Annotated in this window: 42 protein-coding genes, 2 pseudogenes and 1 CRISPR repeat array (1 of these 45 running past the window's edge); of the genes and pseudogenes, 39 read left to right on the top strand and 5 right to left on the bottom strand. The window is 39.6% G+C overall.

Annotated features, from left to right (window positions below; translation table 11 throughout):
- Positions 1-206 precede the first annotated feature (206 nt).
- The 4 genes from pcrA to speB all read left to right on the top strand — a co-directional run bounded on the left by pcrA (position 207) and on the right by speB (position 7,245).
- Positions 207-2,453 carry a DNA helicase PcrA gene (pcrA, locus tag K3F53_RS02680; RefSeq protein WP_057899931.1) on the top strand — a complete coding sequence of 749 codons (2,247 nt, stop codon included), beginning with the start codon at positions 207-209 and terminating at the stop codon, positions 2,451-2,453.
- A 34-nt stretch (positions 2,454-2,487) separates the two neighbouring features.
- The gene (ligA, locus tag K3F53_RS02685) at positions 2,488-4,494 is read left to right on the top strand and encodes an NAD-dependent DNA ligase LigA (RefSeq protein ID WP_220559307.1); all 2,007 of its coding nucleotides are present in this window, start codon (positions 2,488-2,490) and stop codon (positions 4,492-4,494) included.
- 199 nt (positions 4,495-4,693) lie between these two features.
- Complete coding sequence (locus K3F53_RS02690) at positions 4,694-6,115, top strand: sigma-54 interaction domain-containing protein (protein WP_057899929.1); 1,422 nt, start codon at positions 4,694-4,696, stop codon at positions 6,113-6,115.
- Positions 6,116-6,255: 140 nt separating this feature from the next.
- Complete coding sequence (speB, locus tag K3F53_RS02695; protein ID WP_057899928.1) at positions 6,256-7,245, top strand: agmatinase; 990 nt, start codon at positions 6,256-6,258, stop codon at positions 7,243-7,245.
- A gap of 58 nt (positions 7,246-7,303) precedes the next feature.
- Here speB and K3F53_RS02700 read toward each other — a convergent pair whose 3' ends face one another.
- Complete coding sequence (locus tag K3F53_RS02700) at positions 7,304-9,352, bottom strand: methyl-accepting chemotaxis protein (RefSeq protein ID WP_220559308.1); 2,049 nt, start codon at positions 9,350-9,352, stop codon at positions 7,304-7,306.
- 271 nt (positions 9,353-9,623) lie between these two features.
- Here K3F53_RS02700 and gatC point away from each other — a divergent pair, with 271 nt between their 5' ends.
- Genes gatC through gatB form a run of 3 tightly spaced genes read left to right on the top strand, consistent with a single transcriptional unit; the run spans position 9,624 to position 12,848 of the window.
- Positions 9,624-9,914 carry an Asp-tRNA(Asn)/Glu-tRNA(Gln) amidotransferase subunit GatC gene (gene gatC, locus K3F53_RS02705; RefSeq protein WP_057899926.1) on the top strand — a complete coding sequence of 97 codons (291 nt, stop codon included), beginning with the start codon at positions 9,624-9,626 and terminating at the stop codon, positions 9,912-9,914.
- A gap of 17 nt (positions 9,915-9,931) precedes the next feature.
- Positions 9,932-11,392: an Asp-tRNA(Asn)/Glu-tRNA(Gln) amidotransferase subunit GatA gene (gene gatA / locus K3F53_RS02710; RefSeq protein WP_057899925.1), complete on the top strand. Its 1,461-nt coding sequence runs from the start codon at positions 9,932-9,934 to the stop codon at positions 11,390-11,392.
- A gap of 16 nt (positions 11,393-11,408) precedes the next feature.
- On the top strand, positions 11,409-12,848 hold the full coding sequence (gene gatB, locus K3F53_RS02715) for an Asp-tRNA(Asn)/Glu-tRNA(Gln) amidotransferase subunit GatB (RefSeq protein ID WP_091261112.1): 1,440 nt from the start codon (positions 11,409-11,411) through the stop codon (positions 12,846-12,848).
- Positions 12,849-12,942: 94 nt separating this feature from the next.
- Here the strand turns inward: gatB and K3F53_RS02720 are convergent, their stop codons facing one another.
- Positions 12,943-13,665, bottom strand: a complete 723-nt coding sequence (locus tag K3F53_RS02720; RefSeq protein WP_220559309.1) for an EAL domain-containing protein — start codon at positions 13,663-13,665, stop codon at positions 12,943-12,945.
- A gap of 218 nt (positions 13,666-13,883) precedes the next feature.
- On the opposite strand from K3F53_RS02720, the gene K3F53_RS02725 reads away from it, so the two are divergent.
- The 3 genes from K3F53_RS02725 to K3F53_RS02735 all read left to right on the top strand — a co-directional run bounded on the left by K3F53_RS02725 (position 13,884) and on the right by K3F53_RS02735 (position 16,406).
- Positions 13,884-14,447 (top strand): site-specific integrase, encoded by a 564-nt coding sequence (locus K3F53_RS02725; protein WP_091261110.1) that lies wholly within the window; start codon positions 13,884-13,886, stop codon positions 14,445-14,447.
- A gap of 343 nt (positions 14,448-14,790) precedes the next feature.
- Positions 14,791-15,462 (top strand): GGDEF domain-containing protein, encoded by a 672-nt coding sequence (locus tag K3F53_RS02730; RefSeq protein ID WP_057899921.1) that lies wholly within the window; start codon positions 14,791-14,793, stop codon positions 15,460-15,462.
- 197 nt (positions 15,463-15,659) lie between these two features.
- Positions 15,660-16,406, top strand: coding sequence for a sirohydrochlorin chelatase (locus K3F53_RS02735; RefSeq protein ID WP_220559310.1), 747 nt, complete (start codon positions 15,660-15,662; stop codon positions 16,404-16,406).
- A 15-nt stretch (positions 16,407-16,421) separates the two neighbouring features.
- Here K3F53_RS02735 and K3F53_RS02740 read toward each other — a convergent pair whose 3' ends face one another.
- On the bottom strand, positions 16,422-17,117 hold the full coding sequence (locus tag K3F53_RS02740) for a FadR/GntR family transcriptional regulator (protein WP_057899919.1): 696 nt from the start codon (positions 17,115-17,117) through the stop codon (positions 16,422-16,424).
- Positions 17,118-17,257: 140 nt separating this feature from the next.
- On the opposite strand from K3F53_RS02740, the gene K3F53_RS02745 reads away from it, so the two are divergent.
- On the top strand, positions 17,258-18,706 hold the full coding sequence (locus K3F53_RS02745) for an FAD-binding oxidoreductase (protein ID WP_057899918.1): 1,449 nt from the start codon (positions 17,258-17,260) through the stop codon (positions 18,704-18,706).
- A gap of 37 nt (positions 18,707-18,743) precedes the next feature.
- On the top strand, positions 18,744-20,024 hold the full coding sequence (locus K3F53_RS02750; RefSeq protein ID WP_057900434.1) for a (Fe-S)-binding protein: 1,281 nt from the start codon (positions 18,744-18,746) through the stop codon (positions 20,022-20,024).
- A 166-nt stretch (positions 20,025-20,190) separates the two neighbouring features.
- Here the strand turns inward: K3F53_RS02750 and K3F53_RS02755 are convergent, their stop codons facing one another.
- The gene (locus tag K3F53_RS02755) at positions 20,191-20,547 is read right to left on the bottom strand and encodes a helix-turn-helix domain-containing protein (protein WP_057899917.1); all 357 of its coding nucleotides are present in this window, start codon (positions 20,545-20,547) and stop codon (positions 20,191-20,193) included.
- Between the two features lie 303 nt (positions 20,548-20,850).
- Between K3F53_RS02755 and K3F53_RS02760 the strand changes: the two genes are divergently transcribed.
- The 24 genes and pseudogenes from K3F53_RS02760 to K3F53_RS02875 all read left to right on the top strand — a co-directional run bounded on the left by K3F53_RS02760 (position 20,851) and on the right by K3F53_RS02875 (position 53,767).
- The gene (locus tag K3F53_RS02760) at positions 20,851-21,558 is read left to right on the top strand and encodes a two-component system sensor histidine kinase NtrB (RefSeq protein WP_057899916.1); all 708 of its coding nucleotides are present in this window, start codon (positions 20,851-20,853) and stop codon (positions 21,556-21,558) included.
- A gap of 105 nt (positions 21,559-21,663) precedes the next feature.
- The gene (locus K3F53_RS02765) at positions 21,664-22,545 is read left to right on the top strand and encodes a diacylglycerol kinase (protein WP_057899915.1); all 882 of its coding nucleotides are present in this window, start codon (positions 21,664-21,666) and stop codon (positions 22,543-22,545) included.
- Between the two features lie 270 nt (positions 22,546-22,815).
- A complete protein-coding gene (gene rlmD, locus K3F53_RS02775; RefSeq protein WP_246615675.1) occupies positions 22,816-24,225 on the top strand; it encodes a 23S rRNA (uracil(1939)-C(5))-methyltransferase RlmD in 1,410 nt (469 codons plus the stop codon).
- A 751-nt stretch (positions 24,226-24,976) separates the two neighbouring features.
- Positions 24,977-25,666 (top strand): lantibiotic protection ABC transporter ATP-binding protein, encoded by a 690-nt coding sequence (locus K3F53_RS02780; protein WP_057899914.1) that lies wholly within the window; start codon positions 24,977-24,979, stop codon positions 25,664-25,666.
- An 18-nt stretch (positions 25,667-25,684) separates the two neighbouring features.
- Complete coding sequence (locus tag K3F53_RS02785; RefSeq protein WP_057899913.1) at positions 25,685-26,431, top strand: lantibiotic immunity ABC transporter MutE/EpiE family permease subunit; 747 nt, start codon at positions 25,685-25,687, stop codon at positions 26,429-26,431.
- A gap of 1 nt (position 26,432) precedes the next feature.
- Entirely contained in the window at positions 26,433-27,221 is a 789-nt protein-coding gene (locus K3F53_RS02790) for a lantibiotic immunity ABC transporter MutG family permease subunit (protein ID WP_057899912.1), read from the top strand.
- Positions 27,214-27,696, top strand: coding sequence for a NisI/SpaI family lantibiotic immunity lipoprotein (locus K3F53_RS02795; RefSeq protein ID WP_236781914.1), 483 nt, complete (start codon positions 27,214-27,216; stop codon positions 27,694-27,696). Before K3F53_RS02790 ends, K3F53_RS02795 begins: the two co-directional genes overlap by 8 nt.
- A gap of 649 nt (positions 27,697-28,345) precedes the next feature.
- Positions 28,346-28,516 carry a gallidermin/nisin family lantibiotic gene (locus tag K3F53_RS02800; protein WP_082706110.1) on the top strand — a complete coding sequence of 57 codons (171 nt, stop codon included), beginning with the start codon at positions 28,346-28,348 and terminating at the stop codon, positions 28,514-28,516.
- 553 nt (positions 28,517-29,069) lie between these two features.
- Positions 29,070-32,210, top strand: coding sequence for a lantibiotic dehydratase (locus K3F53_RS02805; protein WP_220559311.1), 3,141 nt, complete (start codon positions 29,070-29,072; stop codon positions 32,208-32,210).
- Positions 32,211-32,434: 224 nt separating this feature from the next.
- Positions 32,435-34,264 (top strand): ABC transporter ATP-binding protein, encoded by a 1,830-nt coding sequence (locus K3F53_RS02810; protein WP_057899910.1) that lies wholly within the window; start codon positions 32,435-32,437, stop codon positions 34,262-34,264.
- Positions 34,233-35,540 carry a lanthionine synthetase C family protein gene (locus K3F53_RS02815; RefSeq protein ID WP_220559312.1) on the top strand — a complete coding sequence of 436 codons (1,308 nt, stop codon included), beginning with the start codon at positions 34,233-34,235 and terminating at the stop codon, positions 35,538-35,540. Before K3F53_RS02810 ends, K3F53_RS02815 begins: the two co-directional genes overlap by 32 nt.
- 155 nt (positions 35,541-35,695) lie before the next feature.
- Positions 35,696-36,394, top strand: coding sequence for a response regulator transcription factor (locus K3F53_RS02820; RefSeq protein ID WP_220559313.1), 699 nt, complete (start codon positions 35,696-35,698; stop codon positions 36,392-36,394).
- Entirely contained in the window at positions 36,381-37,808 is a 1,428-nt protein-coding gene (locus tag K3F53_RS02825) for a sensor histidine kinase (protein ID WP_220559314.1), read from the top strand. The genes K3F53_RS02820 and K3F53_RS02825 overlap by 14 nt, the downstream gene beginning before the upstream one ends.
- 282 nt (positions 37,809-38,090) lie before the next feature.
- Positions 38,091-38,273 carry a hypothetical protein gene (locus K3F53_RS02830; protein WP_057899906.1) on the top strand — a complete coding sequence of 61 codons (183 nt, stop codon included), beginning with the start codon at positions 38,091-38,093 and terminating at the stop codon, positions 38,271-38,273.
- A 669-nt stretch (positions 38,274-38,942) separates the two neighbouring features.
- Positions 38,943-40,400, top strand: coding sequence for a type I restriction-modification system subunit M (locus tag K3F53_RS02835; protein ID WP_220559315.1), 1,458 nt, complete (start codon positions 38,943-38,945; stop codon positions 40,398-40,400).
- The gene (locus tag K3F53_RS02840) at positions 40,393-41,598 is read left to right on the top strand and encodes a restriction endonuclease subunit S (RefSeq protein WP_220559316.1); all 1,206 of its coding nucleotides are present in this window, start codon (positions 40,393-40,395) and stop codon (positions 41,596-41,598) included. The genes K3F53_RS02835 and K3F53_RS02840 overlap by 8 nt, the downstream gene beginning before the upstream one ends.
- Positions 41,599-41,641: 43 nt before the next feature.
- Positions 41,642-44,983, top strand: coding sequence for a DEAD/DEAH box helicase family protein (locus K3F53_RS02845; protein ID WP_220560721.1), 3,342 nt, complete (start codon positions 41,642-41,644; stop codon positions 44,981-44,983).
- Positions 44,984-45,565: 582 nt separating this feature from the next.
- Positions 45,566-45,931: a PTS transporter subunit IIC gene (locus K3F53_RS19260; RefSeq protein WP_057899902.1), complete on the top strand. Its 366-nt coding sequence runs from the start codon at positions 45,566-45,568 to the stop codon at positions 45,929-45,931.
- A 42-nt stretch (positions 45,932-45,973) separates the two neighbouring features.
- A complete protein-coding gene (locus K3F53_RS19265; protein ID WP_343211541.1) occupies positions 45,974-46,285 on the top strand; it encodes a PTS transporter subunit IIC in 312 nt (103 codons plus the stop codon).
- Positions 46,286-46,328: 43 nt separating this feature from the next.
- Positions 46,329-47,363, top strand: a complete 1,035-nt coding sequence (locus tag K3F53_RS02860; protein WP_220559317.1) for a DUF1835 domain-containing protein — start codon at positions 46,329-46,331, stop codon at positions 47,361-47,363.
- A gap of 748 nt (positions 47,364-48,111) precedes the next feature.
- Positions 48,112-48,435 (top strand): transposase, encoded by a 324-nt coding sequence (locus K3F53_RS02865; RefSeq protein WP_057899899.1) that lies wholly within the window; start codon positions 48,112-48,114, stop codon positions 48,433-48,435.
- Entirely contained in the window at positions 48,416-49,231 is an 816-nt protein-coding gene (locus tag K3F53_RS02870; protein WP_220559318.1) for an IS3 family transposase, read from the top strand. Before K3F53_RS02865 ends, K3F53_RS02870 begins: the two co-directional genes overlap by 20 nt.
- Before the next feature lie 287 nt (positions 49,232-49,518).
- Positions 49,519-52,714: direct repeats of the CRISPR family, unit length 29 nt; unit sequence GTTTTATCTGAACGTAGTGGGATATAAAG.
- Between the two features lie 73 nt (positions 52,715-52,787).
- A pseudogene (locus K3F53_RS19870) lies at positions 52,788-53,624 on the top strand (IS3 family transposase).
- Positions 53,625-53,659: 35 nt separating this feature from the next.
- Positions 53,660-53,767 carry a helix-turn-helix domain-containing protein gene (locus K3F53_RS02875; RefSeq protein ID WP_246615708.1) on the top strand — a complete coding sequence of 36 codons (108 nt, stop codon included), beginning with the start codon at positions 53,660-53,662 and terminating at the stop codon, positions 53,765-53,767.
- 100 nt (positions 53,768-53,867) lie between these two features.
- On the opposite strand, the gene K3F53_RS02880 is transcribed toward K3F53_RS02875, so the two are convergent.
- Complete coding sequence (locus tag K3F53_RS02880; protein WP_220559319.1) at positions 53,868-55,361, bottom strand: peptide MFS transporter; 1,494 nt, start codon at positions 55,359-55,361, stop codon at positions 53,868-53,870.
- Positions 55,362-55,719: 358 nt separating this feature from the next.
- On the opposite strand from K3F53_RS02880, the pseudogene K3F53_RS02885 reads away from it, so the two are divergent.
- The 3 genes and pseudogenes from K3F53_RS02885 to K3F53_RS02895 form a co-directional block, all read left to right on the top strand.
- Positions 55,720-55,898 (top strand): annotated as a pseudogene (locus tag K3F53_RS02885) (sugar diacid recognition domain-containing protein).
- A gap of 768 nt (positions 55,899-56,666) precedes the next feature.
- On the top strand, positions 56,667-57,392 hold the full coding sequence (gene cas6, locus K3F53_RS02890) for a CRISPR-associated endoribonuclease Cas6 (protein WP_057899897.1): 726 nt from the start codon (positions 56,667-56,669) through the stop codon (positions 57,390-57,392).
- Positions 57,393-57,399: 7 nt separating this feature from the next.
- Positions 57,400-57,671, top strand: partial view of a Cas8a1 family CRISPR/Cas system-associated protein gene (locus K3F53_RS02895; RefSeq protein WP_220559320.1) — the 5' portion only. The gene runs 1,555 nt beyond the window's last position; 272 of the gene's 1,827 nt are visible here — the first part of the coding sequence; the start codon lies at positions 57,400-57,402; its stop codon lies beyond the right edge, outside the window.

A 57,671-nucleotide genomic window follows, 5' to 3' on the forward strand; every position in this document is an offset into this window, starting at 1 on the left:
AAAATAATCCTTATAGTGTAAATTTACACTTTTTAAGCAAAAAGTCAACATTTTTGGCTAATCTTTTTGTTTTCTTTTCTATCCTCTCACCATAAAACAAAAGGTAAAATATTAAGATAGTAAAGAGCATCTGTATAGGTGATTGCATGGAGGACTGTTTGTTATAATGACAGGGAAACGTTTGCTTGGGAAAGGAGTCATTCGCCTTGTTTATAAATCGTGAAGATGTGTTGCAGGGGTTAAACCCGCAGCAGAAAGAAGCGGTGCTGGCGACGGAAGGCCCGCTTTTGCTTTTGGCTGGCGCAGGCAGCGGCAAGACGCGCGTACTGACTCAGCGCATTGCGTATTTGTTAAAGGAAAAAAACGTAGCACCTTGGAGTATCTTGGCGATTACATTTACGAATAAAGCGGCACGTGAAATGAAAGAGCGGATTTCGGCGATTGCCGGATCGGATGCGGAAGATATTTGGATTTCAACATTTCACTCGATGTGTGTACGAATGCTGCGCCGTGATATTGACCGGATCGGTTACAACCGTAATTTTACGATTCTGGATACCAGTGATCAGGTATCGGTTGTTAAGCAGTGTCAGAAAGAGCTTAATATTGATCCGAAAAAGTACGATCCGCGCGCGGTGCTTGGTTTTATCAGCAATGCGAAAAATGAACTGAAAACACCCGAGCAGTATGCCGGGATGGTCATGGGACCTGTTGAACAGGTGGCCCAGCAAGTATATAGCCTGTATCAAAAAAAGTTGAAAAGCAATAATTCGCTTGATTTTGACGATCTGATCATGAAAACCATTCAGCTTTTTGAAGAAGTGCCGGAAGTACTTGCGTTTTACCAGAAAAAATTCAGATATATCCATGTAGATGAGTATCAAGATACGAACCGGGCGCAGTATATTCTGGTGAAAATGCTGGCGGAGGGATACAAGAATATTTGCGTTGTTGGCGATTCCGACCAATCAATTTACCGCTGGCGCGGTGCCGATATTACCAACATCCTGAATTTTGAAAAAGACTACCCGAACGCGCGTACCATCCTGTTGGAGCAAAATTATCGTTCTACCAAGAAAATTCTAGAGGCCGCCAACAAAGTCATCAGTAACAATATAGGACGGAAACCGAAAAACCTGTGGACCGAGAATCCGGAAGGCGCTCCCATCCGCTACTATACGGCAGATAGCGAGCATTCGGAAGCTTATTATATTGTTGAAGAAATCCAAAAAGCAGTCCGCCGCGGCCGTCAGTACCGTAATATCGCAATTTTATATCGAACGAATGCCCAGTCCCGCGTGATTGAGGAAGTGTTCGTAAAGTCAGGCATTCCGTACAATATTGTCGGCGGCACAAAGTTCTATGATCGCAAAGAAATCAAGGATATGCTTGCTTACTTGCGCGTTATTTCCAATCCGGATGATGATTTAAGCCTTACTCGTATTATCAATGTACCTAAACGTGGCATTGGTGCGGGAACGGTTGAGAAAATCGCGGCATATGCGGCGCAACAGGGAATTTCGATGTACAGGGCGATTCAGGAAGTGGAACAAGTCGGATTAAGTGCGCGTTTGGCTGACGCAGTGACGAAATTCTCCCGTCTGATTGCGGAATTGGAAAGCATGCAGGAGTTTTTAAGCGTAACCGAGCTTGTGGAAGAAGTGCTCAAACGTACGGAGTATCGCGAAGAGCTTATCCGGGAAGGTACGCTTGAAGCGCGCAGCCGGCTCGAAAACATTGACGAATTCTTGTCTGTTACCATGGAATTCGAGCGGACAAACGACGATAAATCACTTGTCGCATTTCTGACCGATTTGGCTCTGGTAGCGGATATTGACAGGCTGGACGAAACGGAAGAAGACCGCGGCAATGCCGTTGTCATGATGACATTACATAGCGCGAAAGGATTGGAATTTCCAATTGTGTTCCTCGTTGGCATGGAAGAAGGGATTTTTCCGCATTCGCGTGCGCTGTTGGAAGAAGCAGAAATGGAAGAAGAACGTCGTCTCGCGTACGTAGGTATTACGCGTGCGGAGGAAGAATTGTTTTTGACGCGGGCGCTTATGCGTACATTATATGGTCAAACGAAAATGAATGCGCCCTCCCGTTTTATTGAAGAAATTCCGGAACATTTGTTGCAGATGGAGGGCATGGTGCAGGAACGGATAGCTTCCCGCTATGGCCGGACGGATCATCGGTCGGCACAGCCGCAGCGGCATGGCGTTGTCCCGATGCGTGTGCAGTCACAGAACGGAACAGTGCAAGCGGAGCGCAGCGTCAATGTGACGCTTGACTGGAAAGCTGGAGATAAAGTCCAACACAGCAAATGGGGGATCGGCACAGTGGTATCTACGAAAGGAAGCGGCCAGGATCTGGAATTGACCATCGCGTTTCCAAATCCGATCGGTTTGAAAAAGTTGCTGGCTAAGTTTGCGCCGATTGAGAAGGTGTGAGGAAAATTTATTATTTTTAAGAGAGGGAAAGTGTATGGATCGAAATGAAGCGATTCAACGAGTAAAAGAGCTGCGCAAAATCATCGAACAGCATAATTATTATTATTATGTGAAAGATAACCCGCAAATCTCTGACTATGAGTACGATCAGTTGATGCAGGAGTTAATTCATATTGAAACAGAATTTCCCGAGCTTTTAACACCTGACTCTCCAACACAGCGGGTGGGCGGTGCTCCGCTCGAATCCTTCGAAAAAGTGGAACATAGCATTCCTATGCTTAGTCTCAGCAATGCGTTTGATGAACAGGACTTGCGCGATTTTGATCGCCGTGTCCGCCAAGGGCTGGGCGTAGAGGGGCCGATTGGCTATATATGTGAGTTGAAAATCGACGGGTTGGCCGTGTCGCTCCGCTATGAAAACGGACGTTTCGTGCGCGGCGCAACGCGCGGCGACGGGCGGACAGGCGAAGACATTACACAGAATCTGCGCACCATTCGCTCGCTGCCGCTTGTGTTAAAAAAGCCGCTTACTATCGAAGTTCGCGGTGAGGCGTTCATGCCGCGTCGCGCATTTGAACGTTTGAACAAAGAACGCGCCATGCGTGAAGAGCTATTGTTCGCCAACCCGCGCAACGCGGCAGCCGGTTCTTTGCGCCAGTTGGATCCGAAGATTGCTGCATCCCGTTCGCTCGATATTTTCCTCTACTCGGTGGTAGGAGAAGACACGTTGCCGGTAGATACTCACAGCGGCTCGCTTTCCATGCTGGAGGAACTTGGATTTAAAGTGAATCCTGAGCGCCGTGTTTGTGAAGGGATTGAGGAGGTCATTTCTTTTATCGAAGGCTGGACTGAGAAGCGAGGCGAACTTCCATATGACATTGATGGAATGGTTGTTAAAGTGGATCGCCTCGCCTATCAAGAGGAGCTGGGCTATACGGCGAAAAGTCCGCGCTGGGCGATCGCGTACAAGTTTCCGGCAGAAGAAGCGATTACGATTCTGCGTGACATCGAAGTCACTGTCGGGCGTACGGGTGCGATAACGCCGACGGCCATTCTTGATCCGGTGCAGCTTGCTGGAACAACAGTACAGCGAGCTTCCCTTCATAATGAAGATATTATTCGCGAGAAAGGCATTATGATTGGCGATCATGTTGTCGTAAAAAAAGCGGGCGATATTATTCCTGAAATTGTGGAGGTTAAAGTCGATAAGCGGACTGGAGATGAGCAGCCGTACCATATGCCGACGCATTGCCCGGCATGTGATAGCGAACTGGTGCGCCTTGATGAAGAAGTGGCACTTCGCTGTATTAACCCGCAGTGTCCGGCGCAAATCCGCGAGGGGATTATCCATTTTGTATCTCGTAATGCGATGAATATTGACGGTGTCGGTGAGAAAGTCGTGACCCAGCTTTATGAAAAAGGATTGGTGCGAAGCGTGGCCGATCTTTATTATCTGGATCGTGAAGAGTTGCTGAAGCTAGAGCGGATGGGTGAAAAATCGGTCGATAATATGTTAAATGCTATCGAAGCGAGCAAAAATAATTCTTTGGAGCGTTTGTTATTTGGCTTAGGTATTCGTTTCGTCGGTGAAAAAGCCGCCCGCTTGCTGGCACAGCACTTTGGCACAATGGAAGCGTTGCAGAATGCGACCGAAGAAGAGATTGTCACCGTTCATGAAATCGGGACAAAAATGGCGGAAAGCATTGTAAAGTATTTTGCCAAGCCGGAAGTGGTAGAGACAATTGAACGCCTGCGTGAGGCGGGAGTGAATATGGAATATAAGGGCCTGCGTCCGGAAGAAGTGGACGCTGATTCGCCGTTTGCGGGCAAAACGGTCGTGCTGACGGGCACGCTTGCCAGCGTGACACGTAAAGAGGCACAGCATATGATCGAGGCGCGCGGTGGAAAAGTATCCGGCAGTGTCAGCAAGAGGACGGACCTTGTTGTCGCCGGGGAGGCGGCCGGTTCCAAACTGGGGAAAGCGAATGAGCTAGGGATTCAAGTGATTGATGAAAAGACATTCCTTGAGTGGATAAAATAGAGGAAATGATGAAAGGGCTCTGTTCCTTTAGGAAATAGGGCCCTTTTGTATTTGCTTCATTTACTTTGGCTTGTTTTAATTCATTTTTGAATAAAAATGATTGATAGTAATTCATGATTAAATCAATTCGTCGGAATGTGTAAATATAATATAATAAAGGCACAATGTTTTATGAGTGTTTTGAGGAAGTGATGGATAGATGCGAGAGAACAAAGAGAAGCTGGATGATGTTTTGATGGAACTAAAAGCCATTATCGAGACATCGACAGATAATATTGTCATTGCGGACGGAGAAGGAAATATATTACGAGTTAGCGATAATTGTCGTGAAATATACGGCATTGCACCGGAAGAGTTGTATGGAAAGAGCACAGAACAATTGGAGAAGGTAGGAATTTTCAGTCCTTCTGTTACCCGGCGTGTACTGGAAACAAAACAAAAACAGCAGCTTATTCAGCATACGAAAACAGGTAAAGTTGTTATGGCTACTGGTTATCCGGTGTTTGATAAACAAAAACAGCTTGTGCGTGTTGTCAGCTATTCTCACGATATGACTGAAATTATGGCGCTAAAGGAAAGCTTTGAGAAGTTGACGGAGCAAGTTAAGCGTTATGAAAGCGAACTTGAAGAATTGCGCGAAAAGGAAACACGCATCCCCGGCGTCATTGCTGAAAGTCCACAGATGAAACGCGTCATTACACTTGTGCAACGTGTTGCTAAGGTGGATACGACTGTATTGCTGCTTGGGGAATCTGGAGTTGGCAAAAACGTGATTGCTAAAGCGATTCACAGAAAAAGCGAGCGTAAAGCACAGCCTTTTATCGAAATAAATTGTGGTGCGATTCCAGAAGGGCTTTTGGAATCAGAATTGTTCGGTTATGCTTCCGGCTCATTTACCGGCGCCAGCAAGAGCGGAAAGCCTGGTATTATTGAATTGGCTGACAAAGGCACGTTGTTTCTGGATGAAATAGGAGAGATGCCGCTCGCGTTGCAGGCGAAGTTGCTCAAGGTCATCCAGGAGAAAAAAATTACACCTGTAGGCGACACGCGCTCAAAGCAAGTTGACTTTCGTCTGATTGCTGCCACGAATCGGGACTTAGCGGAGATGGTACGCGAAGGGAAATTCCGGCAAGATTTGTACTTTCGGCTGAATGTTATACCGATTGAAATTGCGCCACTGCGTCAACGGCCGGAAGACATTCTCCCGCTTATTCGTATTTTTCTTGCGAAGTTTTCTAAAAAATACGGATTGGAAAAAAGGGTGGATGAATCGGCTGTTCAAGCGTTGCTGAATTATGGCTGGCCCGGCAATGTACGCGAAGTGGAAAACGTGATAGAACGGTTGGTGGTGACAACAGAGGAGCCCGTGATTTCAATTGAGCATCTTCCGGAGGCATTGCGCAAGGAAGCGGAGGCGGCAGAAATCCCAGTATCTTTTCCTGCTCGTAAGCTGAAAGATATTCTCGAAGAAGTGGAAGAGAAGATAATTATGCAGGCGTACAAAGAATGTCGGACTACGCATGAAATGGCGAAGCGGTTGGGAATCAGTCAGCCATCCGTCGTACGTCGGTTGCAGAAGTATAGAAAAATAAGGGATAAGGGCACGTCTATTCAAAAATGAATCAAACGCAAGGAAGATTGGGAGAGGAATTTGACGTATCCCCGGTTTTTACAAGGAAATATATAGTTGGTATGAGATTTGCTTATGAGAATAAAGCGAAGATGTGAACATATGCATAAGAAAGCTGGAGGGGATACGTCATGACAAAAAAATATGAACCGGCAAATTCATTCGAATCTCCACGTTTTTGCGGCGTGCGTACGTTTATGCGTCTGCCTTATGTTCAAACGACAGAAGACGTGGATTTCGTTGTGCTTGGCGCGCCGTTTGACACGGGTGCTTCATTCCGGGCTGGAGCACGTTTTGGCCCTGGGGCTGTGCGTGACTTTTCTATTTTATTACGTCCATATAATCCAGTGAGGAAAATCAATGTATTCGATTATTTATCTGGCGTCGACTATGGAGATCTGCCGGTCGTACCAGGATACATCGAGGAATCTTATAAAAAGATTGAAGAAGGCTTGTTGCCGATTCTTGAAAAAGGCGTCGTGCCGATTACAATTGGCGGGGATCATTCTATTACGCTTGCTGAATTGCGCGCGGTTGCTAAAGCGTATGGACCTGTCGGCCTGGTGCATTTTGATGCGCATAGCGACACATGGGATTCTTATTTCGGAAAGAAATACAATCATGGCACACCATTCCGGCGCGCATATGAGGAAGGTTTGCTTGATATGAATCGCTGTATTCAGGTCGGTATGCGTGGTGGACTTTATGCGCCGGAAGATTTGGACGATGCGCGCAACATGGGCTTCGATGTTGTAGAAATGCATGAAGTGCAAGAGATGGGCATTCCAGCAGTCATCGAACGCATCCGCAAACGTGCGGGACACGGCCCGCTTTTCTTATCGTTTGACATTGATTTCATTGACCCGGCATACGCGCCGGGAACAGGAACGCCGGAAGTAGCCGGAGCAACAACGACGGAGGCGCTTCAATTGGTACGGGGGTTGGAAGGATTGAATTTTGTCGCGTTTGATCTGGTAGAAGTGCTTCCATCGTTTGATCATGGACAGATTACGGCCAACGCGGCTTCGAATGTCATCTTTGAATTTATTACGCATCTTGCGCTGCAGAAAAAAGTGGAACAAGAGGCGGTTGCACATGGTGAAAGTACGCAAAATCGTTGATTTATCTCGAGGGATTGAAGAAAAGAAAAGGGCAGGGAAAAAATCCCTGCCTGCTTTATTATACCTTGAATTTGCTCATTAAATCATGCAGTTCCTCTGCCATTTTCGTAAGCGTATGGGAGGCTGAAGCGATCTCTTCCATGGAAGCATTTTGCTCTTCCGCGGCCGCCGCCACGCTTTGGGTAAGCTCGGCTGTTTGTTCAGAAATGAGAGCAATTTTGCTTACTGCCTCCGTCATGTTCTCTTTTTCGGTATTGATTTGTTCTACGATCGTATTTACTTCCTTTGCATGTGCAAATACGTCTTCAGCAGCCTTCAGGATATCTTCAAATGACTGCGAAGCGCTGTCCACCATTACCATTCCCTGTTCAACTTCCGCGTTTGCTTCGTTCATCATTTCAATCGCCTGGTGGGTTTCATGCTGGATTTCGGCAATCAAATGTCCGATTTGGCCGGCTGATTGAGCGGATTGTTCAGCAAGCTTGCGCACTTCGTCCGCTACGATAGAGAATCCTCTTCCGTGCTCTCCAGCCCGCGCTGCTTCGATCGCCGCGTTTAAAGCCAGAAGATTCGTTTGCTCGGAAATAGAGGTAATCAAGGATACGATATGAGTAATTTCCTTAGATTTCTCTCCGAGCTCGCGTATGGCCTGTGCCAGTTTTTCTACACGCTGATGAATGTTATTGATTTGTTCCGTAATTTCTTTTGCGTTGTGATTGCCGTTCTCTGCTTTTTCCGCCGCTATCCTTGCACGCTCGTTTACCTGTTGAATTTCGCGCATGATACTGGTCATACTTTCTGAGATTTCAGATACTACTTTTTTTGCATCTTCTACTATCGATACTTGCTGGTCAGTGCCGCTGGCTACTTCCATCATGGACTCCGTAATTTGTTCTGTCGCTTTGCTTGTCTGTTCGGAGCCGGCCGTCAATTGTTCAGAAGTAGAGGCCACTTGATGAGTATGGGAAGCAATTTGTCCCATCATGTCTTTGAGCGTCCGCGTCATAATGTTGAAATTGCGGAACATTTGCCCGAATTCGTCCTCTGTTTTGACCTCGATGTTCTGCGTAAAATCGCCGTCGGACATCGCTGCGGACAATTGATTGACCCGCTCAATATTGTTGGTAATATAGCGACTGTATAAAAGGATAATCGCGATGGTGATAGCGATCGCAATAACAGTTGTCAAGATCAGCGCATTTACAAGAGAATGGACAGGGGCAAGTAGCTCTTCTTCTGGGATAATCAGAGCAAGTACCCAATTGTTCTCCGGAATCCTCTTGTAGTAGATTCGGTTAACACCTTGTTTATCGTTATATGTAACCATTCCGTCGTTCCCGCTTAATAAATGAGATGACGTCTGAGCAAGTGAGGAGTTCGGATCGTTTTTAATGTTGACTTTCATCATTTTATTTTTGTCGGCATCCGCCAGATACGTTCCTTTGCTGTCAAGCAGAAACGCGCGTCCTGTATCCCCGACTTTGGTTGAGTTTATCATTTTCTGCAAGCTGGCTAAGTCGATGTCGCATGTGATAATACCCAAAAACTCACGTTGTTGGCTGTAAAAGGGTACACTGACGGTTACCATGGAAGTATTGGTTACAGTATCAAAATATGGATCGGTATAGACCGCTGGTTGCTTGCTGTTTTTTCCAGTCTGATACCAATCAGTGTTTGGATAATCATATTCTGGATTGTTAAATTCCTCCGTAATCTCGATGTTATCGCCTTTACGGTGAGCATATAAAGAAAAGTATTTAACGTCAGGTTTGTATTTATAAGGTTCAAAGAAGATTCCCATTCCAAGGGTCTCCTTGTTAGTGCCTAGCGCATTTTTTAACATGGCGCTGTATTGTTCCTTCGTATAGGATAAAGCGGAAAATTCAGCGGTACGGGCTACTAATTCAGGCATTTTTTTGTGCGTGATTAAGTCTTTCTCGATTTTGTTTGTAATGCTTTGTAACTGCTGATGCATATTGGTTTCGATTTGCCCATTGATTAATGATTTGCTATAAAAATAGGTAAATAATGTGATGAATAACAATACGATGATAAAAGTGGGAAGAAGTGAAACCAGTATTCGTGTTTTGATGCTCCGAAACCTCATTTTTTGCGCCTACTCCTTTCTTAAGAAGTGTTTTTACAGTATATTTATCGGATTATTTATTACAATCTAACTATATTTTTTCTTGTGAAAGAATGATTTTCATAAATAGGATTGAAACTGGAAATATGAGGGGTTCAACGGTTTTGTAAAGCGCTCATGTGGACGGTTGGTTGCGGCTCTATAGTTTCTCTGGTATGATTTTATCTAGGTTTGCCTACCTTAGATGAGCACATAAGGCGGGAGAGAGCCAGCAGAATTAGGAGGTGGAAACATGAGCGCGATTTCGCGGAACGAAGTGGAATATGTAGCGAAACTGGCCCGCTTAAATCTTACGGAAGAGGAAGCGGTGAAATATACAGAACAATTAAACAGTATTCTTGAATTTGCAGGTAAACTGAACGAACTAGATACGACAAACGTGCCTCCGACAAGCCATGTACTTGATGTCTATAATGTGATGCGCGACGATGAAGTACGCCCGTCCCTTGAGCGCGAGGAAGCTTTGCGCAATGCGCCGGACGAAGAAGATGGACAGTTCAAAGTGCCGGCTGTTATTGAATAAGAAAGGAGGACATCCACGTGTCTTTATTTGATAAAAAGCTAACAGAAATACATAGTGAAATAGATAAAGGGGAGCTTACAGTTTCAGATTTGGTGAATGCATCATTTGAGCGCATTGGCCAGACGGAAGATAAAGTGAGAGCTTTTATCTTACTTGATGAAGAAAATGCGCGTGCCCGCGCCAAGGAGTTGGACGAGCAGCAATCCCGCGGCGAGGAGAAGGGATTGCTTTTTGGTCTGCCTGCGGGGATTAAAGACAATATTGTAACGAAGAACGTAACAACAACATGCGCCAGTAAGCTTTTGGCTAACTATAGCCCGATTTACAATGCCAGTGTGATGGATCGTTTGCATGCGGCGCAGTCTGTGATGATCGGAAAGTTGAACATGGATGAGTTTGCGATGGGTGGTTCTACGGAAAACTCTGGTTTTCACAACACATATAATCCGTGGAATCTGGAATATGTACCGGGTGGCTCCAGCGGTGGTTCAGCAGCTTCTGTTGCGGCTGGACAGGTATACTTCTCGCTGGGGTCCGACACGGGAGGATCGATTCGCCAGCCTGCGGCTTACTGTGGCGTAGTAGGATTGAAGCCGACATATGGTCTCGTATCCCGTTTCGGTCTCGTGGCATTTGCGTCTTCGCTTGATCAAATCGGACCGATCACAAAAAATGTTGAAGACGCTGCGTATGTTTTGCAGGCGATTGCAGCGCACGATCCGTTTGATTCTACGTCCGCTGATGTGGAAATTCCGGACTATATTTCGGCGTTGACAGGTGAAATTCAAGGCTTGCGCGTTGGCGTGCCGAAAGAATTGATGGGGGAAGGAATTGATCCAGAAGTAAAACAAAAAGTTACGGAAGCGTTGAAAGTGCTGGAACGACTCGGCGCCATTGTCGAAGAAGTTATGCTACCGCATACTGAGTATGCTGTACCGACATATTATATTATTGCGCCTTCCGAAGCATCCTCCAACCTTGCTCGTTATGATGGTGTACGTTACGGCGTGCGTGCGGACAATGCGGAGAATCTGATTGAGATGTATCGTGAAACGCGCAGTCGGGGATTAGGGCCGGAAGTAAAGCGTCGGATTATGCTCGGCACCTATGCGCTCAGCTCCGGTTACTATGATGCATATTACAAAAAGGCGCAACAGGTGCGCACGCTTATTAAGCAGGATTTCGACAGTGTATTTGAAAAATATGATGTGATCATCGGGCCAACTGCGCCGACAACCGCGTTCAAAATCGGCGAGAAAGTGGGCGACCCACTCACAATGTACCTGGAGGATATTTGTACCATTCCTGTAAATCTGGCCGGAATCCCGGCAATTAGTGTGCCCTGCGGTTTTGCGAGCAACGGCCTGCCTGTTGGGTTGCAGATTATCGGCAAAGCGTTCGATGAGGCGACGATTTTACGCGTCGCGCATGCCTACGAGCAAAATACGGAACATCATAAGGCTCGTCCTGAGCTGTAAAGGGGGTACATAAGGAATGGCGAAAGAATTTGAAACGGTCATCGGGCTTGAAGTTCATGTTGAGTTATCAACCAAGTCGAAAATTTTCTGCGGCTGTTCCACTGAATTTGGAGCGCCGCCGAACACGCATACATGTCCGATTTGTCTCGGTCATCCGGGTGTTCTCCCGGTTCTGAACAAAAAAGCGGTAGAATTCGCGATGAAAGCGGCGCTTGCGCTGAACTGTGAAATCTCCGAAGAAAGCAAATTCGATCGTAAAAACTACTTCTATCCGGATTTGCCGAAAGCGTATCAAATTTCACAATATGACCAGCCGATCGGCAAGAATGGCTGGATTGATATTGAAGTAAACGGACAAACGAAACGTATTGGTATTACTCGTCTGCATTTGGAAGAGGACGCGGGCAAACTTGTACACGCAGAAAGCGGCTATGCCTCTCTCGTGGATTATAATCGTGTGGGTACGCCGCTTGTCGAGATCGTATCCGAGCCGGACTTGCGTTCACCGGAAGAAGCGCGTGCATACTTGGAGAAATTGAAGGCGATCATGCAGTATTGCGAGGTTTCCGACGTAAAAATGGAAGAAGGCTCGCTGCGCTGTGATGCCAATATCAGCCTTCGTCCGGTTGGACAAAAAGAGTTTGGCACCCGCACTGAACTAAAGAATGTTAACTCATTCCGCAATGTGCAGCGCGGCTTGGAATATGAAGAAATGCGTCAGGCCGAAATTTTGCGCGATGGCGGCGAAGTTGTACAAGAGACGCGCCGCTGGGACGAGGCAAAAGGCCGTACCGTTTCCATGCGCGGTAAGGAAGAAGCGCACGACTATCGTTATTTTCCGGATCCGGATTTAATTAAATTAAAAATTAGCCGCGAATGGGTAGAACAAATTCGCGCTACCATTCCGGAATTGCCGGATGCGCGCAAAGCCCGTTATATTTCCGAATATAGCTTGCCGGAATACGATGCTGGCGTTATTACAATGTCTAAAGACATTTCCGATTTCTTTGACGCTGCCGTGAAAACGGGGGTAGACGCCAAAGCTGTATCCAACTGGATAATGGGCGAAGTCATCGGTTATTTGAATGCCAATGAAGCCGAAATGAAAGACATTAAAATGACTCCAGAGCAACTGGGGCAAATGATTAAGCTGATTGACAAAGGCACGATTAGCACGAAAATCGCGAAGAAAGTGTTCAGAGAAATGATGGAAACCGGTAAAGATCCGGAGAAAATCGTCGAAGAACAAGGTCTTGTGCAAATTAGTGACGAAGGCGCGATTAAGCAGATGGTGGATGAAGTGATCGCCAACAACCCACAGGCGGTGGCAGACTTCAAAGCCGGCAAAGAAAAAGCTATCGGTGCGCTGGTTGGTCAGGTAATGAAGGCATCGAAAGGCAAAGCGAACCCTGGACTTGTCAACCAGTTGCTGCGCGATGCGCTGGCAAAAATGTAATCGAGTAGAAAAACACGGCCAAGCTTATTGAGAGCTTGGCCGTGTTTTTTCTTAGAATGTTAGGGAAGTCCATCATTTTTATCATAAGAGAATGTTATAAAATGGAAGGTTTATCTAATAAATATCCCTGGACTATTGGTACATGCAGTACCTTAGCGATGGCCAAGTCCTCCGCTTTTTCGATCCCTTCTAATATTAAGACGATTTCCTCGTTACAGTAATCAATTAAAGATTTAATAAGGTTTTGTTTCTTTTCACAATTCGACAGGTTATGGGAGAAGTATTTGTCTAATTTAATAAAATCCGGTTCTAGTTCTATAAGGTGCCGCAGAGAATAAAATCCTTTTCCTACATCGTCAAGAGCGATTTGAAAGCCCTGTTCTTTTAACGAACAAATCGCTTTTTTTATAAGGCTAAAATCCGTTATTTCTTCTTGTTCATTAATTTCAAATACGATATTTTTTGTTTTAAATGTGAAAATGGACGTTACTTCGTTTAGAAATCTGGTGAATTCAGGATGGATTATGGTTGATGGAAATATATTTATAAATAACTTTGACTCAAATCCTTTGCGTTTTCTCCAATATGTTGCTATTGCATGGAAAATAGATAATATATCTAGTTCATATAATTTTTGATATTTTTTAGCCAAAAGAAAAAAAAGTTCAGGGTTATTTACTTGTTCAGTCCGAAAAAAAGCTTCATAACCGTATATTTTCCAATTGGAAAGATTATAAAGAGGTTGGTATAGATGATAAAACATTTTTTTTGAAAGAATCGTATCTAAATCTTTTTCTGAAAATTTGATATTATCCATAAGTTCCCCGCTTCTTTTTTACTAAAAATAGTATTTGATTCGTAGCAAAATATAAAACAAATTAGTCTTTTTGTTAGATTTTATATTCTTTAAAATGAGATAAGCTAAATGATTGATTTTAAAGGGTTTGTTCGTTTTTTAGATAATAAAAGCCAAAAGAACAATTTAACATATTGAATAAAAAATTAAATTAAATCTTACATTCTGGAGTGATTTTTATGGCAGTAAAAAAAGGAGCAAATACAGTAGAACCGATCCGTGATATTGAAAAAATCAAGGAGATAAAAGAGTATCTTTTACATCGCTCATACAGGAATTATCTACTATTCACTTTTGGGATTAATTCAGGCTTAAGAATTAGTGATATCCTACCTCTTAGGGTTATGGATGTTAAATATACCAACTATTTAATTATCAAAGAGAAGAAAACAAAAAACATAAGAAAAACGATTATAAATGAGACGTTGAGAAGGGAGATTGATAGATATACGCGAAAAATGGCAGATTCAGAGTATCTTTTTCCTTCGCAAAAAGGGGAGCGCCCTATTAGCAGGATTCAAGCGTGGCAAATTATACATACTGCAGCAAAAGCTTGCGGAGTAGAAGGGCCCATCGGAACTCATACATTAAGAAAAACATTTGGCTACCACTTTTACCAAAAAACGAAAGATGTTGCAATGTTACAATATATTTTTGGTCATTCCAGCCCTTCGATTACGTTGCGATACATTGGAATTAATGATGAAATGGTAAGTAAAGCCTTGGAAGAATTCTCTTTGTAACCATTAATTTCATTTTTTTTTAATAAGGTATGGATTTTATAAAATAACATTTTATAATAAAAGGTAATAGATAATTTTGTCAAAAAATCTAACAAAAAGACTATTTTGTTTTAAACTTGATTCATTCATCAACTTAATATTCTTTCAATTAAATAATAAAGTGTGTAAATTAAACAGTTCATTTATGAACAGCTCCAAAAGTCCTGTTGCGCCAACTGTTTTCTAAAGTTGGCGTTTTTTATAGAATGACTCAGTCCTATAAAAATCAGATGACTACCATGCAAACGTCGAAATATCAAGTCAGATGTATATAAAAGCAGAATGATAAAGGAGGAATTTTGATTTGAAGCAATATACTGGAAGATTACTTTTGTCTTTTTTATTTTTGGCTCATTCACTTATATGGATCTATTACCTTTATATAGGTAATCATAGTAAAAAGATGGATATATTTGTGATGTTTGTCACTTATTTTTCACTTGTTATTTTTTGGTATATGGGTAAAAAGTATGATGAGTACAAATTTTTTTCTGAAAAGGATTATCTAACAAACTCGTACAATAGAAGATTTCTTTATAAAATCTTTCCTAAAATGGTAAAGAAGTCAAGGCGGAGTCAGGAGAAGATAAACCTGTTTCTTTTAGACGTTGATAATTTTAAAGATATTAATGATACAAAAGGACATAAATATGGTGATTTAACTTTAAAAAGTATTTGTGCTTCATTAGTTAGCAAAAAAGGGAAAGGAGAAGTCGTAGTTAGGTGGGGAGGCGATGAGTTTGTTCTTCTCATCCCCTGTACAGAAAAAATCGAATCCCACAAGGTGATAAAGCGAATTAGTAATCATATTCATCCGCTTTCTAAAAAATGGGGGATTGATCTTTCTGTTTCTGTCGGTTCCGCAGTTTATCCTGATGACGGGAAAAGTCTTGATGAATTAATTCAAAAGGCGGATCAGAATATGTATCATTATAAATTTCAACTCAAATACGGCAAAAGTCCCCTGCCTCTATAGGCGGGGGAGAAATGCCGCTTCTCTGACTCTGGAGGCTAATCGGCAAGCCTTGAACGATGTCACTCAGGTGGCTTTTGAGAAGAGGAGAGAAGAAATTTGAATAAAGAGAGCACCCTGCGCGTTTCATCTTGAAAATTTTATAATATCGTAGTAATATACCCATTAAACCAATTAATTAAATCGGAGTTTGATGAAAAATGAAGCAGGGTGTACTTGTGATTAGCCATGGTTCCCGTAATAGAACATGGGTGGCAAAAGTAGAAGAATTGCTACAACAGGTTCATGCTGCGTGTCCATTGGAGGCTGCGTTCCTCGACATGGTAGAAGGTCGCACCATTGGAGAAGGAATGAAAAGGCTAGAAGCGCAGGGAGTAGAAGAAATTATCGTGGTTCCGTTGTTTGTTTCAAGCGGCAGTACACATTTGCAGGAAATTCGCTATGCACTGGGCTTCACTTCTCATCTGGATATTAAGACATGGCGACATCCCCTGTCAATCGGAGCACGAGTGATTTGGACAGAGCCAATGAATGACCACCCAAAAATCCGGGAGTTGCTCCATGATCGTGTCCGCGAGTTTTCCGTCCGTCCATCCGAGGAAATGCTTATGCTGGTTGCGCACGGTAGCGATGTGCCTGGTTTTAAAGAACGCTGGCAAGAGATGCTCGAAGGCCTCGGTTCCACCTTGTGTTGCGAACTTGGTTTGAAGGGAGCTGTATATGCGACCATTCATCCCGATACGATCGCAAGCCGTGCCAGGACAGCATCCGGTGAAGGCCGTCTTATCGTGGTGCCTGTGTTTCTCAGTCCTGGCTATTATACAGAAAAAGCGATTCCAAAAAGGCTGGCCGGAATCCCGCACCGCTACAGCGGCAGAGCATACCTTCCGGATCAACGCGTCGTGCTCTGGCTTGAAGAAACAATTGCCGCCCATCTTAGAAGATAGGCGGCTCTTTTTTGGCTACAGCAAGCCTGCTTCTAGCGCTTTTTCGACGCGGGCCAAATGTTTTTCAGTCATACGGCGCGCTTTTTTGGGGTCTCGGCTGCGTATGGCTTCAAAGATTTCCGAATGCTCCTGGTACAGTCGGGTGGAAGAACCGTCTTTGCTGTAAAGCCAAAGGTTCCGGTAGTCACGGATGGTCTGGTTCATCGCTTCTGAGATGCTTTCCATTATATTTCTGAGAAACGGATTTTTGGTGGCGTGTGCGATCGCCATATGGAATTGGATATCGTAAATGCGGCCCATTTCTTCGTTGTCTCTTGAAATCATCATATTATCCAGAATTTCACGTAACGTTTTTTCATCATGTTCGTCATGGTGTAGTGCCGCGAGTTCGGCGCAGCCGGATTCAATAATTTTACGGACTTGGAGAAGATGTGTAAGCTCTTCCCGGTTACTGATGAGAAGCGCGGGGAGCGCTTTAAGCGCGTCAGTCGCGTCCTGCTTCACGAATGTTCCTTCTCCTTGCCGCGATTCGATCAACCCGCGCGCTTTTAACTGGCTGAGCGCTTCGCGGATGGTTGATTTTCCGACTCCATATTGTTCGGCCAATTTATCAATTGTTTTAAGACGGGCGCCTGGTTGCAGAATTCCTTCTTCGATCATTTTCTGCAAATCGTCCGCCACAACCTGATAGCTTTTTTTGATTAAACTCATGCCTTTTCGTTTCTCCTTAGAAAAAATTCTTGTCACTAAAAGTATGTACCTTCTTTTATACTCTACAAAACTTTTAAAAAGTATGGTAGACTAAACATCAAATTCATCTGATGACCTGCTGATTAGAGAGGGGAAACAATATGGATCAACAGATAAAAAGCGAGTTGCGAAGTATCGTCGGTCAGAATTATTTTTTGGATTCACCAAATGAACTATACGTGTACTCGTATGATGCTACGCCGCTCTACCAGGCGATGCCGGATGTGGTGTTGATTCCAGCCTGTGTGGAAGAAGTATCAGCGATTATGAAAGTGGCGAACAAGCACCGGATTCCGATCGTATCGCGCGGATCGGGCACGAACCTGTGTGGCGGTACGGTTCCTGTTGAAGGTGGCATCGTATTGAATATGAACCGTTTAAACGAATTTAAAGAAATCGATCAAGAAAATCTTACCGCCACATTTGGGCCAGGCGTGATCACGGCCGATGTCCACAAAGCGGTGGAAGCGGTTGGACTTTTCTATCCGCCAGATCCAGGCAGTATGCGCATTTCCACTATGGGCGGGAATGTAGCTGAGTGCGCGGGCGGTATGCGCGGTTTGAAATACGGAGTAACGAAAGACTATGTGATGGGGCTTGAAGCGGTATTGCCGAGCGGAGACGTGTTACGTGTCGGCGGAAAGAACGCAAAAGACGTGGCCGGATACGATGTAACGAAGCTGCTCGTTGGCTCGGAAGGAACGCTGGCTGTCATTACGGAAATCACCGTAAAATTATTGCCACTTCCGGCCGCAAAACAAACGATGGTGGCCTATTACAACGACCTGGCGGCGGCTGCGCGAACCGTGCAGCGCATTATTGCCTCCAAAATTATTCCGGCGACCATGGAATTTCTGGATCAGGCGACCATGACGGTGGTCGAGGATTTTGCGAGAATTGGTCTACCGCTTGACATGAAAGCGATGCTTATCATCGAGCAGGACGGTTCCGAGTGGCAAGTTGAACACGATATGAAGCGAATCGCGGACATTTGCCGGGCTGAAGGCGCCACAGAAGTCCGTACCGCTCAGACGGTGGAGGAAGGAGCGAGTTTAATGGCGGCCCGCCGCTCGGCGTTATCCGCGTTGGCGCGCGTGAAGCCGACCACCATTCTGGAAGACGCGACCGTACCACGCGCGAATCTGGCGGCCATGGTCGAGCAGATAGAAAATATCGCACAGAAATACGGCGTACAGATTTGTACATTTGGTCATGCGGGAGATGGCAATTTGCACCCGACATGTCTTACGGATGAGCGGGATAAAGAGGAGATTCACCGCGTTGAGCAGGCGTTTGAAGAAATTTTTCATACCGCCATTCAGCTGGGCGGAACGATCACGGGTGAGCACGGCGTAGGCATGGCGAAAGCCGGTTACCTTGATTTGAAATTCGGTCCGGTTGGTATGGAAGTGATGAAACGGATTAAAGAAGCGTTTGACCCGAACGGCATTATGAACCCAGGAAAAATCTTTGCAAAAAGCACGAGAAGAAGGGTGGTTGTAAAAGGCGATGGCTGCGGATACAAACAATGCGAGCACACTCATAGCTGATACATTAAGCACAGCGCCAGCTTGTGAAAAACAGGATATGTCCCTGTTAAGCAAGTTTAACATGGATGAGATTATGAACTGTATGCAGTGCGGTTTTTGCCTGCCATCCTGTCCAACATACCGTCAGACAGGCAAAGAAGTGGCGAGCCCGCGCGGTCGCATTGCGCTTATGAAAGGTGTGGCGCAGAAGGCGCTTGCCGTGGATGAAGAGTTTGAGCACAATATGTATCTTTGCCTTGGTTGTCGCGCGTGTGAGACAGCTTGCCCTGCAGGTGTTCCGTACGGCAGTTTGGTGGAAACGGCGCGGGAAGTCGTAGAAACACGTAAGAAAGAAGAAAAGACACTCCCATTTATCCGCAATTTGGTGTTCAATCAATTGTTCCCGTATCCGGAGCGTATAGAAAAGCTGGGAACCGCGCTCTGGGCAGCCCAGGCGGCCGGACTGCATACGCTGGCCCGGAAAACCGGATTGATTAACGTTCTGCCACGCCCGCTGGCAGAAATGCAGCAGTCCGTCCACAAAGTTGCTTCTCCGACCGAGAGAAAAAAGCGTCAGAAAGTGATGAAACCGGAAGGCAAGCCAGCTCAATTAAGGGTCGGTATGTTTAAGGGCTGCATCATGGATGTCATGTTCTACGAAACAAACCAGGCGACTGCCCGCGTGCTGACCAAGGCGGGCTGTGAAGTTGTATTCGTTGATGATCAGGCCTGTTGCGGTGCGCTACACGCTCACGCTGGAGAAAAAGACGGTGCCATTGCGCTTGCGAAACGGAATATCGAAGCATTTGAAAAAGCGGGTGTCGATCTTATTGTGAACAATGCTGGCGGTTGTGGGGCAGCTTTAAAGGAGTATCATCACTGGTTCCATGGCGATCCGGATTGGAAAGAGCGCGCCATGAATTTTGTGTCCAAAATGCGTGATGCGAACGAGTTACTTGCGGAATTGCCAGAACTGGAATTCAAAAAGGAGCTTAACCTGCGCGTCACCTATCAGGATTCTTGCCATCTTGCGCACGGTCAGGGGATCCGTAACCAGCCGCGCCATCTTCTCCGTAGCATTCCTGGTGTTGAATACATTGAAATGATCAACGCGGACAGCTGCTGCGGCTCAGCTGGTATTTACAATATCACTAACTTTGACATGTCCATGCGGATTCTGGACGACAAGATGGAGAATGTGAAGATGACAAAAGCGCACGTTATTGTTACATCCAATCCTGGCTGCCTGCTGCAGATGAAACAGGGGATTATCCGCGCGGGCATGCAGGACAAAATGGAAGCGATTCATATTATGGATTTGCTCGATCGTGCACTTTAGCTTTTCGTTTTGATTATATATAAGGGAAAACTCGCGGAGTACCTGCGAGTTTTTTTATTTTTGAGAATTTACGTTTTTCATCCCATAGCTAAAGCCAGCGGGCTTTCAAATGTCATTTTTTATAAAGGAAAGCGGCGGGAGACTTCCGCCTGCTTTGTATTTTATGTCACTGTTTGTTATCCTGTTTTAATTTTTTTAGCATTTTAATTGTATTGCGGACTTGTTCTTTCACGATTTCCTGCTCTTGCGGGGAAAGTTCTTCATATCCTTCATAGGAGGAAATATCGATAGAAGGATCACGGAGAATGTACGGGGGAGAAACAGGATCATCAATACGTCCGAGAAGATAGTCTGTTGAAACGTTGAAAAAATCGGCGAATTTCTGAAGCGTAGCAAAATCGGGCTGGCGTTTGTTTATCTCATAATGCGCGTAAGTGCCGCGGGAAATGTTTAAGTGTTTTGCGATTTCCTCTTGGGTCAAATTTTTTTGTTGGCGAAGTTTTTTTAACCTATCACCAAGCATAACAATCCCACCTTTTTGCTTTCCCGATACATTATACTGTAGCCGTTGGTACCGCTAAAATGATTGTAGCGATAAGTTGCAAAGCGATTGAAAATAACTAATTTTTAAAGTAAAATCAAGGGATGGAGTAGCGTATAGCTACACGGTTAGTTTTTGAAGACAAGGCATAAAAATAACGGGAAATAAATGGAGAAGGATGAATATGCAAGCTTTGATAAGCTGGCTTAAGAACTTTTCATTGCCTCTGAGTGAAACGCAGGTGGTAGGAGTGTTCATACAATAATTATGGTAAGGAGAATGCAGATGGATAAGGCTGTGTGTCCGAACGAGGAGGAAAGGGCGAATTATTCCCTCATCGGCGATATAGCTGTTAAAATGGCTCATGAAGTACGGAATCCTTTGATGACGGTGCGCGGGTATTTGCAATATCTTTCGCGAAGTGTCGGGGAAGAGAATGCGGTGATATTTTTAGATCTTTTAATCCCCGAACTCGATCAAATAAATAAAACGATCGAAGATTTTTTGCTATTATCCCAGCCGGTTGTTCCGAAGAAACGACAGGTTTGTATCAACACGCTCATAAAACAATTCAGCTATTTGGTTTCAAAAGACACGGCGAATCAGGACATCAACTTTCAAATTCATCTTGCCCGGGAACTGGACGCTTATCCGCTTTTTATTGACCCTGATCAAATGCTGCAAGTTTTTTTCTCTCTTTTTTCTAATTCCATCGAAGCAAAAGACAAGCCGACGATGTCTATCTGCATCAAGACAAAGCTGCATAAAAACAAGGCATGTGTATATTTTGCGGACAACGGAAGAGGAATGGATAAGGAAACACGACGACAAATTTTTAATCCATTTTTCTCCACGAAGAAGGTCGGTATGGGCCTGGGGCTACCGATCGTGAAAAAAATCGTTACAGCAAACGGTGGTAGGATTAAGGTAAAGAGTTGTGGCAAAACAGGAACAATTGTCACACTGTTTTTTGCCATGCCTATGAATGTTTAACAGATTTTCAGCGGAGCACAGGAGCGAATACCGCTCTATCTTTTAAAACGAAAGAAAAGAAGGTATGATAAACTATAGAAAATTTATGGATGGGATGGATACGGATTGAAACGAGCTCGGCTTATTTATAATCCGTCTGCTGGCCGGGAAGAGGTGCGCAAACGGATTCCTGATATATTAAATACGCTGGAAGAAGCAGGCTACGAGACATCGTGCCATGCGACTAAAGGGGAAGGGGACGCGACGCTGGCGGCCCGCAGAGCGGTGGAGAATCGGTTTGATTTGGTTATCGCTGCGGGAGGAGACGGAACCGTCTATGAGGTGATTAATGGAATCGCGGAACAGCGCTACCGTCCTGCGCTTGGCATTATTCCCGCGGGCACGACAAACGATTTTGCCCGCGCTATCGGACTTCCTCGTTCGATTCCTAAAGCGGTTGGTGTTATCGCTAAAGGAAAGCCTTCTCCCATTGACATCGGTAAAATTAATGACAAATACTTCATTAACATCGCCGGTGGCGGTTCGCTCACCACGCTTACATACGAAGTGCCAAGCAAAGTTAAGACGATGCTTGGTCAGCTCGCTTATTATATTAAAGGGATCGAGAAGCTTCCGTTTCTTTCGCCGATGCGTGTACGAATTGAGGCAGACAATAATATCGTAATCGATGAAGAAATCATGCTTTTCCTTATCGCCAATAGTAACTCCGTGGGTGGATTTGAAAAGCTTATGCCAAAGGCAAAATTGGATGATGGCTTGTTTGATTGTATTGTGTTGAAGAAAACATCGCTGCCGGAGTTTATTCGCATCGCTACGATGGCGTTAAAAGGCGAACATTTCAAACATCCAAACGTGATTCATTTTCAGACGAAACAATTAAAAGCGACTGCAAACAAACGAGTTGACCTGAACCTGGACGGTGAGCTGGGAAGCTCTCTGCCATGTAAGTTTACGGCGCTGCCGCGCCATATTCAGTTGATTCGTTGAAATTTATAGAAATGCCGTCTGAACGTCCATGGTTTCAATCGTGGGATGAAAGATGGCATTGTTTGGTATCCTCTTTAAGAGAATGCCTAAAACAACAATTTTTTATTAATTATTCTTTGGTTTTTTGTCCTAGATATGGTCGAAAGGTATTAGTAAACAAAGTGGAAGAACGATTTAAAGAAACGGTGTTTTGGCATGATTCGTAAATATACAAGCCAAACCTATAGGCGTGTGGAATGTCAAATTTTACGAAAAATCAGGTGAAGCAGATTGGGAAATACATCACGCAAGAAAAAACAGGCTGCCACGGCTATTGCTGGACTTCCGCTGAAAAAAAACCAGACGGTAGAGCTTGTCATTGAAGATCTTTCGCATGAAGGCAATGGTGTGGGGCGTTATCAGGGATATACACTGTTTGTGCCGGGCGCATTGCCTGGTGAAACAATTATAGCAAAGGCAACTAAGTTGAAGAAGCAATTCGGCTACGCGCGCCTGATGGAAATCCGCGAGCCAGCTGCAAGCCGCGCGGAACCGCCATGCCCGATATACAAGCGTTGCGGCGGTTGTATGTTGCAGCATATGGATTATGATGCACAGCTCGCATTTAAGCGCAAGCTGGTGGAAGAGAATCTGCGCCGCATTGGCAAGATTGAAGGTGCTCTTATTCATCCGACGATCGGCATGGAAGATCCGTGGCGCTATCGGAACAAGGCCCAGGTGCCAATCGGAGAAGAAGAAGGCGGCTTGATTGGGGGCTTTTATGCCCAGCGTTCGCATGAGATTATCGATATGAAGGAGTGCCTGATTCAGCACGAGAAAAGCGATGAAGTCGTCGCCTGTGTGAAAGAAATTGCCGGAAAATACGGCATTCGTGCGTATGATGAGGAGGCGCACAGCGGTTTGTTGCGGCACGTGGTGACGAAAGTAGGCTTTGCGACAGGCGAAGTGATGATTGTGCTCGTAACGAACGGCGAGAGGATTCCGCATGCGGAAGCGCTTGTGCAGGAGCTTGTGGAAGCGATACCGGGTGTGAAAAGTATCGTGCAGAATATCAATACGAAGCGGACAAACGTCATTTTCGGCGATGTGACGCGGGTGCTGTGGGGCGAAGAGTATATTTATGATACGATTGGCGACGTGAAGTTTGCGATTTCGGCCCGTTCGTTCTATCAGGTGAATCCGGTTCAGACGGAGCGGTTGTATAAGAAAGCGCTGGAGTACGCGGCGTTGACGGGCGAGGAGAATGTGATCGACGCATACTGCGGGATCGGAACGATTTCACTGTTTTTGGCACAGAAGGCGAAGCACGTGTTTGGCGTAGAGATTGTGCCGGAGGCCATTGAGGACGCGAAGCGCAATGCTCGCCTGAACGAAATGGATAATGTGACGTTCGCGGTGGGGGAAGCGGAGACGGTGATTCCGCGCTGGTATGAGGAAGGGAATGTTGCCGATGTGATTGTGGTGGACCCGCCGCGCAAAGGTTGCGATGAAAAGCTGCTCCAGACGATTATCGCCATGAAGCCGAAGCGCGTTGTGTATGTGTCATGCAATCCGGCCACGCTGGCCCGCGATCTCCGCATCCTCGAAGACGGCGGCTATAAGATGGCGGAAGTACAGCCGGTGGATATGTTTCCACATACGGCGCATGTGGAGTGTTGCGCGTTGCTCATAAAAAAATAACTATTTGGAAAAGCGCGTTTCTGAATATCAATGAAACGGGCTTTTCCAATATCCTTTATTCATATGAACCTCCCCCACTTACCATAGGTTGAAGTGAGGGTTTCTGAACTGTCCACCTCGATAGAACAGGCGATCAGCGGGTTGTCGCTGATCTCACAGACACGTGCCGTCTGCGATGAAGGAAGGGGACTTCTCGCGTGTTATGTTAAAATTTCCCGCAATTGATATGCCAACGGTACGTTACGAGCAAGCCGGGATAATTCTTTTGCTAAAATTAGATTAAATTTACCTTAATTTTGTTTTTAAATCATTGGATGAAGAACAAAATAGTTTTCAGGAAATTAAGTGTCTGATAAAACCATTTGATCAGACACTTTTTATTTTGTCTTGAAAAAAAATTATGTTTTTAAAGTATATATAAAAAATAATGTAAAGGCATGGACACGTACTAAATAATGCATACCCAATACAATACGTTTTTAAATCCCGTCAATTCTCTAATGAAAAATCGTGATTATTATAAAAACTTTATATTGAAAAGTTAGTATGAAATTGTGGATGAATGATGAATCAAAAAATGCATTAATTTCTTCAATGTATTTGTTATATCCAACGGAGATTAAGGATAATCGCTTAACTGTATAAAGTCCCGGTACTGCGCCGTTTATGTAGCCACTTGCGGATACGATGGAATGTAAAGGAACAAAACATAAAATCTTTAAAGCTTTTTAACTTTGAAAGGAGAATAGAAATGGAAGAGTATTTTTTGGAAACCAATAATTTAAGCAAATCTTTTGGTAAACAGCTTGCGGTTGACAATGTTTCTTTAAGAGTGAAGGAAAACACGATTTATGGATTGCTTGGACCGAATGGTGCCGGAAAATCAACCATCTTAAAATTGTTAACAGGGCTTTTGCGTCCTACAAACGGAGAAATTATCTTTAATGGTCATTCATGGAGCAGAAAAGACCTTAAAGATATCGGCGCGCTTATCGAATCACCGGCTCTTTATGGAAATTTAACGGCGTATGAGAATTTACTCGTTCATGCAAAATTATTAAATTTGCCGAATTCAAGAATAAAAGAGGTACTGGAAATTGTCGGTTTGGAGAATACAGGCAAAAAGAAAGTATCGCAGTTTTCCTTTGGTATGAAGCAAAGATTGGGTATTGCTAAAGCACTTTTAAATGATCCAAAACTTCTTATTCTCGATGAACCGACAAACGGACTTGATCCGCTGGGTATACAAGAGTTGCGGAAACTTATAAGATCTTTCCCGAAGCAAGGAATGACTGTCATCTTATCAAGCCACATTTTACCAGAGGTAAAACAATTGGCGGATTATATTGGCATTATTCAAAACGGAAAACTCAAATATCAAGGTGAAATAGAGCAAAACAAAGATTTAGAAAAATTCTTTATAGATGTAGTCAGCGGATAATGAAGGAGGATGTGAATAATGCTGAATATGATACAATCAGAACGTTTAAAATATAAGCGGACATTTGCAAAAAAACTTGTATATATTGCCCCTTTTTTCTTTGTACTATATGCCATGATTACCATGCCTACTATTAATTCAAAATATAATTATTTCGAATACACGGTATTTAATTGGTGGCCATTAATATTTATTCCGTTAGGGACAGCATTGATCGCGTCACTTTCCGCAATGAGAGAAAAAAAGTCGGGAAACTACAGAGCTTTACGATGCCATGATATCAGCATTACACGTATGTGGTTCAGTAAAATCATTGTAATTGCCTATTATACGTTGTTCTCATCAATTGAACTTATCATTTTGCTGTTAATATTAAAATTATTACTGCCCAACAGCATTACATCAGCTGTTGTAGTCATACTGGCCAGTCTTACAATTTGGATCACATCTTTGGCATACATCCCTATAGGTTTGTTTTTGGCAGAGCGATTTGGAACGGTGATTTCTGTTATTGTCAGCGTGATAGGGATCATAATAGGAGTAGTAATGGCTCCGGAATCTTACTGGATGTATATTCCGTGGAGCTGGGGAATGAGACTGATGTCTCCTATTGTAGGAGTTCATCCAAAAGGAGTTCCATTGGAGAAAGGAAGTCCTTTGTTGGATCCTTCCGTTATTCCAATAGGAATTGCTGTCTCCATTGTATTTTTTGTTTTATTGTCATTTGTAACAGCGTTCTGGTTTTCAAAAAAAGAGGTGAACTGAAATGTATCTTCTGAAAATTCTGTCTTCGGAATGGATAAAGACAAAACGTACAACAATCAGGCTTATCGTGTTTGTAACACCGATCATTTATCCAATCTTTATGTTATGGTATTTTTCCAGGTACAATGATCCTTCATCATGGCAAATTAAGATATATGGGGGTTTTTTTGAGGTACTGACCGTCTCTTTACCTATTATTATTTCTTTATTTACTGGTCTTATTTCATATCAGGAAGAAAAATCAGGAAATTTTATTAACTTGTTGGCCGGTCCCGTTTCAAGAGCAAAATTTTACTTTGGCAAACTTTTTCTGCTGATTTTATCAGCAATTGTGGATATATTCTTAGCAACTTTCCTTATGCTGTTGGGAATGAGATATATATTGCACGTAGATAATATTCATTATGATCTATTTTTGCAAGGAGTACTGTTGTCTGTGATTGGCTCACTTATACTTTTTTCCATGCATATGCTCATCAGCTTTGCATTAGGGATGGGAGCATCTATAGCGATCGGAGGCGGAGGCTTCCTTATTTCAGCTATAATTGGGGCAACTGTCGTAGGAGATAACATATGGCAGTTTATTCCTTGGGCTTGGACTGTTCGCCTTTCACAAGTTCCCATGTTATTAATGCCTGAGGCAAAACATGCCTTTGGAATGCAGTTGTCGAATCTTTATTTCCAAGAACTACTTAAAGGTATTGTACCTGCAATTATATGTTTTATATTAGTAACAATAATCGGCTTAATCTGGTTTAATCGCTGGGAAGGAGATAAGTCATATGAATAATAAAAGTAAAAAGCATGGAAAGGAGGAGAATATAGTGGAAATGAAAAATTCCATACTATTGCTTTTATTAATTGGTGCAATCCTCTTGGGAGGCTGTTCGCTTTTAAGTGACTTAAAACAAACAGCATCCCAAAATATGGCTATTGATAAAAAATTGCCGAAATATAAATTGAACAAAGAAAATTTCAAGGAAATAAGCTATGAGGGCAAAACTTATGTTATCCAAGAATCAGAAGTAGATCCCGACGAGTTAAATGAACCTATCGGAAAAGTTTCGGAAAATATTACGATTAATGAAAAGAATGAGATATTAAGCAAAAAAGAGCTTAGAAAAGTTGAAATTGTTCCAAATGAAGAAGACGAAAAAAGAATTCATTTAAATTTTGGTTGGGTATACAGCATAAAAGATGTAAGTCCGGACAAAGAAGTTGCGGTAGTAATTAATAATAAATATCATCTCGCAAAAATAAAATAATTATGAGTCCATGTCTTCAGGCATAAACTTAACTGAATTTTGGGAGCATGAAAAACAGATTGCGAATCTATATCAGATGCAAGTTATGTAATGGAAGAAGCAATACTTGGAATCTTAAATAGACATTTTGCAAAAGAGTACTTTCCTGTTGGTGAAAGTACTTTTTTTATTCCTTCAAAATTACAATGTAATTGGCGAGAACAACATGGGAAAATAGAATGGTAATGACTTTTCAATTAAAAATAACCAAAAAATAATAATATTCCATTTGATAAAAATTTTATAGTTGCATTCGCGAGCTTCAGGAAAGAATCGGGAGGTTTTTTGGCTGTTATCCCAAATGAATTCTAGAGATGCCGGGAAAGGGACACCGGTTTGAATTTTTAATAGAAAATCTGAAGATAAATCTTTTAAAAAGAAGTTAATATTTTTTTAAAAAATATACAAAAATATAAAAAAATATAAAAAATGTATACAAAAACATTAGAAAAATATTAGAATTTCTATTTATGTTATGTATCGTAAAGAAGTTTTTTAGTTTTGGAATTAACTACGTGGTGAGAAAGGATTGAAGAATTTATTGGATTGGCAATCCTTTCAACATCAGTAGTTAATGATAAATATTAAAAAACGAAAGGAGGAGTAAAGAATGGCTAAGTTTGATGATTTTGATTTGGACATCGTGGTGAAAAAACAGGACAACACTGTACAACCTAATGTTACTAGTAAATCTCTTTGCACTCCGGGTTGTATCACAGGTGTTTTGATGTGCTTAACACAAAACTCTTGTGTATCATGTAATTCTTGCATCAAATGCTAATCTCTTGTATTCATATGCTGATATATCAAGATTTGATCGCCAGCTTTTATGCTGGCGGTGGTTTTAAAAGATAGCAAAAAATTTATAAATTTTTTGCTATCTTTTTTTCAATCAAAATCAAAATAACCGTAGATCATATTTTCCTTTATGTTAAGTGAAAAAGTATTATTTATTATATACATATGTTTAGCCATTAAAATTATGCATTAATTAGTACAAATTTATCCGTTTTTAAGCTTGTGTTTGCCTTGAAAGTCCTGTGGTTTGTTCCTTTGCAATTAATTCATCGTGTTTGTTCTTCATGTCAAGCGGGACAGTTAAGCGAGTACCCTTAAAATCGCCAAAGAATTAAGGATGAATACACGATTTTTCTTGAAACAAGCATTATGCTGTAACCATGTCTCGCAAAGGGATCTGGAAATTAGAAGCAAATCGCAAAAATCGAATAATTTTTCTTGGAGTACGTTGTTTTATTATCAGAAGAAGGTACTCCATATGCAAATGTATACAACTTAAGGGAGATCGTGAAGTATTGATTGGGAGGCTGTGTTTTATGAAAGATCTTATATTCAAAGACATCGATACGTTTATGATTAGAACGCCGGTACTATCAGTGAATAATTACTTGAAATTTTTTGATAAGAAACTTACCGATAAAGAAATTAAAGATCATCTATTGGAGATTTGTAATAATCCTGTATTCAGAGAAAGTATATTAGTCGCAAGTAAAAGTTTATATAATAAATTGATTGATTTTTGTAACGGAAAGGAAATAAAAAAGTATGATTATTTTCTTAAAGCAATTTATAAGTATCTAATAAGAATGAGTACGAGACCTACGCCATTCGGTCTGTTTGCAGGAATAGATTTTGGTGAATATACAGAAGAAAATACCTCTATAAAATATGGCGCAAATAATTTTAAGAAATTTGCCAGACCGGATTTAGAATGGTTAATGAAGATCGTGAAGAATTTAGAAAAAGAACAATATGATAAATTATGGTTTAAGATTAACGACAGTATATTTTTTAAAGGAGAACGCGCATTTTTATTACATTCGACTTTAAAAGACAGCGACAAAAAAGTCAATGAAATTAGTGTCAGAGTAACCTCGCCTTTTGAAATCACGTATAAATTGGCCGTTAATTTGATACCTTACCAAAAATTAAAAAAAGAATTAATGAAAAAATTTCAAAATACAGCTGAAGATAGAATTGATAATTTTTTAAAACAATTAATAGAAAATGAGTTTTTAATTTCTAACCTTCAACCGCCATTAACTGTGATGGATCAACTTGATTATCTTATAAAGGAATTGAAAAAAAGTAATATAGAAGAATTGGTCAATGAGTTAATTGATATTCAAGATTACATTCACAGATATACCATGACGCCTTTAGGTGAAGGTGAAAAAATATATAAAGATTTGCACAGGAAAATGGCTAAATTGGCAAAGACAAAATATGTATTGCAAGTTGATACGAAATTAAATTTAAAAGAAAAGAAGCTTAACAAACAAGTTATAAAAGATTTAAATCAATTGATGCGTATACTTTTGCCTTTTTCGATGACCTATCAACAAACAGATTCTCCGTTTTCAAGATATAAGCAAGAATTTATCGAAAAATATGGTGTGGACAGAGAGGTACCTTTACTGGAAATGCTTGATAATGATTTTGGTATAGGTGCTCCTTTGGATTATGAAAATCCCAAAAACTCAAAACTAGAAGTTGGAGTTATAAATCATTTGACCGATGAGAAATTAAAAGAATATTTTTTTAATAAATATGTACAGGCGGTTAAAGATAATAAAAGTATAACGATAATTGATGAAGAGATAAAAGAATTAGGGTTGGATGATTATGATTACAACAGTATCCCTGACTCATTAGACATAAACGTAATAATGAAATGTGATTCTAAGGAAGATTTTGATAACAATAATTTTAAATATTATCTTGGTCCTAATTTAGGATCTACACATGCAGGGAAAAGTTTTGGAAGATTTTCTTATATGATGGAAGGCGAGCAGAAACTATTCGAGACATTAAACGAGGAAATTCTGGAACTGAATAATGATTTTGATGATTATGTAACTTGTGAAATCGTTTATTTGCCAAATGAAACAAGAAATGCAAATGTAACCAGAAATATTCACAACAGTGAATATGAACTCGCTTTATTTACAAACAGCAGCAGAGATGAATCTCATAGGTTAAGTTTAAATGATATTCTGATCGGTATAGAAAATGATATTTTTTATGCAAAAAGCAAATCGCTAGATAAAAAATTAATTATTACTATGAATAATATGCTGAATACGCGAACAGCCCCTAATGCTATTCGATTCCTGTATGATGTAAGTTTAGACGGCAAAAAGATTTGGTATAATTTTCCTTGGGATATGATCTTTTCTGACTATCCTTACATCCCCAAAATTGAATATAAGAATTTCATTATATCACCGAAAAAATGGGTGATAAATAAGATTATCAATACAAAGAACAAAATAGATTTTGCGGAATTTAAAGAATTTTTCGAGAAGTTTTGTTTAGATTATAATGTACCGAAATATGTTTATTTAACTTTTGCAGATAATCGGGTTCTTTTAAATACTGAGGACGAAAATTGTTTGAGAATTCTTCATCACCAATTTAATAACAGATTTGGAAATATCATATTAAGTTCTTATGAAGATGCTGGTTATAATCTTGTTAAAGATCATGCTGAGGAAGAATATATTTGTGAATTGGTTATTCCGTTAGTTAAAGTTAAACAAAAAAATAACGATATGTATTCAAAACCCAAAAAATCAAATAATATCTCCAGTTTATCAAATATAAGAGTAAAATTACCTTTTGAAGATTGGATTTATCTAAAATTGTATGGAGTCAATTCCAGCGCGGATGATTTAATTGCCTTTCATATTTCGGAATACTGTCGCGATAAGTTGGCTAAAGGCGAAATTGAAAAATACTTTTTTATGCGATATGCCGACCCGGAACAACATATAAGATTAAGGTTCAATGCAAGTGAAGAGAAATTGTTAAGCATGTATCCCGACATCAAACAATGGCTCCGAACTTTAATCGAAAAAGGGTTGCTAAATCGTTTTTCCATTGATTCTTATGAAAAAGAAATTGAACGTTATGGCGGAACTGAATTGATAAATTTTGCAGAAACCTTATTTTGTTTTGATAGCATAGTAGTAGAAGACATGTTAAGACTAAAACGTTTAAAAAATATTAATTTTAGCGATGAAGTTATCGGAATGATTTCTATTATTCATTATATGGAACAGTTCGGTTTAGATTATGAAAGTCAATTGGATTTCTTACAACAGCAAATAAATAAACAGGACTATCGGGAAGATTTCAAACGCAATCGCTCTTTTTATATGAAAGTATGTAATACCGACAATAATTGGAAGTGGTTAAGAGAAAGTGAAGAGGGGATGTTATTATTAAATATTTTGAATCAGAGAAACAGAAGCATAAAAGAGTATGCAAGCAAGCTCAAGGAAGGTCTGGAAGCTTCATCGGAATTATCCATCTTAGACAGCGTGATTCATTTACACTGTAACAGGTTATTCGGGATCGATCGGGAATTTGAAAAGAAAATCCGAACATTGGTTGCGCATACTTTATACGCATTAAAATACATTAAACTAAATGAAGTGGTATTGGAAAAATAAAGATTGCGGAAAAATTAAAAATGCAGGTTTGACCCTTCATTTGTGCAAGCTCTTGGAGTTTGCACAAATGAAGGTTTCACATGTTAAAGCTTTTTTAAAAACGAAATCCAGCGGCAAAAGTTCGGCAAGTTATCTCCTGTTAACTCAGGTTACACTTCTGAAAGCGAAAAAGCCTTTATGGCTGGAATAAGGTTTAATTCTAGCATGTGAGGATTGAAAATACTATGAATATAAAAGAGTATGATGATCACGTTACCGTAAAAGATATAATTAATTCAATAAAGATGGTTCCCAAGACGCTTGTTCTCATAAAGAAAGTAGACAGCAAAAGTTTTTTTATCATTATTTTCCTGAGTTTATTAATGGGGATCGCGCCTATTATTACATTATTCGGTTCGCAAAATTTACTTAATGCAATCGGGTTCCAAAATATTCGCATTATCGTATCCGCATTAATTTTTTATATTTTTGCCAACTTATTCAGTGAGATTATCAGCAGTTTTACGGAATATTACCAAAATAAATTTCAAACTTTACTCAATTACAAACTTAATTTAAAAGTAATGGACAAGTGTACAAAACTGCCCTTAAGACATTTTGAGGATGCTGAAGTTTATGACAAGTTGCAAAGAGTTCAAAATGAAACACCGTACAAACCATTTGAAGTGTTTTTGTCAATATTAAGTACAATATCTGCTATTGTAACACTTTTCTCATCAGTAATGATCCTAATAAATTGGAAACCTTGGGTATTGATTATATTAATCATAATACCGGTAATTTTTTCTTTTTATTTTTTTAAAATCGGTCAAAGAGAGTTTAATGTCAGTTGGCTGCGTGCTCCGGAAAAAAGAAAATCATGGTATTTATCCTACTTAATGACAAGAGATAACACTTTCAAGGAAGTAAAATTATATAACCTTGCTGGATATATATTAAAACAATTTAAAGAAATTAATAAAAAGTTTGTTAAACAGGATATTAAGCTTTTTAAAAGAAGAACAGTTTTTACATTTATATTTGAGGTCGTAGAACAAATATGTATAAATACAGTATTGGTTATTATCATCATCTCAGCGTTGGCAGGTGAAATACTTGTTGGTAATGTCGTTGGGCTTATTCAGGCGTTAAACTTAATTTCAAATAATTCCAGAAAGATACTAAATACTATTCATTCTTTGTATAAAAATAATTTATATATTAATCAGCTATTCGAATTTTTGGATTTAGAAGAGGAAGTATTGAATAAAGATGATAGATTAGCATTAGGAATAGACAAAATCGAAAATATAAAGATAAAAAATTTAACGTTTAGTTATCCAACCAATCCTAAAGTTGTATTAAAAAATATTAACCTTGAGATCAATAAAGGTGAAAGAATAGCAATCGTCGGTGCTAATGGTTCGGGGAAAAGTACTCTTATAAAACTTTTATTGAAACTATACGATCATGACGAAGACAGTATTTATTATAACGATGTATCTATAAATGATTTGGATACAGCACAATTAAGAAAATGCATCGCGGTGTTATTCCAAGATTTTGTCAAGTATGAATTGAAATTAAGGGAAAATGTGGGGTTCGGCGATATCACACGAATTGATAATGATAAGGAAATAAAACAAGCCATGGAAAGAGCGCAGGTAGATTTTATCGAGGATTTGAATACTCAGATGGGTTTATGGTTTGTAGACGGCGTGCAGCTTTCGGGAGGACAGTGGCAAAAGGTGGCTATTGCCAGAGCGTTCTTTAGGGATGCGTCTGTATATATATTAGATGAACCAAGCTCAGCGCTGGATCCCATTTCAGAAAAAGAAGTCATTGATATGTTTATCAATATGACAAAAGATAGAATCGGTATATTTATATCACATCGACTATCTACGGCAAAGCTTGCTGATAAAATTGTGGTAATGAACGATGGTGAAATAATCGGGATAGGTACTCATCATGAACTTTTAAATAATAATGATTTATACAGAAGAATGTATGAATTAGAAACTTTGCAAAACGAGGTGGAATATGAACGTCTCAGTGAAAGAGCTAGTTTGTAATATCGCAAAAAAATTATCGGATTATGAGAATATGAAGTGTATTGTTAATCATCCAAATAATTATATTAAAATAGGAAATAGGAGTATAAATCCATTTAATGAATTGAGTTTAAGCCATGGTTTACCGGCTTTATGCGCGCTATACGGTGAATTGAGCGAGCAATATCCCGATGAAGATTGGGATGTATTAGGGCATCAATATATGAAAAGGATTGGTGAACAAATAAATCAAAATGGTTTCTCCTCTTTATCCATGTTTAGCGGATTGGCCGGTATCGGTCTGGCTGCAGTATGCTTATCTAAAGAAGGGAAAAGATATCAAAACTTTATCTCTAATATTAACCAGATAATAGATGAAAGAATAGAATCGATCATAGATTATTTAAAACAGAAACAGTATCCGAATATGGATGATTATGATGCAATTTCTGGAGTCGCGGGTATAGCAAGTTACTGTATGTTATTCCCGCAAGAAATGGAAAAAAGTATATCTTTAATCTTAAAATATATTGTAGACTTATGCCAAGACAAACAGATTGAAGATATAAAAGCTCCGGGATGGTATATTCCTCCTGAAAATTATTTTTCGGAAAGGGATAAAAGAAATTGGCCCGGCGGTTTCTTTAACATTGGTTTGTCTCATGGCATACCTGCTTTATTAATCGTTTTATGCAATGCAAAAAAACTTAATATTTATGTAGATGGACAAGATGAATGTATAAAAAAAATAGCCGACTTTCTTATCAAATTTCGTATTAAGGAAGAAAATGAGGCTTATTGGGGCACACACGTTTCTCTGGAAGAATACAAAAAAGGATCTATCCTAAACAAAAATACAAGAGATGCATGGTGCTACGGAACTCCCGGTGTTGCTTATTCATTACTTATAGCGGGAAAAACGCTAAATAATCAATCATATATTGACTGCGCCGTCAGTGGAATGGAAATAGCAAGCAAACGACTTTACGATATTTATTCTCCTTCGTTTTGTCATGGTTTATCAGGTGTTGCGTATATCTGCAATAGATTTTATGAAGAAACGAATTTAAGCTATTTTAGAGAAACAGCCCTCAAATTAGCGAATGATATAATGGAATTTTATAATGATGAATTTCCTTTTGGTTTTAAAAATATTGAGGGGAGCGAAGAAAACAGGGTTTATTATGATTACGTTGGATTAATAGATGGAACAGCAGGAATTTTATTGACGATATTAGCTATACAAAACGGTAAAAAAACGCCTTGGGACTGTGCATTTCTATTATCTGAAGTTTAAAATTAAATCATACAGTACTGTTATTGTTTAATCAGACTAAGAAAAAGGCAGGGTATTCTCTGATTACGTTAAGAGGGTACCCTATCTGCATAGATATTGAACACGTTAAAAAATGTGTTCTAATTCCAATGATCTGTAAGGTGGGATATGGAAGAATGAATAAAAAGAAAATTTTAGTCGTTGATGATAATGAAGATATTTGTCTCACGATAAAACAATATTTGGAACTTTATAATTACATTGTTGAAATTGTACATAGCGGCACCGAGGCATTACAAATCATCAATAATAATTTTGATTTGATTATTTTGGACATTATGATGGAAGGCATTGACGGTATGGAATTGTGTGGCATTATCCGTGACAGAGTGGATTGTCCTATCATATTTGTTAGCGCAAAAACGCTGGAGGAAGATAAGGTTCAAGCCCTTTCTATAGGCGGAGACGATTACATGACTAAACCCTTTAGTTTAAAGGAGTTAAAGGCAAGAATAGATTCCCATTTAAGACGAGAAGAGCGGATCAGATCGAATGATAGGCATCTTCTAAGTTCTAAAAATATTACGATAGATCTTTTAGCTAACGAAGTCTTTTGTAAAGGTGTTAAATTACAGTTAACAAAAAAAGAGTATGAAATCATTAAATTGTTAATGTTGAATAAAAATATGGTTTTCTCTAAAGAAAGAATATTTGAACGTGTATGGGGATTGGATTCGGAAAGTCAGTTAGAAACGGTTACAGAGAGCATTAAAAATATCAGGAAGAAAATAAGATCTTTAGATAAAGAAACTTCCTATATTAAAACATTATATGGATTAGGCTATAAATGGGATGTTACATATGAAAAAGGATAAAACAATAAAAAGGGATTTTTATTTATTAGTTGTTAAGGTCTTCTTGTCAACCATTATATCCTCACTTATTACTTATTTATGTTTATTATTATTCATATTTATGTTTACAAATAATAATACGATCAAACCGACGGATTATTTTGTTAAATATCTGGATTTAATTGAAGAAAAGATTGAAGAAAACTCAGCATCCATTTTAATGGGGCGATTAATTGATATAAAGTCCTATAGCGAGAAAATTCAGGGGGAAGTTTTGGACATCAACGGTAATCATATGTATGGCGATAAGGGAGTTGCTGGGGACAAAATAGATATCGGTGAAGTTATAAATCATGAGATTGTAAAAGGAAGTTATGTTTACAAATTTATACCTATTAAACATGATAACTCTATTCAAGCGGTGTATGTGCTGAAAGCTCCTTTCGGGTTCATAATTAATAATAAGGATCGCCTCGGAGTGGTATTCATTTATATTGTGCTGCTGATTTCTCCGTTAATATTTTTTATTATTTATTTAATTTTATTTACATCTAAGCTGTATAAATCGTTGTTTAATAATATTAAAGTATTGCTTCAGGCCGCAGATAAAATTTCGAACGGTGATTTTGACTTTAAGGTCCATGGACTTAAAAGGCAAGAGTTTATAAGGATACAAGATTCTTTTAATACAATGATTAGCGCCCTTAAAGATATGATTGAAAGTTTATCAAAGATTGATGATGAACGTAAAATAATGGTGTCATCGATTGCCCACGATATAAGAACTCCTTTAACCGTAATCCAAGGACAAATGGATTTAATTGCTGATCTGAAAAACCTTGATAATTTTGATATTACTCCCCATTTAGATATTATCCGCAAGAATTGCAATAAAATGAGCATGCTTACAGACAATTTGTCGTTACTATATAAAGTAGAAAAAGCAGACTTCTTGTTGAATATTAAAAGAATTGATTTAAACAAAATGCTTGAAGAGAAAAAGCAAGAGATATCAACAATGGCCTATAATAAAAAATCCGTAAAAATTAATTTTGATGTCAATTTAAGCAAACAATTTTATTTTCTTGACGAAGCAATGTTAATGAGGGTCTTAGATAATATTTTATATAATAGCCTAAGATTTACAACAAGTGGAGAAATTAAACTTGAGGTCCATGATGAAGCTGATGGACATAGTAATAAAATTTATTTTAAATGCATGGACACGGGAATCGGATTTAAGCAAAAAGATACATCCGTTTTGTTCAAGGCTTTTTATCAAGATGATCAATATAAAAATCATGTTGGTTTAGGTCTTTATATTTCTAAAAAAATTGTAAACAATTATGATGGAGAGATTTGGGCATACAACAACGAAAAAGGCGGAGCGACAGTTGAGTTTTATATAAAGGTGCTTTCAAATTATTTATTATAAATTGGGACAAATTTTGGGGGTAGACCAAAATTGTTGTGCGAATTTGCTTAACTTTAAAAAGTTCTTCCTAATTGAGTCCTTTATTTTAAAAATATGTTCTGCCGCAACTGGCCTTGTGCTTCGGATGCATCATGTTAAAACAAAAGAAGGATTTAGTCGCAAAAAAGGCGTATAAGAAGGCCCCCTCCTCTCTGTTAAAAAACTTTGATTTTCTGTTATACCCCCCTTTTTTGAAAAAAGTAACATAAGGTATATCTTTTTATGTAAGCAGATGCAATTTTTATGATAATAAGATCTAAGAAGGGGAAAATAGATGAAAAAGAAAAAATTGTAAAATGGCTATTTTTAGCTTTATTTGTTATCATTTTAGGATTTTTAGCCTATTTATTTTATCAAAAAACTGTTATTGTTGGACAATTGGAGGAAAGAGAACAGTTATTAACTGCTGTATCAATGGAATTGTAAGAAAATAGATATAAATATAGTGATTTTCAAGATATAGGTGTAGTATATAATTATTTTAAAGGTGGAGAGTTCCCTTACCAAGTATATGTTGTATGTAAGGAAGATCCATCTCGTAAATATTATTTTGGATGGAAAGACCATAAAAAAATGAAGTTACGCTTGAAGAAGAAAGTGCCAATTAAATATCAAATTTAAAGGGACAGTTCAGTTTGGAGATGCCCCTTTTTGAAAGAGCATCGCCAGCAACTCTACTTATTTTTTGCCTCCGTATTTACCTAATCTGCATCTCTTTTTTATAGTGATAAGGGAAAGATGGCTATTGAATGGATAGTTATTAATAAATGCTAAAGGCTCTTTTCACAAAGATTGTTGTTTGTAACGTAAAATTTTTACTGAGCTAACGGGCACAATTGGATTGCTTTTTTGGCGCAGTCAATAATTAAAGAAACTTTGTATTGTATTATGAAAAAAAGAATAAGAAGTTGCGGTGTATTATATGGAGGAAGATTGTGTAATACATTGCTGATTTTTTGTTGATATGCTAACCTATACGTACGAGGCATGCAACATTCTCCTTTGCGTAAAAATCGTTGGTTGTACATTTATTTTTACACAGGATGAATGTTGAGGCCTCTTTTTGTTTGCTGGAAATAGCAAGGGGGTAGTTGCATGATTACAGGAGAATTAAAGAACAAAGTCGATAAAATATGGGAAACATTTTGGACAGGCGGGATCACAAATCCGCTGACGGTCATTGAGCAGTTTACATATCTTTTATTTATTAAAGGGCTTGACGAAGTGGAAGCAAAAAATGAACAGGAAGCCGGTCTGTTAGGTATTGATTTTGAACCAATCTTTCCTGAAGATAAACAACACTTGCGTTGGAGCAAGTTTAAAAACTTAGAAGCTACGCAAATGTACGAAATCGTATCAAAAGAAGTATTCTCGTTTATTAAAAATCTGCATGGTAATAAAGATTCTGCGTACGCCAAATACATGAACGATGCGATTTTTATGATTCCTACACCGCAAATGCTTTCAAAAATTGTGGATGGTATCGACAATATCCCGATGAAAGATCGCGATACACAAGGAGATTTATACGAATATTTGTTGTCAAAAATTGCGACAGCGGGAACGAACGGTCAATTCCGTACACCGCGTCATATTATCAAAATGATAGTAGAGTTAGTAAAACCAACACCGGAAGATATTATTGTTGACCCGGCGGCTGGTTCTGCGGGCTTCCTAGTAGCGGCAGGTGAATATCTGCGAGATAAGCGAAGTGACTTATTTTTAGTCCAAAGTTTAAAAGAACATTTTAATAACCATATGTTTCACGGCTTTGATATGGATCGTACGATGCTGCGCATCGGTGCGATGAACATGATGCTTCACGGTATTGAAAATCCGAATATCGAATATCGTGATTCATTATCTGAGCAAAACAAAGATAAAGACAAATATACGCTTGTTCTTGCCAATCCGCCTTTTAAAGGTTCGTTAGATTATGATGCGGTTTCAAGTGATTTATTAAAGATTTCCAAGACAAAGAAAACCGAGCTTTTATTCTTGGCCTTATTCTTGCGCATTTTAAAAACGGGCGGACGTTGTGCGTGCATCGTGCCGGACGGAGTGTTATTTGGAAGCTCGAAAGCGCATAAAGATATTCGCAAAGAAATCGTGGAAAATCATAAATTAGAAGCGATTATTTCGATGCCAAGCGGCGTATTTAAACCATATGCGGGCGTTTCGACGGCGATTATGATTTTCACGAAGACAGGTGCTGGCGGCACGGATCAAGTATGGTTTTACGACATGAAAGCCGATGGCTATTCGTTAGACGATAAACGCAACCCGATTGAAAAAAACGACATTCCGGATATTATTGAGAGATTCAATAATCTTGAAGCGGAAAAAGAGCGGAAACGCACGGAACAGTCGTTTTTTGTGCCGATTGATGAAATACGAGAAAATAAATATGACCTCTCTATTAATAGATATAAAGAAATAGTATACGAGGAAGTGAAGTATGAAGAACCTAAAGTCATAATTGAAAAAGTAAAGAAATTAGAAGAAGAAATTGTACAAGGGATAAAAGAGTTGGGGGAAATGTTAAGTGAGTAGATTTAAAGTAATTGATCTGCTTGAAAATGTTGTTAGTGGAGAATGGGGACAGGAACCAACTGGCTCTGATGATGTAAAAGTTATTAGAACTATAAATTTTTTAAATGATGGGAGATTAGATCTTAATAAAGAAATAGCATTTAGGAATATTGAAATACAGAAAGTAATTGAAAAAAAATTAAATTATGGTGATATCATTATAGAAAAATCTGGAGGTTCCCCTGAACAACCAGTTGGAAGAGTTGTTTATTTTGATATTAAAAACGATATTTATTTATGTAATAACTTTACTAGTATTCTAAGACCAGATAGTAATAAGATTGTAAACAAGTACCTTTTTTATTACTTATTTTATAGGTACAGGACTAAAGCTGTACTAAAATATCAGAATAAAACGACTGGGATAATTAACTTGAAATTGGATGATTATTTAAAAAATTTGAGTATAGACTTACCTTCAAAGGAAGCTCAATTAAAATTTGTTTCTACTCTAGATAAAACCCAAGAACTTATCGACAAACGAAAAGCCCAAATTGAAGCGTTAGATCAGTTAACGCAAAGTGTGTTTTTGGAGATGTTTGGAGATCCAGTGCAAAATTCTTTAGAGTTTAAAACAGAACCACTTCATGAATTATGTGTTCACATTTTTGGAGGGGGTACACCATCAAAAAGTAATCCTGAATACTATATAGGAAATATACCTTGGGTAACCCCAAAGGATATGAAGGATATTGTTATAAATGATAGTATTGATCATATTAATGAGGATGCAATAGCAAATAGTTCAGCTAAGTTAATCCCACCTAATTCACTTTTGATGGTTATCAGAAGTGGGATTCTAAAGAAAAAGCTTCCTATAGCGATAAATACTAGAGAAGTGACAGTAAATCAAGATATGAAGGCTTTTGTAGTGGATAAAAATAAGATAACTGTTGAATATTTACTTTATTTCTTTGAATTTTACCAGAAAGTTTTATTAAACCGAGTTAGATCAGTTACAGCTGATAATCTCGATTTTCAACAAATTAAAGAAATATTAGTACCAGTTCCCGCAATAAATAAGCAAAAGGAGTTTAGCAACATCTTTTATAAAGTTCTAGCAGAGAAAAATAAATGCTTACAACAATTAAATGAATTAGAGAATAACTTCAACTCCCTTATGCAACGTGCATTTAAGGGAGAATTGTTTAGTGATTAACAAATATAGAGAGAAATGGTTTCGATTACGGGAGGGGTGTTTGTTGCTATCCAATTTTCATTTTTTAGTAGAGAAGCCACATTATGAGAGCTTTACGAATGCCTGTCTAGAAGCCGAAAAAGCTTTGATTGTCAGCCCGGCGACGTGTGCGATTTTGACGCGCCGCGCGCTGGAACTTGCGGTAAAGTGGGTATACAGCTTTGACAGCGCCTTGAAAGCTCCTTATCAGGACAACCTTTCAAGCTTGATTCATCATCATGGATTTTTGTCGATCATTGACGAAGATTTATTACCGTTATTGCGTTACATTGTCAAACTTGGAAATGTCGCAGTTCACACGAACTCGATGATTACGAGAGAAGAAGCAATTCTTTCCCTTCACAATCTTCATCAGTTCGTCTCTTGGATTGATTATTGTTATTCCGATGAATATACTGCTGCTGACTTTGATGAATCATTGCTGCAAATCGGCGAGGAAAAGCGTGAGCGTCCGGAAGAATTAAAGGATTTATACGAACGGCTAAGCTCGAAAGACAAGCGTCTTGAAGAGATGATGAAAGAAAACGAACAGCTGCGCGCTCTTCTCACAGCCAAACGGGAAGCGAACACGAAAGAGTACGATTTCCAAGTCGATGAATCAAGCGAATTTGAAACAAGAAAGAAATATATTGACTTGGACTTGAAGCTTGCAGGCTGGGAATTTAAAAAGGATGTTGTCATTGAATACCCTGTTGTTGGCATGCCGAATCAGGAAGGAATCGGCTATGTCGATTACGTCCTTTTTGGCGACAACGGCAAACCGCTTGCGGTCATCGAAGCGAAACGAACAACCGCTGACCCGAACAAAGGAAAGCAACAGGCGAAACTATATGCCGACTGCATCGAAAAAATGTACGGCCAACGCCCGATTATTTTCTATACAAACGGTTTTGAAACGAACATTTGGGATGATCTGAACTATCCGGCGCGGAAAATTTCCGGTTTTTATAATAAAGAAGAGTTACGCTTACTGATCGATCGCCGCACAATGAATTTGCCGTTAAAAAATGTAAAAATCAATGACAATATTACAAACCGCTATTACCAAAAAGAAGCGGTTTTAGCCGTATGTGACACCCTTGAGAAAAAACGGCGCAAAGCATTGCTTGTCATGGCGACAGGGAGCGGCAAAACACGGACGGCGATTTCGATTGTTGATGTGCTCACCCGCCACAATTGGGTGAAAAATATTTTGTTTTTAGCTGACCGCAAAACGCTTGTAACGCAAGCAAAAAATAATTTTAGTCATTTGCTGCCGAATTTAACGCTTTGTAATTTACTTGATAATAAAGATAATCCGGAAGAAAGCCGGATGGTGTTTTCGACTTATCCGACGATGATGAACGCGATTGACGAAGCGAAACGAAAAGACGGAAAACGTCTCTTTACGGTTGGGCATTTTGATTTAATTATCGTCGATGAATCTCATCGAAGCATTTATAAAAAATATCGGGCGATTTTTCACTATTTTGATGCGATGTTACTCGGGCTTACCGCAACACCGAAGGACGAAATTGACCGCAATACATATGAAGTGTTCGATTTAGAAAACGGTGTACCGACCTATGCCTATGAATTAGATCAAGCGGTTCAAGATGGATATTTAGTTGATTATCGTACGATTGAGACAAAACTAAAGTTTCTTGAAGAAGGTATTCATTATGATGACTTATCTGAGGAAGAAAAAGAACGATACGAAGAAACGTTTGATGATGAAGTAGGCGAGGATATTGACAGCGCGGCATTAAATGAATGGCTGTTTAATGACGATACGATCGATACCGTGCTTAAAAATTTGATGGAAAAAGGAATTCGCGTTGAAGGTGGAGACAAACTTGGCAAAACGATTATTTTTGCGAAAAACCATCGTCACGCGGAAAGAATTGTACAGCGCTTTGATCAATTGTTTCCTGAGTACAAAGGTGGCTTCGCACGAGTTATTGATTACAGTGTGAACTATTACCAAACGTTAATCGATGATTTTTCTGACCGCAACAAACTGCTGCAAATTGCCGTATCGGTCGATATGCTTGATACTGGAGTGGATATTCCAGAAGTTGTGAACCTTGTGTTCTTCAAGAAAGTACGCTCCAAATCAAAGTTTTGGCAAATGATTGGGCGCGGAACCCGCTTATGTAAAGACTTATTAGGAATCGATCAAGATAAAACCCACTTCCTCATTTTCGACTATTGCGGCAACTTCGAGTTTTTCCGAGAAAACCCAAAAGGGATCGAAGGAAAAGCGGTGGAAAGCTTAACGGAGCGTTTGTTTAACTCTAAAGTTGAAATCATTAAAGAACTGCAACATTTACAATATCAAGAAGAAGAGTATATTGCCCATCGCAATGAATTCATTGATGAGGTACTAGCCGAAATCAATAAGCTAAACGAAGAAAACTTCCGTGTACGCCAACATATTCAATATGTGCACAAGTTTAAAAATAGAGCCAAGTGGGACTCTTTAGCAGCGATGGATGTAAATGAGATCAAAAAATACATCTCGCCGCTCATTGTTCCGCTGAACGATGACGAATTTGCGAAACGTTTTGATTTACTTATGTACACGATTGAGTTGGCAAAACTGCAAACAAAAAATGCGACAAAGCCGATTAAAAGCGTCATCCGAACCGCCGAAGCGTTATCCAGGCTTGGTTCAATTCCTCAAGTGGTAGAACAAAAATATATCATTGAAAAAGTACAAACAGAAGAGTTTTGGAGCGAAGCTGATATTTTTGAATTAGAAACTGTTCGCGAAGCGTTACGTGATTTAGTCAAATTCCTTGAAAAAGAGACGCAAAAAATTTATTACACGAACTTTAAAGACGAAATCTTAGAAGTGAAAGAAAACGGCCCGATGTTTGATGTCAATGACCTGCAAAGCTATCGAAAAAAAGTTCACCATTACCTTCATGAACACCGTGACCAAATCGCAATTTACAAATTAAGAAACAACAAAAAGTTAACAGCCCAAGATTTAAAAGCATTAGAAGAGATTCTATGGAACGAGCTTGGCACAAAGGAAGATTATCAAAAAGAGTTTGGGGAAACACCAGTGACGAAACTTGTTCGTCAAATTGTTGGTCTTGACCCGCAAGCGGCTAATGAGGCCTTTTCCGAGTTTTTATCTAGTGAACGACTTAACATCAACCAAAGCCGCTTCGTCAAACTGATTATTGATTACTTCGTTAGAAACGGAGTCATGGATAAAAAAGTATTGCAGGAAGAACCATTTAAAACCGCAGGCGGCATTGTCGAACTTTTTAAAGATAACATGGACGATGCGCGGAAAATTATTCGCATTATCGACGAGATTAACAAGAATTCGGAAGATATTGTCGGGGCTTAGCAAAAGCGTGCTTGTAGTATCTAATATTAAGTCGGTTGGGTTTTACTAACACCTAAAAAGGCAAAATACATTTGACAATTAACAATAAATACGATTATTCCCTCAGTACAGGAGCTTACAAATTTTCTTAAAGCGCTTAAAAGTGAATCACCTTATGTATTATTGTCCGAAACACACATTGGAAATTTACAAGGTTTCACGAAAAAATGTCACGAGATGAATATATTTCTACGAATGAAATGATAACAGAATTGTTTGATTGTGGAATAAAAAGGGTTACAACGAGTCATCCTGCTCTTTGGAAAACAAAATAGCTTATACGGGTTATGTGAATAAGCGAAACCCTACAGAGCTCTAGTCGTTGTTAAGCTAGGTTTTTGTAGGGTTTTTTGTTTTTTTAGGAGGTGAGTGTTATTTATGTAGTCGTTTAATTACGAATGTTTACGACAAATAAGGAGGAGGGGCTCAAATGACAATAATCGAATCGTTAATACAATTAGGACCTTCTGTGATGATGCCGATCATTTTCTTTATTCTTGAATTGTTTTTCAAGTAAAGATTGGTCAAGCTTTTAAAGCAGCGATGTTAATTGAGATTGGGTTTGTAGGAATTAATTTAGTCATTGGCTTATTACTAGATATTCTTGATCTTGCCGCAGAATCAATGGTTAACCGTTTTGAGCTAAAGTTAACCGTTGCTGATCCCGGATGGCCAGTCGGTGCTACGATCGGTTGGGGAACTCCGATTGTTCCGTTTGTTGTTTTTGGAGCGATTATTTTAAATGTAATTCTATTATTGTTAAAGCTTACGAAAACTGTAAACATTGATATTTTTAATTATTGGCATTTCATGCTGACAGGCGGCGTTGTGCACACTGTGACAAATAGCATCACGATATCTGTAATCGCTTCTTTGCTTCCCTTCTATATTGGACTGGACACCACCTGACTAGTTGGAAATCCAGCTGTATTAGCAACAGGATTACTACTGATTCCAGGAGCGCTTGTTTTAGCTGTGTTTCTCCCAGGAAACAAAGTCCTTCCATTTGTCGACTTAGCGTCGCTTATCTTTCTCGTACCAATGGCGGTTCCTTATTTAAAGAAAAAATTAATTCGTTTGTTTTTATCCGGTATAGTGATTATATTATATGCAGGAAGTTCAATTGCCCCTTTTTATACAAAAACAGCTGAAATGGTGAACGTAACTTTGCCAGAAAATCTTCAATCTGCAACTGATACTGATCATATCCCTTTTTTGAAAATGATGGATAATTATTACATATCCCCTGATCTTATATTATAATACATATGATAGTTTTTGCGATATAGAAAGGAATGATAAAACAATGATAGAAAATCTAAAGAAAATAATAGATGATTTGCCAGAAAAAGAAGCGAAAACATTGTTGTACCATATATTCTTGAGAATGAATCTGGTGGAAGAAACGCAATACAGCCAAGAACAATTTTTTACTGATATGAGCAAGACATATAAGCAAATTCTGAATTACAAAGTCAATCAGATGCATAACGAAGAAAACAAGCCATACAAAAAAGTACATATTATTTTTGGTGTTTCTGCTTCTGGATCTCTACGAATGGTACTTAAGGAGTCAGGGGTAAGTGGAGAAGAGAAAGTGATTACGTTTTCTGACCTGTTTTCTATTGGTCCTGTATGGCAATTGCACACTGAAGAAGGCAGGGAGGCGAGAAAAGAGTGGTTTACAGAGCATTTTCGCTACAACGAAGGAGACAGCACGCATTATATGCAGCACTTTCAAACCGCCCTCAATGAAATTTACTCGATTCCTTCGGATGTGCCCGTCACAATTTGGACAGGAGAAAACGCCCATGAGCAAACTGGACTCCGATTCGTTTTGTATCTGTTAAGAGAGAAAATAAATACGATTACTATTATTAATACTGCAGAAGCCTATAAACAGCATTTCAATCGACAGGATACTAGGTCTTTATATACAGGGGAAATTAGCACGGAACGATTGCAGACTATATATGATGAAATAGATAGGCTCATTCAGCCACTAACAATTCAGAACCGGGACAGGCTTGTTGAAGAATGGCTTCGTCTTGCTGATACGCGGGAAGTATTGCGTATTTGGAAAAATGGATGCGTGGAGAGTGTTACAGAAGAGTGGTGTGACTCATATATTATCCAGGCGGCTCAGAAGTTTCATAACAAGCAGAAGCAAAAAAATTTCATGAAAGCAGCGAGAGTGATTGGAGAAGCTTTAGGGAGCCTGGAACAATATGTCGGTGATGAATTTCTGGAATATCGACTTAGAATGCTGATAAGTCAAAATGTTTTTGAAGTAATAGGCAGTTTGGAAGCTATGAGGTATTATAGCGTCCGACTGCAATAAAGAGGAAATTGGAAAATATATAAGAATTCCTTTGCTTGTAATTGTAGAGGGATTCTTTCCAAAACACCATTTATCACCAAAAAAGAGCTATGAGTATTTCACAGCTCTTTTTGTGTACATGAGGGTTCTATTTCCGTTTTCACTTAATTGATTTCTTATTCTAAAATTCTGTGATAATTTTTCAGCTACGTTTATGCAGAAACCCTACCAAAAGACCAGAATCCAGCCATGTTTTCCAAGCTTCTTACCTTCACCACAAATGGATGGCGATTTTTCAAGTAAGACTTATATAAAACATTTTTTTAAGATGAAACAGTTTAAATATTACCAAAATTACCATTATAATTATAATAAAAAGTATAGAAAACTTCCCATATAGCACTAGTGGATACCTACTACATTTTACGGAGGATTATAGCTATGGATCATCTAATTGCTTTAGATGCGTGTGCTAGTCCTAAATTAGAACGAGCAAAGCTTGAATATGAATGGGAACAATTTATTTCTGGAAACAATACAAGCCCATCCATTCGTCCCCTAATATACTATTCATGGAAACGATGTCTGGAACAAAACGTAAATCCTTTTCAAAGCAAAACATTCATCAGACTTAGTAAGGAGCAGATCGAGGAATATTTATCAACCAATCTACTATATCGTATTCTAAAACCTCTTTAGCCCCCTAGAGAAGTTGGACACTAAGGGTGTATTTTGATTACACTTATAGTGACAGAGGGGGAAGACATCAATGACAAGAAGAAAGTATTCCATTGATTTCAAAAAACAAGTGGTGAAAGAAGCGAAAGAGACCGGTAATTTAGCAGCCGTTGCCCGCCGTTATGAGTTATCCGCTAACATGGTGGGGCGCTGGAAGCGAGAGTTCGAGAGCGGAAAACATGGAGAAATTGATTTCTCTATGGTTCCGGTCCTTGATGCCGAAGAAGTTGTGAAAGAAAACGAACAACTTAAACGGTTACTTGGCGAACAGGCATTAGAACTTGCGATTTTACGTGATTTGATAATACTACCATCGAAAACGAAAAGGGCAGAACGTGGAACCAGTGAAAAGTGAGGGACGAGCCATACCGGGCTATTCCCTAAAGCAGGACGGCACAAAAGTGTCCGATGAACAGATCAAAGAATGGTTGATGGAAGGCATGGAAGGCGAAGCCTATGCCTATGGGTACCGTAAACTGACCGTCTTTTTACGTCGGACATACGGGCTTTGTATCAACAAGAAAAAAGTGTACCGATTATGCAAGGAGATGGATATTCTACGGCCACAGCGCCAAAAACGGGATTCGTACCCGAAAAAGCTGGCACGAAACCGCATTATTACCGGCTCGAATCAATTGTTTGAAACGGACATTAAATACGGGTATATCGCTGGAGAAGACCGCTTCTTTTTCATCCAGTCCGTTCTGGACGTATATGACCGTTCGGTCATTGCGTATCATATGGGTCTGTCCTGTGAGGCAAAGGATGCGAGTCGTACGATACAACAGGCATTATTTAAACGGCAATTATTTGGAATAGATACGCTTCCCGTTCTTCGTTCCGATAATGGCCCGCAATTTACGTCTCATCATTTTACACAAGCATGTGAAACGTTTGGAATTGTTCATGAGCGTATTCCACCACGAACACCGAATATGAATGGGCACATCGAAGCGTTTCATCGCATCCTGGAAGATGAATGTCTGGCACGTTATGAGTTTATGTCCTATGCAGAGTCGTATCAAGTTGTAACAGATATCCGCTTTTATAACGAGAGACGAATCCATTCGAGCATTTGCGATTTAGCTCCACAAGAGTTTTATGCGCTTCAAACAGAACGTAAGTTCGTAATTAGAGAAGTGCGAGTATAAGCGAGGAATTTTACGAAAAAGGATGAATAAGGTTGTTTGTGTCCAAGTAATGGGGGTTAATCCGAAACCAATACTTGTGAATTTAATTTAGAAGAGAATGGGTAGTTTGCAGTGAAGATAGTTTTTGGTAGAATAAGCACAAAGCCTTGTGTGATAAGGTTTTCGTGCTTTTTTTTATAGAGTATGAAAATAGAATTGCCGGTTTACTGCAAAAAATGATTTTTGGTTGATTTGTTGGAACGTGAAAGGTTTGAGAAATAAAGGATTTTGGCTGCTTGGTTTTTAGGGTTTTATCTGAACGTAGTGGGATATAAAGAATTTATCAAGTAATACCGTTCCGTCATCGAAGTAAACGTTTTATCTGAACGTAGTGGGATATAAAGTCACTTCTTATCTCATTTTGTTGTTCTTGTAGTTGAGTTTTATCTGAACGTAGTGGGATATAAAGCAACCAAAACCGTCACAACAAGGGTCGAAGCAAGGCCAGTTTTATCTGAACGTAGTGGGATATAAAGTTATACTTTCCCAAACGGACTGAATCACCATCTTAATGTTTTATCTGAACGTAGTGGGATATAAAGTTTCGTTAAAATTTCGTTAAACTTATGTTTTAATCTGTTTTATCTGAACGTAGTGGGATATAAAGGAAGAGTACGCCAAAAATCCAGATTTACGAGCGTTCCGTTTTATCTGAACGTAGTGGGATATAAAGTTTCGTTTTTCGTACGATTTTTCTAGTTTGGATTCGTATGTTTTATCTGAACGTAGTGGGATATAAAGGGCGAAAACAAGCTAATATACATCGACCAGGACAGCGTTTTATCTGAACGTAGTGGGATATAAAGGTTCTTGCCTACAAGAATATTTTACCACAGAGCAGGGGGTTTTATCTGAACGTAGTGGGATATAAAGTTGTAACTACACCTTGCACCGCGCTAATCGAACTAGGTTTTATCTGAACGTAGTGGGATATAAAGACGTTCTTCGTGGCCAATCATATAAACACGGGTTTTTGGTTTTATCTGAACGTAGTGGGATATAAAGTTTTCAGTTGCGGCGACAGCCATTGGTGGTGCGCTTGGTTTTATCTGAACGTAGTGGGATATAAAGCTACAAGCCCAAACCCTTTGCCTGCCATACCGCCCAAGTTTTATCTGAACGTAGTGGGATATAAAGGAACCAGTTCCCGAACCAGAGCCGGTTCCGACTCCAGAGTTTTATCTGAACGTAGTGGGATATAAAGTCTTTTTCGCCTCCTCTTCGTGTGAGGGAGTATGAGTTTTATCTGAACGTAGTGGGATATAAAGCGTATTCGTCCTCTTCCGAAAAGTCATGCGGCACGAAGTTTTATCTGAACGTAGTGGGATATAAAGTCGACTTCAAAACCGTTATCACGATGTACGAAAAGGAAGTTTTATCTGAACGTAGTGGGATATAAAGCATAATATGCGTATAGCTGTCTCTAACATGCTTAAAGTTTTATCTGAACGTAGTGGGATATAAAGTTTCCCCGAGTCCGAACGTTCAGCCTGCTCCGATACCGGTTTTATCTGAACGTAGTGGGATATAAAGTCCTCTTTTATCTATACAATACACCATCCCCCTTTACTAGTTTTATCTGAACGTAGTGGGATATAAAGGTTTCTTTGGCCACTCTTAGCTCGGTGTTGGTAGGGTTTTATCTGAACGTAGTGGGATATAAAGCGAGAAAACGGGACTATCGAAAGACGCAATGAACCGAGGTTTTATCTGAACGTAGTGGGATATAAAGGTTGCAGCGGTTACGTGCAGAGGAAGATGCCCGGAAGGTTTTATCTGAACGTAGTGGGATATAAAGCATCGAATTTCCGCGCCATCTGACCGAATTGCTGTAGGTTTTATCTGAACGTAGTGGGATATAAAGTATTGTAGTTATACACGTACGAGCCGTCTTCGTTGAACCGTTTTATCTGAACGTAGTGGGATATAAAGATAGGAATCGCAGTAACTGCTATAACGGCTCTTAGCGTTTTATCTGAACGTAGTGGGATATAAAGTGGCGCGTAGCATTCGCGCTGCAGGCTGATGGCTGGTGTTTTATCTGAACGTAGTGGGATATAAAGTTGCCTGCGTCAGTGTCTTTTTCAGCTCCGCCCACTGTTTTATCTGAACGTAGTGGGATATAAAGGAATTTGCAATAACCTTTTCAATCATTTTGACTAGGTTTTATCTGAACGTAGTGGGATATAAAGCTCGTTACACCTGTCAGTGTATTTCCGGACTTCCCAGTTTTATCTGAACGTAGTGGGATATAAAGTTAAGGGATGCCATCCATTACGACAAGACGTTTTCCAAGTTTTATCTGAACGTAGTGGGATATAAAGTTGATAGATTTACCGAGAAGTGGAACATTGTAGATTCAGTTTTATCTGAACGTAGTGGGATATAAAGTCATAAAACCCCCGGTAAATATCAACGCCTCTATTTCGTTTTATCTGAACGTAGTGGGATATAAAGTAAAGGAAGAGTGAAAGCGAAGGTCGATGAGATTGCGTTTTATCTGAACGTAGTGGGATATAAAGTAGTGTAATGCGAGGGGAGTATTCCCCTTGCTCATAGTTTTATCTGAACGTAGTGGGATATAAAGGTCGGTGAAGTCATGAGTTGGGTGAACTATTTTTTGCCGTTTTATCTGAACGTAGTGGGATATAAAGATGTTAATTTAATCTTAAAACTTTCTCCTAATTTTTGTTTTATCTGAACGTAGTGGGATATAAAGTCGAATATGTATTTGTATTTTCAGCGGCGCTCGTGGGTTTTATCTGAACGTAGTGGGATATAAAGAATTCGCCCTTTCAGACTTCTGAGTTTCGAAATGCTGTGTTTTATCTGAACGTAGTGGGATATAAAGAAGCATTGAGTGGCGATTACATTTCGCTCAAGGAAAGAGTTTTATCTGAACGTAGTGGGATATAAAGGGAGGCTTCTTGAAGAAATGAATCAGAAACCGACTCCGTTTTATCTGAACGTAGTGGGATATAAAGTCAAAAGCTGAAAGAACATATTGAGATTTCCCACGAAGAGTTTTATCTGAACGTAGTGGGATATAAAGGGAGAAGAAAGGACTTATCCGGCGTGATCCGACGAAGTTTTATCTGAACGTAGTGGGATATAAAGCTGTGAACCCGGACACTTCGCGCAGACATTCTCCAAGTTTTATCTGAACGTAGTGGGATATAAAGAGGCAAACTGAACGGAAACTTCGTAGTGAAAAGCGTCTGTTTTATCTGAACGTAGTGGGATATAAAGTTGAGAGGATTTTTTAAACATAAAATCACAACGTAGTTTTATCTGAACGTAGTGGGATATAAAGGCTACTTCGTCCGACTCTACTCCTAGCGATTCGTATGGTTTTATCTGAACGTAGTGGGATATAAAACAACTGTGAGCAAATACGGCAATTCACGAAATACCTGTTTTATCTGAACGTAGTGGGATCTAAATCAAACTACTAAGATATCTAATCTGATGTTAGACTAAAAAGTGGACACACATTATGTATACATGAGTTGTTCGTATGAGAAGACAATATGATGAAGAATTCAAACGCCAAACCGCTCGCTATATTATATGAAGAGGGGAAGGGTGTCATTCAAGTAGCGGGAGAGTTGCAAATTAGTAAAAATACATGAATAACTGGGTGAAGAAGTATAAACAAGAACCTGAGATAGCAAGCAGAAATTCCGAAGCGAAAATCACCAGCTCTCCGAGCTTCAAAAGCGAATTCGTGACCTAGAAGAAGAAAATGCTATTTTTAAAAAAGGCCATGCACATCTTCGCCAAAGACCAGCGATAATTTTTGCCTTTATTCATCAACATCGCCACACGTTTCGGGTGGAGAAGATGTGCCGGGTGTTTCAAGTTTCCCGAAGCGGATATTACGTACATTCCTACTCGCGAAGGCTGGCTTTATTTAGCCAGTGTGATGGATTTATATTCCCGTAATCGTAGGATGGCACGTAGATAGCCAGATGACGAAAGAGCTTGTCCTTCAGGCACTGGATTGAGCTTATATCCGTCAAAAACCGAAGGGTACTGTTCTCCATCATTCCGAGCGAAGCAGTCAGTATGTTTCAAAAGAATATCAGGCACGCCTTATACGATACGGCATGCGTTGCAGTATGAGTTGAAAGGGAAACTGTTACGATAACGCTTGTATTGAGTCCTTTCATGGCATTCTCAAACGAGAGTTCATCTACCAGCAGACATATATATAGAACAAGAGAAAAAGCCAAGAAAAGCTTATTTGAGTATACTAACTAAAATTTTTTACAATAATAAACTGATTCATTCGGCAACAGAGTACTTTTCGCCTTCTGAATACGAACGTATGTACTTCAAGAAAACAGCCTAGTCTAAAAGTTTTTGTGTCTACTTTATTGACCTAATATCAGCCATCTTTGTTCAGACCAAGTAGACAGAGTCTACCTCTCAACATCGGAGAAACTGTGTAAAGTGTTAGACATCGATATTCAGGAGTTAATTGAGGTGGGGTAATCCTCTCACTATAGAAATCGGTGGTAGTGAAGAAAAAGTTACGAAAAAAATTTTTAAGCCGTGTTTGGTAAATCCTCAACGGTCGCTTGTAAATAAAAGTTTACTTTACACCTTTCATATAGCCTTCAATTTTTGGCGATAGCGCGAAGAGGAGAATGCCAAAGAGAATGGCTGCTCCGCCAATGACGCCAAAGTAAATCATTTCGGTCTTAGGTGTATAAAATTTGACAATTTGCGCATTAATCGCTTGCGCGGCGGCATTGGATAAAAACCATAAGCTCATCGTTTGCGCCGAGAAGGCGGCAGGTGCTAATTTTGTAGTAGCCGATAGCCCTACAGGTGACAAGCATAATTCTCCAAATACAACAATTAAATAGCTAAGAACGAGCCATAACGGGTTCACTAATGAATCGTCGCCGCCAAAGTAAGCTGGCAAAAGAATGACAATGTATGATAAGCCTGCGAACAACAAGCCTAAAGAGAACTTTTTAGGTATCGATGGCTGACGGCTTCCGAGCTTCACCCATAACCAGGCAAACACAGGGGCGAACAGGATAATAAATAACGGGTTTAATGATTGAAACCAAGCAGGTGAAATATGAATTCCCACAAAGTCTAATTGTGTGCGTTTATCCGCGTAATTGGCAAGGATGGTCGATCCTTGCTCTTGAATAGCCCAGAACATAACAGAAGTGACAAATAACGGAATATAAGCAATAACACGTGAACGCTCTATTGCTGTTGTTTTAGGGCTACGGTACATAACAATGAAATAAATCGCTGGAATTACGATGCCGAGAATTCCCACAAGAGCAATAAAGGTATCAAATGTCAGCAGATTCATTGAAATTGCGATAACGATCAAGACAGCAATAAGAGCGGCCCCAACGCCAATCAAGGTGAAAACTTTTTTCTTTTCGGCCGGTGACAGAGGATTTGCCACAAATGTACCGGCAAGGCCAAGATTTTTTTTCTTGGTGAAAATAAAAGCTAACAATCCTAAAAACATGCCGACAGCGGCGATACTGAAACCTAAGTGGAAGTTGTATTTCATTCCTACCGTTCCCACAATTAATGGAGCAAGGAATCCGCCAAGGTTGATTCCCATGTAGAAAATGCTGAATCCCGCATCGCGACGATTGTCTTCTTCGCTGTAAATATCCCCTACAATGCTGGAAACGTTAGGCTTCAGCAACCCTGTGCCAAGCACGATCAAGACCATGGAAACGAAGAACATCGTTATGTTTCCAGGTATCGCCAAAGCAATATGACCAAACATAATTAATATTCCACCGTAAAACACGGCTTTAGAAGTACCAAATATTCTGTCAGCCAGCCAGCCGCCGATGATACTCGACATATACACTAGCGATCCGTAAATCGACATAATAGCAAGAACAGTGGTTTCATCAAGCCCCAATCCGCCTTTTGATACTTCATAATACATATAGAAAACGAGGATTGCCCTCATTCCGTAATACGAGAAGCGTTCCCAAAATTCGGTAAAGGAAAGGGTGAACAGCCCCTTAGGATGGCCAAAAAAGCCTTGTTGAGGAACGCTTGAAACAATTTTCTGCTTGTTTGAATTTGACATAAAACAACCTCCTTTATTCAACTATAATAATTTTTCTTTTCTATATTGACAAAATATTTTTAAATGAATGATATGGAAATATATGTAATAATTAATTAATTTTAAAGTAAATAATTAAGTAAAGTCAATAATATTTTTTTAGAATAATAAGTTAATTATGGTGGAATAGATATTATTTCCTTTAGGAGTTTAAAAAGGACTTATGATTTCATCTTATTGGCGAAATGCCGGCATCGGTGCGATAGTCGTTCTACAATCGTGATGATAAAAACAAGCATTTATAAAAATTGTGAAGAAGAAGGGAGAAGCGTTGTATCCATTTACGAAAGAGCTAGCGCAAGAAATCGTCGAACGGACGATGGAAATTTTAGGGGGAAATATTAACGTGATGAACCGAGAAGGGTCATTATTGGCTTTGGCGATAAAGAGAGAATCGGCGATGTTCATGAGGGAGCATTGTTAGTACCAAAGGAGAATAAGACCGTTGAAATTGACGAACGGGCCGTAACATTTTTTGGGCGTACAAGAAAAATCTAATAATTATCAAATAGGAGTTTCGTAGGTCATATGTACATGGATTATTAATAAAGTTTTATTCGTCACTCTATCTAACATATCTAACATAAAAAAATGAGGGTGACTCCATGGCTATCAAGTTAAGGTTCAAAAGCTTTTAGTTTTTGAACCTTTTATCTATTCTTTATCTATAATCACTATTTTTCTCCATGCCAAAGAGCCCCCTATCTGTTATCCACCAACCTATCGCGAATCAACTTGGCAACGCTTCTGAAATCTTAAGAGGACTTTTCTTATTATATCTCTTTGATTTTTTACCATTTTTCCTCATGAGATCATACAGATCATCGAAAAAGGCCGTGATTTTTTCATATGTTTCAAACATGTGGAGATAAATACTGGGTAACGCTTCTTTCACATTCATTTACATGTTCAGAAGAAAAAATTTGTTTAAACGTATGTAAAAAAGGTATCCAATCTATTTCTTGAGACGATAATGCAGGGAAAGGCAAAGTAAAGACTACTTTTATTTTCAGATTCACAATGAATAAGGATGGTCATTTTTTGTCTTTTTATATCATGTTTTTAACTTGATGGCTAGCTTGTAGACCTGTCTGGAAGTTAGACTTTGTCTACAAGCTGTAATCAGCACAAAGAACCTCTTGTGCTGATTTTTTTATGATAAAATTAGGTAAAATATACTTGATTTGTTAGTCCTGTGAGAGTATATTAAAGTTAATAAGAATTCAAATATAAAAAATACAACTTTTAAAAGAAAGGGAGGGGAATATGCGGATCGTTTTTTCTCTAAAAACAAAAGTCATACCTATTTCCTATCGGATGATTATTGTCTCTCTTGTCAAAGAATGCCTCCAGCAAGCGAATGAAAAGTACTATCGAAAGCTATATGAAACAAATCAGGCTGTTTTAAAGCCGTTTACATTTGCGCCGTACTTAAAAAACTTTCGCTTTGCGGAAGATGAGATCTATCTTGATGAATTGGTTCTTACTTTTAGCTCTCCGGATTTTGAATTTATGCTCCATTTTTATAACGGCCTGCGGAAAGTGTCCTGGTTCCGATATAAACAATATGAGTTTATTCGGGGACGTGTTCGGATGCTACCAGAACAAACGATTCGTAATCGATCAATTATTGTAAAGACGCAGTCACCGCTTCTCATTGAAGATGAAAATCGGAAGCCGGTTTCGCCTGAACGACCGGAATTCGCCAAACATTTTGCGTACATGGCAGATACCATTTTACGTGAATATAGAGGAAAAGGACTGCGGGAGTCTTTGATTGTTACGCCATTGGCAATGCAAAAAAAGGTTATTAAAGAATCCAATCATGTATTTACGGAAACACATGGTCCGAATCGCTATCTTTATTTCACAACATATCAGGGACAATTAAGACTGGAAGGACATCCGGAAGATTTGCAGTTGTTGTATCAGTTGGGCATGGGGAAGAGAAGAGGGCAAGGGTTTGGACTTGTAGATGTAATAAGGGGATGAGAAATGTATGGTACTTCGCTTGTATGCAAGTGATTGGCTGATGTCGATGGCGTTGGTCGGATTGCAGCGATTGTACATATATGGTGAAAAACACAACATAATTCCTGACGAACACAGGGGGACTGTTCGTGAAACAGACAGTGGACTGGAAATAGAGCCTGTTGCGTTAGGATATCTTCCGCAAATCTTTTTTTCATACCTCATTGATGAATATAGCGTTGCTGAACGAGACTACGAACGATTGAAGAACAATCTAAAATACGGAAAAAATAAAGAGCG

Source organism: Aneurinibacillus thermoaerophilus, assembly GCF_019603355.1.
Lineage (GTDB): Bacteria > Bacillota > Bacilli > Aneurinibacillales > Aneurinibacillaceae > Aneurinibacillus > Aneurinibacillus thermoaerophilus.

What these genes read in the sequence shown, in the direction of transcription:
- ligA (WP_220559307.1), top strand. Translation starts at nt 2,488, where the DNA reads ATGGATCGAAATGAAGCGATTCAACGAGTAAAAGAGCTGCGCAAAATC.
- K3F53_RS02690 (WP_057899929.1), top strand. Translation starts at nt 4,694, where the DNA reads ATGCGAGAGAACAAAGAGAAGCTGGATGATGTTTTGATGGAACTAAAA.
- speB (WP_057899928.1), top strand. Translation starts at nt 6,256, where the DNA reads ATGACAAAAAAATATGAACCGGCAAATTCATTCGAATCTCCACGTTTT.
- K3F53_RS02700 (WP_220559308.1), bottom strand. Translation starts at nt 9,352, where the DNA reads ATGAGGTTTCGGAGCATCAAAACACGAATACTGGTTTCACTTCTTCCC.
- gatC (WP_057899926.1), top strand. Translation starts at nt 9,624, where the DNA reads ATGAGCGCGATTTCGCGGAACGAAGTGGAATATGTAGCGAAACTGGCC.
- gatB (WP_091261112.1), top strand. Translation starts at nt 11,409, where the DNA reads ATGGCGAAAGAATTTGAAACGGTCATCGGGCTTGAAGTTCATGTTGAG.
- K3F53_RS02720 (WP_220559309.1), bottom strand. Translation starts at nt 13,665, where the DNA reads ATGGATAATATCAAATTTTCAGAAAAAGATTTAGATACGATTCTTTCA.
- K3F53_RS02725 (WP_091261110.1), top strand. Translation starts at nt 13,884, where the DNA reads ATGGCAGTAAAAAAAGGAGCAAATACAGTAGAACCGATCCGTGATATT.
- K3F53_RS02735 (WP_220559310.1), top strand. Translation starts at nt 15,660, where the DNA reads ATGAAGCAGGGTGTACTTGTGATTAGCCATGGTTCCCGTAATAGAACA.
- K3F53_RS02740 (WP_057899919.1), bottom strand. Translation starts at nt 17,117, where the DNA reads ATGAGTTTAATCAAAAAAAGCTATCAGGTTGTGGCGGACGATTTGCAG.
- K3F53_RS02745 (WP_057899918.1), top strand. Translation starts at nt 17,258, where the DNA reads ATGGATCAACAGATAAAAAGCGAGTTGCGAAGTATCGTCGGTCAGAAT.
- K3F53_RS02750 (WP_057900434.1), top strand. Translation starts at nt 18,744, where the DNA reads ATGTCCCTGTTAAGCAAGTTTAACATGGATGAGATTATGAACTGTATG.
- K3F53_RS02755 (WP_057899917.1), bottom strand. Translation starts at nt 20,547, where the DNA reads ATGCTTGGTGATAGGTTAAAAAAACTTCGCCAACAAAAAAATTTGACC.
- K3F53_RS02760 (WP_057899916.1), top strand. Translation starts at nt 20,851, where the DNA reads ATGGATAAGGCTGTGTGTCCGAACGAGGAGGAAAGGGCGAATTATTCC.
- K3F53_RS02780 (WP_057899914.1), top strand. Translation starts at nt 24,977, where the DNA reads ATGGAAGAGTATTTTTTGGAAACCAATAATTTAAGCAAATCTTTTGGT.
- K3F53_RS02785 (WP_057899913.1), top strand. Translation starts at nt 25,685, where the DNA reads ATGCTGAATATGATACAATCAGAACGTTTAAAATATAAGCGGACATTT.
- K3F53_RS02790 (WP_057899912.1), top strand. Translation starts at nt 26,433, where the DNA reads ATGTATCTTCTGAAAATTCTGTCTTCGGAATGGATAAAGACAAAACGT.
- K3F53_RS02795 (WP_236781914.1), top strand. Translation starts at nt 27,214, where the DNA reads ATGAATAATAAAAGTAAAAAGCATGGAAAGGAGGAGAATATAGTGGAA.
- K3F53_RS02800 (WP_082706110.1), top strand. Translation starts at nt 28,346, where the DNA reads ATGGCTAAGTTTGATGATTTTGATTTGGACATCGTGGTGAAAAAACAG.
- K3F53_RS02805 (WP_220559311.1), top strand. Translation starts at nt 29,070, where the DNA reads ATGAAAGATCTTATATTCAAAGACATCGATACGTTTATGATTAGAACG.
- K3F53_RS02810 (WP_057899910.1), top strand. Translation starts at nt 32,435, where the DNA reads ATGAATATAAAAGAGTATGATGATCACGTTACCGTAAAAGATATAATT.
- K3F53_RS02815 (WP_220559312.1), top strand. Translation starts at nt 34,233, where the DNA reads ATGAACGTCTCAGTGAAAGAGCTAGTTTGTAATATCGCAAAAAAATTA.
- K3F53_RS02820 (WP_220559313.1), top strand. Translation starts at nt 35,696, where the DNA reads ATGAATAAAAAGAAAATTTTAGTCGTTGATGATAATGAAGATATTTGT.
- K3F53_RS02825 (WP_220559314.1), top strand. Translation starts at nt 36,381, where the DNA reads ATGAAAAAGGATAAAACAATAAAAAGGGATTTTTATTTATTAGTTGTT.
- K3F53_RS02830 (WP_057899906.1), top strand. Translation starts at nt 38,091, where the DNA reads ATGATAATAAGATCTAAGAAGGGGAAAATAGATGAAAAAGAAAAAATT.
- K3F53_RS02835 (WP_220559315.1), top strand. Translation starts at nt 38,943, where the DNA reads ATGATTACAGGAGAATTAAAGAACAAAGTCGATAAAATATGGGAAACA.
- K3F53_RS19260 (WP_057899902.1), top strand. Translation starts at nt 45,566, where the DNA reads ATGTTAATTGAGATTGGGTTTGTAGGAATTAATTTAGTCATTGGCTTA.
- K3F53_RS02860 (WP_220559317.1), top strand. Translation starts at nt 46,329, where the DNA reads ATGATAGAAAATCTAAAGAAAATAATAGATGATTTGCCAGAAAAAGAA.
- K3F53_RS02865 (WP_057899899.1), top strand. Translation starts at nt 48,112, where the DNA reads ATGACAAGAAGAAAGTATTCCATTGATTTCAAAAAACAAGTGGTGAAA.
- K3F53_RS02880 (WP_220559319.1), bottom strand. Translation starts at nt 55,361, where the DNA reads ATGTCAAATTCAAACAAGCAGAAAATTGTTTCAAGCGTTCCTCAACAA.
- cas6 (WP_057899897.1), top strand. Translation starts at nt 56,667, where the DNA reads ATGCGGATCGTTTTTTCTCTAAAAACAAAAGTCATACCTATTTCCTAT.